Genomic DNA, 57671 nt, shown 5'->3' with positions numbered 1-57671 from the left:
TGAAGGGGATCTTTACAGCAAAACAAATCTCAAAAACAGCTACACGCGAATCAGCCGCCTGAATTACTTCGAAGAAGTTGACTTCCAGACGGAAAAAGGTCCCGATGAGTCCCTGACGGACGTGAATATCCGGGTCAAGGAAAAGCCCACGGGCATGTTCAGCGTCGGGGCCGGATACAGCGCCGCGGACGCCGCCGTTTTTACGACGAGTATTTCACAGCAGAACCTGTTCGGTCGGGGACAGACCCTCAGCCTGAGGGCAAGCTTGGGGACCAAGGTGACCAATTACAACCTTTCCTTCATCGAACCGTGGCTCTTTGATATTCCGCTGTGGTCCAAAATAGATGCCTGGAACTTCGAACGCGAATATGATGAGTACGACCTGGACTCCCAGGGTTTTGGTCTTACTTTTGGATATCCCCTGTGGGAGAAGTATTTCGGTTCCGTCGGTTATCGCCTGAGCCTGGACGATGTGAGCCATGTCACCCAATGGGCATCCACAAATATCAAGGATCAGAAAGGGAAAACCACGATCAGCAGCGTGACGTTTACCCTGTCCCGTGATACGACGAATGACAACATGTTTCCCTCTTCCGGGACCAAGAACACGGGTTCCATTGAATATGCCAGCCTGGGAGGGGATGCCAAATTTATCAAGTATCATGTGACGTCCCAGTGGTTCTATCCTCTGCCTTTCGATACGGTTTTTGCCGTCCGTGGGCGTGCGGGCTACATTCAGGAGACAGGCAGCGCTCGCGATGTGCCGACGTATGAACGTTTTTACCTGGGAGGCATCAATTCCCTGCGTGGATTGCGCAATGTGGGACCGAAGGACCCGATAACGGGGGATGAAATCGGCGGCCGGACCATGCTCAACTTCAATTTTGACTATATTTTCCCGCTGGTCAAGAGCGCCGGTATGAAGGGCGTTGTATTCTTTGATACCGGCAATGCCTGGAAAAGCACGTATGATATCGGGGATATGCGGGAAACATGCGGGCTGGGTATCCGCTGGTACTCGCCCATCGGACCATTGCGGCTGGAGTGGGGGTATGTGCTGGATAAAAAAGGCAATGAATCCCCCAGTCGATGGGAATTCACAATCGGTCTGTTCCAGTAAGGGGCCTTTTGGGGAAATTGATGAGATAAAGGAGGAAATGATATGAAAAAAATCACTGTACTGAACGTGTCGCTCTTGTTCGTGTTTTTGATTTGCTTGGGAGTTGCTCCGGTTGCCGCGGAGGAAAAAATCGGATTCTATGACATGGATCAGGTCATTCGCAATTCGGAAGCGGGGAAAAAATCCATTGGAGAGATCCAAAGAATTGTTGATAAGAACAGACCCGCCATCCAGGCGAAGGAAGAAGAACTGCAGAAACTGAAAGATGAGCTGGAGAAACAACGGTCTCTCATGAAGCCCGATGTGCTGAAGGATAAGGAGGTTACGTACCAGAAGAAGTTCCGGGATTATCAGATCCTTATCAAGGATTCAAACGAGGAGCTTCAGGCCAAACAGCAGGATATGGTGAAGGATTTTGTTCCGGAAATCATGAAAATCGTTAAAAATATTGGAGAGAGGGAGAAGTACACTCTCATTATCGATGTTTACACCGTCCCCGTGGCGCATTGGAGCAAAGCGCACGATCTCACTAAGAAGGTGCTGGATGAGTTCAATCGGACGTTCAAGGCAGGCAAATAAAACGGGATTTTTGCCCAGGATGTGCAATCGTGAGTAAAACAGTCAAAGAAATCGCTGTATTGGTTAATGGAGACGTTGTCGGCGATGGAGATGTCCGGATTGAGCGCATCCGTTCCATTGAGGAGGCGAAGACCGGAGACCTCACCTTTGTTGCGAATCCGAAATATCGTGAATGGCTGGCCTCCACGGAGGCGTCGGCACTCCTTGTTCCCCCTGGTACGGAAGCAGCGGGCAAGACCCTGATCATTGTGCCCGATCCCTATCTCCATCTGGGCAAACTTCTGGCGGAATTCTATCCGGAGGAGGTATGTGCCCCCGGTATTGCCGAAGATACGTTTATCAGCGCCGAAGCAGAAGTTTCGCCTGGAGTTACGGTCTTTCCTTGTGTGACTGTTGACAGGGGTGCCAAGATCGGGCGGAACGTTGTTCTGTATCCGGGTGTTTATATTGGACGCCATGTAACGATCGGGGAGGGGACGACCATCTATCCGAATGTCACCATCTATCGCAGGACACAAATCGGCTGTCGGGTGATTATCCACGCCGGGGTTGTGATAGGCAGTGACGGATTTGGTTTCGCCCGCCCGGGCGTCGGGAACGAGAAGATTCCCCAAGTGGGTTACGTCCAGATTGACGATGATGTGGAAATCGGAGCGAATACGACGATCGATCGCGGTACATTAGGGAAAACGTGGATTCAACGGGGGACGAAAATCGATAATCTGGTCCAGATCGCTCATAATGTGGTGATCGGCGAGAATAGCGTAATCGTATCGCAGACCGGTATTTCGGGCAGTACCAAATTGGGGAAAGGCGTAATCACGGGAGGACAGGCCGGCCTCGTCGGGCATATCAACCTGGGAGACCATGTAATGGTGGGGGCACAGTCGGGGGTTCATGAGGATGTTCCGGCCAATCAGGTCGTCTCGGGAAGTCCTCACATGCCACACCGTCATTGGTTGCGGGTTATGGCGTCACTGATCAGGCTTCCCGACATGCGTAAAACGATACAGGATATGCAGAAAAAAATAGAAGAATTGGAGAAAAGGTACGACTAACACATGAATATACATCCCACAGCGATTGTTTCTTCGAATGCCCATGTGGATGACACCGCGACGGTTGGCCCCTATGCCGTGATCGGACCCGAAGTGCGCATCGGAATGAATACGGTTATTGGGCCACATGTCGTGATCGAACGCTTGACCGAAATCGGCGAATCTTGCAAAATCGACCAGTTTGCCTCTATCGGAGGCGACCCTCAGGACTTGAAATACCGGGGCGAAAAGACCAAAGTCATCATTGGCAACCACAATATCATCCGCGAATTTGTTACCGTAAATCGTGCAACCGATTCCGATATCGGTGTGACGCTAATCGGCGATCATAACCTTTTGATGGCCTATTCCCATGTGGCGCATAATTGCAAGCTGGGGGATCATGTTATACTGGCGAATGCAGCCAATCTGGCCGGCCATATCCATGTGGAGGATTATGCGATCATCGGTGGTTTGACGGGGGTGCATCAGTTCACCCGAATCGGAGCCCATTGCATTATCGGCGGAGCCTCAGCAGTCAACAAGGACGTGCCGCCGTTTACGATGGCCTCGGGAAATCACGCGAAACTCTATGGGCTGAACCAGATCGGTTTGCGGCGCAGAGGTTTTAGTGAAGAAACCATTGCGGCGTTGAAGCGATCCTATCGGATCATGTTCCGTATGTCCCTCCTGCGAAAAGACGCCATCGCCAAAGTGCTGAACGAGGTACCCGCTTATCCCGAAGTGCTTCAGTTTGTTGAGTTTATTAAGGAATCAACTCGGGGAACATGTCGCTGAGACGATGGCCATGCGGGTAGACGACGCCAGGGTGTGCCTGTACACAATGAACCCGGAATCACAGCCTCCCCAATGGTTCCATCTTGCCATTAAATTTGTGACGGAAGCGTGTTGTATGTTGCTCGAAGAGAATACGGGCTTTTTGTTGTAGGTGAAATTCAGGGATTTTAAGGTCACGGTGGTCCCAAGTGAAGCCTCCGGTGATTTATGCCTCTTTTTTTGCTGGGAGCGATGAGGGACAAATTCCCCAGTGCATTCATTGCGGTATCGACGATGACAGAATGCCTCAAGATGCGGGTGCAGGCCCCTCTTGTCGGACATCCTTTTCTGTGTCAACCGTCTGACCCAGAGAGCCACCCCCCCCAGTTTGCGATTCCCATTGCCTATACGCTGTCTTGAGGAATGATCGGCGATTTGGTTTATCGATCCGGTATCCCGGTTCGTTTCACCGATAGGGTTCTTTAAAATATCCAGCGCCACGATTTTCGCGTCGGATATGGTGAGTTTCGAGGCGTCCCTGCTTGTCAAACCGGTTGTTATCGTCTATAAGGTTGCTCCACTGATTGATTTTTCTGGCTCGGTTAGTGTTGAGAATAGACATGAAACCTGCTGAGCATCGTTGCCGTTTCGTTGTTTCGGAATTATCGTAGAAGGATGTGAACTGAAGCGCACGGCGGATCAAGTAACGGCCACACTCAGAAACGAGGATTTGCGGCAAAGGGTTGTCAGGGAATTCATGGAGGCCGGACTTATTCTTGGGAAGGCGGGTGCGTGCTACAGAGGGGCGTGCTCGACCTGTGACTTTTTCCTATCGGTATAATAAAATGGATGTTTATAAACGGCTTTTAATACTCGCACGAGGTCAGATTCCGAGATTCATCGTGGCGGCGTTCTGTATGGCTCTGGTTGGAGGAGCCACGGCGGCAGCGGCCTTTCTAATCAAGCCGGCCCTGGATGACATTTTTCTCAATCGTAACGAGAAGAGTCTCTACTGGATTCCCCTGGCCGTGATTTTTATGTATTTTCTCAAGGCTGCGGCCCAGTATGTACAGCACGTCTTGATGAATTATATTGGGAATCGCATCGTCGCAGACTTGCGTGACCTGCTTTATCGGAAAATCCAGTCTCAGTCCCTGTCTTTTTTCACAAAACACCCCACGGGTACGCTTATTTCCAGAGTATTGAACGATGTTGGACTCATTTACGCCACGGTGTCCAATACCCTGACCAACATATTCAAGGATACCTTTACCCTGATCGCCTTGGTGGGTGTGGTTTTTTATCGGGATTGGAAGCTGGCTCTAATCGCCCTGGTGGCATTTCCCGCGGCGATTTACCCCGTTGTCCTGATCGGGAGGAAAGTCAGAAAAATATCGACGAAAACTCAGGTGACCATGGCTGGCCTGACAGATTTACTTCAGGAGACTATTGCGGGTAACCGTATCGTCAAGGCGTTTGGCATGGAATCATATGAGATGAACAGGTTTAGCAGGGAAAATGAGCGCCTTTTCCGTCTAGCCATCAAGAATGTGATGACAAAATCGTTATCTTCACCGCTGATCGAAATTTTTGCCGGTTTGGGCATTGCGGTTATCGTGTTTTACGGTGGTTATCAGGTCATTCGGGGAGCCACGACACCGGGTACATTCTTTTCATTTCTTGCCGCGTTGTTGATGATTTATGAGCCGGCCAAACGTCTTACAAATGTCAACAATGAGATACAGCAAGGCATTGCCGCTGCGACCCGCGTTTTCAGCGTCATTGACACGATACCGGAAATCCAGAGCCGCGGGAATGCAGTCATACTGAAACCCCTTACGAAAGAAATCGCATTGCGAAATGTCAGTTTTGCCTATGAGGAGACCCCGGTCCTGAAAGGGATCAACCTGACAATCCGCGCCGGCGAAGCTGTGGCGTTTGTCGGTATGAGCGGTGGTGGCAAAACGACACTTGCCAACCTCATTCCGCGATTCTACGACGTAAAGCAAGGCGCTGTGTTGATCGACGGGCATGATATTCGGGATGTGACGCTTCAATCCCTCATCGCTCAAATTGGTATTGTCACCCAACAGACTTTTCTTTTTAACGACACCGTACGAAATAATATTGCCTACGGTGATATTCAAGCTTCGGAGGAGAAAATTATTGAGGCCGCGAAAGCGGCACATGCCCACAAATTCATCATGAACCTGCCGAACGGGTATGATACAGGAATCGGAGAGCTGGGAACCAAGCTGTCCGGAGGAGAGCGGCAGCGTATTGCCATTGCACGCGCTCTGCTCAAGGATGCGCCGATCCTCATTCTGGATGAGGCCACCTCTTCTCTGGACACGGAATCGGAAAGGGAGGTTCAGGCGGCTTTGGAGAATCTGATGCGGGGACGAACGACCCTTGTCATTGCCCACCGCCTTTCCACCATCAGACGGGCCGATCGCATTGCCGTTCTCATGAACGGAGAGATCATCGAAGAGGGAAATCATGAAGAGCTGATTGCACGGCAGGGAGAATATTATCGTCTTTATCAGATGCAGTTTCGTGAAGAAAACGAGGAGGAACAGGAATCGCAGGGAACCGGGGAATAAGGAGAAGAGACGGGGGTGATCCAGAAGGAGGCGAAAGGATGGCCGAAGTATGAAAAAAAAGAGCATACAGGACGCGGTAATCGCGGCTTGGGAGAACGAAAAAATGAATATCCATCCCTTCAAACTGCTGTTAAGGGGGATGTCGTTGTTTTATCGTCTGGCCATTCTGGTGCGAAACATTCTCTTTGATACGGGCCTGCTTCGACAGAAAAAAGTTCCCTGCCGGGTTGTCGGGGGGGGAAACATTACGGTCGGCGGGACCGGAAAAACCCCTATGGTGATCTATCTGGCCAACCTGCTCAATTCGAAAGGCTTTCGTCCAGTCGTACTCAGCCGCGGGTACAGGGGGAAAACGAAGGCTCCTATCAACATTGTGTCTGACGGGCGCCGAATTTTAATGAAGCCGGAGGATTGTGGGGATGAGCCTGCGTTGATTGCCAAACGTCTGCCCGGGATTCCGGTTCTGACGGGGCCTAGGCGTGCACTGACTGCCGGCGTCGCGATAGAACAGTTCGGGGCTGATGTTCTTGTTCTGGATGATGCTTTTCAATACCGGCAGCTTGCACGCGATGTAGATGTAGTCCTGCTGGATGCGGACCGGCCTTTGGGAAATGGCTGGGTCTTGCCGGCAGGACCTCTGAGGGAACCCGGGTCATCCTTAAAGAGAGCGGATCTTATAATTCGGACGGGGCTTGGAGATCGGGTTACCGCCATTTCAACCACAACCCCTCAGTATCGCGCCAGACACCAAGCGGTAGCGCTGATTGATGGAGCCAGTGGCCGGGAATTGCCGCTCCAGAGTCTCTTGGGGCGCCGCGTTTGTGCCTTCGCCGGTATCGCCAAACCGGGGGCATTCAAACAGATCCTGGCCGGGCTTGGCGCACGGACGGTGGCCTTTCTACCTTTTCCTGATCATCATGACTATAGTCGGGAGGATATTCGGGAGATCCAGAACAGGGCGAGGCAAGAACAGGCCGATACGATTGTCACAACCGAGAAAGACGGGGTAAAACTCAACCGTTTTCACATGTTCCTGGAGGAGGTTGATTTTTTGCAGGTGGAGATGGTTTTCCAGGGTGGCGAGGATGAATTTATCGCGTCGCTTATGGATAAGTTGGGACAAGCGCAGTGAAACCGGCGAAAGCGGAAGCGTTCCCTGAATTGATGAGAAAGGGGGGACGTGTTTCCCTAGATACGGAACCAGCTGATGGATACGGATAATCCTGATATCTTGGCGCGAAACGTTTCCCGGTATCTTGGTTTTGTGCCTCTGTTTTTACGCAAGGCTTTTTTTTACGGATTGTGGCGGCTTTTTTATTATCTTTCCCCGCGTCACAGGTTTATCGCTCTACATAATTTAATTAGAGCTTTTCCGGATAAATCCATGGCGGAAATTATCCGGATAACGAAAGGAGCCTATAGGAATCTCGCCATCGTTTGCGCAGAATTTTTCGATCTGCCGAAAATGAACAGGTCGCGTTTGAATGATCTTTTGGATATCGAAGGCTTGGAGCGGGCACAGCAGGCGCTGGGAAAAAAGAAGGGCCTTCTGCTTTTTGGTGCCCATTTCAGCAATTGGGAATTGATGGCCGCGGCGGCATCCGCACTGATTGCTCCCGGAGTCATGATTTACCGGCCACTGGACAACCCCTTCCTGGAACGATTTGTCAAATATGTGCGCACATCTCGGGGAAATGTCCTGGTGTCCAAGAAAAAAGCCATGCTGCAGATGTTTCGTTGCTTGGCGAAAAACGGTGTGGTGGGCGTCCTTATTGATCAAAATGTGTCTCGGAGAGAGGGTGTCTTTGCCGATTTCTTTGGGAGACCGGCCTGCACGACCGACGGTCTGGCCCAGATGGCGATCAAATCGGAGACGCCGGTGATGCCGGCATTCATCATTCGAAAACCGGATGGACGTTATCGATTGATTATCGGGAAAGAGGTCGAAATCATCCGAACGGGAAACAGCGAGGATGATATCAGAACCAATACCCAGCGATTTACTTCTATTATTGAAGGTGTGATTCGGCAATATCCGGACCAGTGGTTGTGGCTTCACCAACGCTGGAAAACCAAAGAGCATCAGGTGCCGAGCTCGGAATCATATAAAAACAATCCGGACAAACAACCTGAAGGCGACTGGCAGGCAACAAGAAAAAAATGAAAATATCTGTTCGGACATCCCGTCGTATTGAGGAAGCCCAACACATTCTGGTGCGTGGGACGAACTGGATCGGTGATGTCATCATGACCCTGCCGGCCATGGCGGCTATTCGCAGGTCATTTCCCGAGGCGAAAATCAGTGTTTTAGCCAAACCCTGGGTGGCCGATATCTTTTCTCTCAGCCCGGATGTGGATGAGGTTTTGCTCTATCGGTCTCCCGGTATCCACGAGGGCTTTAGGGGATTGCTCCGTCTCGCGAAAGAATTGAGATCGAGAAAATTTGATGCAGCCATTTTGCTCCAGAATGCCATCGAAGCGGCAATCGTTGCCTGTCTGGCCGGGATTCCCATCCGGGCGGGCTACAATTCCGATGGGCGGGGACCGCTTTTGACCCATTCGGTCAAACGAACCCGGGCGATACGCCGCATTCACCAGGTGGAGTACTACATGGAAATGGTCAAAACCCTCGGTTGCTCCAATGGGGGGAGGCGGGAATATCATCTTGACCTCACCCCTGAAGACGTCATTCGGGCTGGAGAAATCCTTGGATTTTATGGTGCCGCCCAAGGGGATTTATTGATCGGCATCGCACCTGGCGCCACGTACGGAGCCGCGAAGAAATGGTTCCCCGATCGCTTTGCAATGGTGGCCGATCGGTTGAGCGAAACATTGGGCGCCGAAATACTTCTGTTCGGCAGTGCCGCTGACCGGGAGAGCACCCGGGCTGTTTCCGGTTTCGCCAATCATTCTATGGCCGACCTGGCGGGCATGACAACCTTACGTGAGGCCATATCGCTTATCTCATGTTGCCGCCTGTTTATTTCCAACGACTCGGGTTTGATGCACGTGGCTGGTGCCCTGGGTGTTCCCACACTGGCCATTTTCGGTTCAACCAATCCCGTGACCACCTCCCCTCCCGGGGAGAAAAGTGTCGTTGTTCATAAAGATCTGCCCTGCAGTCCCTGCCTGAAGACCACCTGTCCGACGGATTTTCAGTGTATGGACCTGATCGGCGTCAATGATGTCTATGAGGCCGCCCGATGCATGCTCCAGCCGTAGAACTGTGCCGCGCCGTATTTCTCGACCGGGATGGCACAATCAACGAAGAGGTGGGCTATCTCTCCAAGTTTGATCAGTTGAAGCTTATACCACGGGCAGCGGCTGCGATTCGTATGCTGAACCGCCGGAGCATTCCGGTTGTTGTCGTGACCAACCAATCCGGCGTGGCCCGAGGTTATTTCGGGGAGAATTTTATCCGTGAATTCCACGATTTTCTCCAGTCAAACCTCAGAATGGAAGAGGCACATATTGATGCATTCTATTATTGTCCCCACCATCCGACGGAAGGTCACGGTTCCTATCGTCGAATATGTGCGTGCCGGAAACCCGGGACCGGCATGCTTTTACAGGCGGCGCAGGATCTTTGCATTGATCTTTCCCGATCCTATATGGTGGGAGATATGATGAAAGACGTTCTGACCGCAAGGAATACGGGAGCGAAAGGTATTCTGGTGAGGACAGGATACGGGGCGGGTGAAACAATAGACGGGGATGTCATCCCGGACTATCAGGCCCTCGACCTCTTCGATGCCGTCGAATGGATTCTTGAGGATATGAAACGATGAATATCCTGATTGTCAAATTGAGTGCCGTCGGCGATGTCATTCATACGCTTCCGTCCCTGGCTGCATTGAGGAAGCTCTATCCCGGGGCGCACGTCACCTGGGTAGTTGAGGAGGCGGCGGCTGATATCATTCTGGGTCATCCGGATCTGGATTCTGTTGTGGTTTCTAGGCGTAAAAGCTGGCAGAGGGCTCTCATGAAGGGCCATTTCAAAAAAACCCTGAGCGAGATGGGGGCATTTCTGAGGGATCTGCGTGTCAGAGATTATGATCTGGTGATCGACTTTCACGGCCTGTTCAAGAGCGCGGTTCTCGTTTTCCTCTGCCGGGGTAAAAGAAAAATCGGCTATGACAGCTATCAGGAGTTGAGTGGATTCTTTTATAGTGAAAAAATAACGGAGGACATGGACAAGCACGCGGTGAACCGGTATCTTGATTTTCCGAAATACCTCGGAGCCAAAATCGAAGAACCGGTGTTTCAGATCGCTATCGGAGACGCAAACAAGGAGAAAGTGGATGAGCTTCTGGCTCTTCACCAGGTCGTGGGCCCTTTTGTAGCCATGAATCCCGTTGCCTATTGGGACACGAAACTATGGGACAACGAATGTTTCGCCAGTCTATGCGATCGTATTGTCGAGACCTATGGAATCTTTGTCGTTCTGACGGGCCAAAAGGCTCCCTCTCTGGGGCAAATTCAGCGACTCGCCCGGCGTAATGTGCTCAACCTGGAGGGACGGACGAGCCTTAAAGATCTGGCGGAACTCTATCGGCGTGCGGCATTGTTGGTCACGACCGATTCGGGGCCGATGCACCTGGCCGCCGCTCTCGGCACACCCGTCGTGGCCCTGTTTGGGCCAACCGATCCGAAAAGGACAGGCCCCTATGGTTCGGGTCATATCGTCCTTCAGGAACCCCTTTCCTGCGCACCCTGTTTCCGGAAATTTTGCCGTGAAATGACCTGCATGAAAAAGATAACGGTGAATGCGGTGTTTAATGAGGTAAAGAAGCTTTTAGAGGGACGCTTATAAAACGGCGTTGCAGCTGGACATATCCTCGGTTTTCGAAATTCATTCAGCGGACGCTCTTTCATTCTGCCTGTCCTGCCTGTAGTACTCGAACATGTTTCTCCCCCCTTCTTTTGCGGCATACATGGCAATGTCGGAGTTTTTCAGCAAAAGGTCCATATTATTCCCGTGATCGGGATATATTGCGATGCCGATGCTGGGTGTGATATGAATTTCACGATTCTCCAAAAGGAAGGGTTCATCGAAGGAATTCAGGATCTTTTCAGCGATGCGGCATGCATTATCGCCCTCCGGCAATGACGGGAGCAGCAGAATAAATTCATCGCCGCCGATGCGGGCAACCGTGTCGCCTTTACGAAGCAGATTGGTCAATCGGTTTCCGACGGCCTGAATCAGCAAATCCCCCACGTAATGCCCCAAGGTATCGTTGACTCCTTAGAATCGGTCCAGATCGATCATCATGACGGCAAAACGTTCCTGATTACGTTTTGCCTGGGCCAATTCCAGGACAAGTCGGTCATGAAACAATCTCCGATTGGGCAGCCCGGTCAGGGTATCCTGAAAAGCCAGCTTTTTTATCAGTTCTTCCGCCTGTTTTCTCCGAGTGATATCCTGAAAAAGAATGCGGTACCCCACGGGACGTTTTGTTTCATCTGTCATCAGGAAGATCGAGGTTTCCGTGTTCAGGGGCGAACCGTTTTTTTTAAGCAGGACGTAATCGAACCGTCTTTTGGGTACACCGCTCCGTAAAACTTCTTTCAGAGCCGAACCAAACGTTTCCCGAGAGGATTCGTCAAGGATTTCTTCATACGACAGCTTGATCAGCTCTTCATTGGCATAATCAAGGGCCTGGGAGAAAGGGGGATTGAAGACAAGAAATCGGCCATCAAGGGAGATTTCACAGTAAAAAAGATTAATCTCTTCGAGAATATGATGGTATTTCTCTATTTCTCTGCGCAACAGCGCCATCTCTTCTTCAGACTGCCTGATTCGCCTCTCAAGAACTTTACTTTGCCAGCCTTCTATCTCGGTTGCCATTTCCCCTCGCAGGTTCAATCAAGAACCGGAATCGATGAGCAGTTCCTTAACGGCTTTCAGCAGGTCTTCCAACTGAAAAGGTTTGGGGAAAGTCCGGTCTGCACCCAAAATGGTTGCAGTATTGAGGTCCTCCAGCGCACCGGGATGTCCGCTTCCTGTCATGGCGATGATTTTCAGTGACGGATATCGCCGCTGGAATTCCAGAATCATCTCCAGGCCGTTTTCTTCAGGCATAATCAGGTCCGTTATGACCAGATCGGCCGGGTTTTGGATCTGCTTTTCCAAGCCGTCCCGGCCGTTTGAAGCCTCCATGACGCCATAGCCCATGCTTTCGAAGTACTCAACAAGCACTTCACGCAGGGTATCATCGTCATCAACGATCAATATGCGATACATGCTGAACCCCTTCTTATTTTACCAGCAGCACCGGACTATCAGACAAGAGTGCCACCTTGTAGCTGATGGTGCCCCAACTTTGGATCGGGTTCTTCAATTCAACTTTGTGGGAATTCATGATAATCAAGTCAATCTCATGATCTTTGCGGAATTTCAGAATTTCCTGTACCCGGTTGCCGTAACTAATGTGTGGTAGAATTTGCACCGATTTCTTCTCATATTGTGCCATGAGATTGTTCATTTGTTTCTGGGCCTTCCTTTCCAGTCTATTGTAGAAATCCTCATATTCTGTGAAGGTTGTGTCTGCAATGATTTCCACAACATGAAGAAGATGGATGGTGCTGTTATGTTTTGCTGCGAGGTTGACTGCAATCTCAAGAGGCGTGGCGTGTTTTTTGGAAAAGTCGGTTGGCACAAGAATTTGGCTAAACATTATTCAAACCTCCTGTCAGGCGTGGCGACCCTGGAGGGGCGCAACAAGGATTCCGACCCCATTGTTGAGTGGCCGATATTATTCCGGAGAATAAAACAGCAAAGGAAATCTTCCCTTTTTGGTTCCACGCAAGTACACGATAAAGTTTATGAGAAAAAACCACGTCTACCAGAAGTTAATACAAACGATTGACCTTTTCAAGAATAAATATCTCCATTGTGTATTGAATGGGATAGACGTTCTTCTTTGTAGGAGGCCGGGCTTTTATGCTATAGGGGGGGCAAATTTGGGAAAGTCTGCCCGCCAAGAACCTTACGGAGGGAGGATGAAGGATTCCTTGCTGAAATTTTTGGAGCAAAAGAGTGCGGCACGATCCATGGGTAAAGCCGTGGAGAGCTGGGTGGTGGCGATTTTTAACCTGGTTATAACGGCGTCCTTTAGCTATATGGAATTCATCACCTGCGAGGAGGGCCAATTCCCTTTCTTTCATTTGGGTTGCCTGTCTGTTGGCTCGCTCGTGATCGTGTCTCTGAAGCGCCGTTATGACAAAATCTACATCAGCGAGGCTATCGGTGCATTTGCTCTTTTTGCGATTCTGCTTTCTCTTTTTACCGCACCGGTGACGGAGGCCCTGCTCAACTTCATCCAGTAACCGCGAAGCAATTCGAAAGCCCCGGCGTTACGCGCTCGCCCGGAATATTCTGTCGAAAAAAAGCTGTTTTTCTTTCGGATAATACAATGTTCCACCATGATCGATGATCAATTTTCCTTCCAGGTGATCCATTTCATGCTGGACTACACGGGCCGCATAGTCATTGTACCGTTTCGAAATTTTGTTTCCCCGGGCATCGTAGGCTCGTAACTTTATTTCCGGGTAGCGGGCGATCTCCACCTGGATGTCTGGGCAGGACAAGCAGCCCTCGAGGGCACTGACGAGTTCACCGCGGGCTTGGGTGATTCTTGGGTTTATCAACACTTCGTAATCTTCCGGTTTTTTTGACCAGGTTTTTTGGTCGAAACCCTTGTTCCTAAAGACGATGATGCGTTTCAAAATACCGATTTGCGGTGCGGCCAACCCCACCCCATCGTCCCGTAGGAGGAAAGTCTCAACCATCCTTTGAACCATTCCCTGTGCCTCGTTGCTGAGCGGTACGGGCAAATCTTCACAGGTTGTACGGAGGAGGGAGATGGAATCTTCATTCACTTGGCCATCCGTCCACATGGTGTAAATTTTTTGTTCCGCCATACAAATCACTCCTTTGGAGATGTTGTATGACAATATATCATTGATAAAAGGTTGTCGCAAGATCTTGTGGTTTCAAGTCATTCGTGATAGGGAAGCGTCGTCCGGCGACGGGGAATGCATAGACGGTGGATTTCATAACGAGAAGGGCGGAGGGGCTTTTGATTCATCGTATGATTGCTTATCGGGCCAAACGGGAGTTTGGCACGGCCATGTGTTTTGATGGAAAGGAAAAACTGCGGATTCCGGAGGTCGGATTGGACCGATCGCCCAGACTTCTCTACTTGCACATTCCGTTTTGTGAGAAGCTTTGTCCCTATTGTTCCTTTAACCGAATTGTTTTCGAGGAAGATCTCTGCCGCCGTTATTTTGCCGCACTGAGAAAAGAAATCGGGCTGTACCGAGAAACGGGCTATGAGTTCGGCGGCGTCTATGTGGGTGGTGGAACGCCTACCGTGATCATTGAAGAATTAGCGGAAACACTGGCGTTCGTCCGCCAGTGTTTCGACGTCAAGGAAATTTCCGTCGAAACAAATCCCAATCATTTGACCGACAAAAATGTGCGTCATCTGCAGGATGCCCGGATCAACCGTCTGTCCGTCGGTGTACAAAGTTTCGACGATAATTTGCTTAAACGTATGGATCGTTATGAGAAATACGGCAGCGGCGAAACCATTGCCAGCCGATTGAAAGAATTGAAGGGAGCTTTTGACACCGTCAATGCGGACATGATTTTCAATTTCCCTTCTCAGAATCTGACTATGCTGAGGCATGATCTGGATATTCTGACGGTAATTGAAATCGATCAGGTTACGTTTTACCCGCTTATGATCTCGGACAGCACACGACACAAAGTCATCGCTACTTTGGGAAATATCAGCGACAGAAATGAAAAGCTTTTTTATCGTGAAATTATGCATCGTCTTGCATCGGCTTATCGGCTTTCTTCCGCGTGGTGCTTTTCTCGGAAAGGATCTATGATTGATGAGTATATTGTCGACTATGACGAATACGCGGGATTGGGCAGTGGCGCCATCGGCTACCTGAACGGCATCTGCTATGCCAATACATTCCATGTGCCTGCCTATATCGATCAGGTGAATCGGAATGAGCTGCCGTTAATGGCGACACGAACCTTTTCTCTGCGGGATCGGATTCGGTATGATTTTCTTATGCGTCTTTTCGGCGGGTTTCTGCACGTGAAAGATCTGGAGGATAAATATGCCGACAGTCTCTATAAAAACCTTTGGAAGAATCTGGTTCTTTTTTCCCTGATAGGGGCTATCCGTTATACCGGCGAGGATTATCGTCTCACCGATCGGGGTCGCTATGCCTGGGTCGTCATGATGCGAGAGTTTTTCACCGCAGTCAATAATTTTCGGGATTTCTGCCGTACCGACATGCCACGGTAAATCGTTGATCGCTGACCCTCCCCGGGCGGACAAAATTACTTCCGGATATTTTTCACAGATTTGCAATTGAGCGGCAAATCCCGGTTAATTGCATTGACAGCCTCATGCCTTTGTGCTTAAAGTGTGCGCTAAAATTTCGTGAATGAATCTGAACGGTAAGAAGCCGGAATGATGGTGAGGTGAATGAAATGTCCGAAAGCACTTATGATGTGATCGAACTCGTTGGAGTCAGTACCGTGTCCTGGGAAGAAGCGGCAAAGAATGCGGTGGCGACGGCAGCGAAAAGTATCCAGGATTTACGGGTCGCAGAGGTTACAGGGCAGGATGTGACCATTGAAAACGGTGTCGTGAAAACCTACCGGACAAGGATGACCGCTTCATTCAAGTATTTGCAGTTCGAGTAATATCGTTTTGCCCGTTTCTGACATATCACGCAGCCAAGATGCTGCTTCTTTAACACGAGCGGGTCACGACGATTTTGTTGAAGGTGTTGTTTCGAAAGGATCATAGGGTCACCCCAAAAAACGGGTTTCACGAACGAAGGGGTTGCTTTGCTTTTCCCGCTGTGACGCCCCGTTATTTATGGGTGGCGTGCCGTTTCGATTTTACGTATCCCGGCTTATCCCGTACATTCCCTTTTCCTCTGTGTATGGTTCCCACACATATTCAGGCAAGCGGGCAATACAACAGGATTGCTGTCTCCTTGATTTCTTGCCAATTAAGAAAATAGTGACTACATTTTGTGGAACATTTTCAGGGTGTATTTAACACAACAACAGATTGCGTTAAAGGCGTGCATCGATGTCAGAGGATCGCACGGAAACCGGATCGATTATTTTGCGGTATGACCGCATCGACCAGGAGGTTGCTATATGGCAAGGTATGTTAAAAGTGCCGACAGAAAAGGCCGGCCGGTCTGCCATCACATGGCGAGCTTGTTCTTGATTTTTTCTTTTGTGTGTCTTTTATGGATTCCTGTGGCAGCGGCCCCGCCCCCGTCGGGAGCGGTGCTGCCGTCGTTTGCTGATCTATCGGAGAGGCTGAGTCCCGCCGTTGTGAACATCAGCACGACGAAGATCATGACAACCCCGCGTTTGCCAGGCGGGAGATTGCCTTTCGGTCCCTTCGGGAACGATGATTTCTTCCGGCGGTTCTTTGGTGATATCCCGGAACGGGAGTACAAACGGAACAGCCTCGGGTCGGGTTTTATTATCAGCTCCGACGGTTATATTTTTACCAACAACCACGTTGTGGAGAGGGCTGAAAAAATCCGGGTCAAATTGGCCGATGGAAGGGAATATGACGGGGAAGTTAAGGGGAAAGACGCCAATACGGACATTGCCCTTATCAAAATCAATTCGTCATCGCCTTTAACGGCAGTGAGTTTTGGCGATTCCGATCAAATCCGCACCGGTGACTGGGTTTTTGCCATTGGAAATCCCTTTGGCCTGGATCATACGGTGACGGTTGGAATTATCAGCGCAAAGGGACGTGTCATTGGATCTGGTCCCTATGATAACTTTCTCCAGACGGATGCGTCGATTAACCCGGGCAACAGCGGCGGCCCCCTGTTCAACCTGAAGGGTGAGGTCGTTGGTATCAATACGGCCATTGTTGCACAGGGGCAGGGGATCGGTTTTGCCATTCCTATCAACATGGCCAAAGCGCTTTTGTCCGATCTCAAGGGAAAGGGTTATGTTACCCGGGGATGGCTGGGTGTTTCAGCCCAGGATGTGACGGAAGACCTTGCCAAGAATCTGCAGCTCAACTCTCCCAAAGGAGCCTTGGTCAGTCACGCCTTTGAAGGAGAGCCTGCCGATAAAGCGGGGATCAAGGCGGGGGATGTGATTCTGGACATCGATGGAAAGGCGATTGCCGATGTGCGGGATCTGCTCATGACCGTTTCCGGGTTGTCCGTCGGGAAGCGGGTCAATGTCCGGATTTGGCGTGATGGTAAGGCCAAAGTGCTGCCGGTCCTCATTGCCGAGAGAAAAGACGGTAAAACCGTCAACGGTGGGGATCTCGTTTCGGAGACCTTCGGCATGACGGTTCAGGAAATAACGCCGGAGATGATGCGGCATTTCAAACTACCTGCCAAGGACGGTGTGATCATTGCGGAGGTTTTTGACGGCGGTGCCGCGGATGAGGCGGGGTTGAGGCCCCAGGACATCATTCTCGAAATCAACAGGCAAAAAATTGTGACACTTGAAAATTATGTCGATATTTTGTCCCGGAAGTCGCAAGAGGGTGCTTATCTGTTCCGCATCAGAAGAAATGATCATTTCTTCTTTGTGCCGCTTACCCTGCCGGTGGAAAAGCAGCCCTGACAAGGTATACCTCCAGGCTTTCCATTCCGTGGATGGCCGATCTGATGTATCGGAAAGGGGAACGGTGCGATTCCGTTCCCCTCATCTTGATGGTGTCAGGGAGGACGGATAAAACTTGATCCCTCTTGAATGTCGTGCAAGGAGAAAAATATGGCGCAGTCGCCAAGCTGTCCCGATCCGGGTTTTATCGCGGGTGATAAATATTTGGATTTCGAGATCATACGGGTCGCGTGTCTTCCCGAAATTCGCCAAACAGTTTATGAAATCATGCACTTGCCGACGAAGGCCAGGATCCTTCATCTACATAACGTCGATCCTGAAAACCTCTATGCTGTCTGTTTCCGTACGCCGCCTTCGGATTCGACGGGATTGCCCCACATTCTGGAGCATTCCGTACTGGCCGGCTCTGAAAAGTATCCCCTGAAGGATGCATTCAATGAATTACACCGCGGATCTCTGCAGACCTTTATCAATGCCTTCACTTATCCGGACAAGACCATCTATCCCGTAGCCAGTCAGGTTCGCAAGGACTTCTTCAATTTGGCACGGGTTTATACGGACCTGGTTTTGCATCCCCGTTTGCTCCGGGAAACCTTCCTCCAGGAAGGGCACCACCTGGAATTCTCCGATCCGGATAACGTAAACAGCGAACTCTTGATTTCGGGTGTTGTTTACAATGAAATGAAAGGCGCCTATTCTTCACCCGATTCGCTGATGTACAAGGCCATCCAGGAGAATCTCTACCCCGACACGGTTTACCGAAACGATTCAGGGGGGGCGTCCCATATCATCCCTACATTGACTTATGAAAAGTTCCTGGCTTTTCACCGGGCCTATTATTCTCCTTCCAACGCCCGTTTCTTCCTGTATGGGGACATTAGCACCCGGGATTGTCTTGATTTCCTCCAGGAGATGCTCCATGGTTTTTCTGAGATACCTGTGGAGTCCCGTATCGAAGCCCAAAAACGTTGGGCTGCGCCGCGGTCGGTATCGGGTTTTTATCCCATCGGAATTGATGAGAACCTGCAGGCAAAAACCGTGGTCAATATGGCCTGGATGCTTGCTGAAAATCTTGATTATGAAACGGTTATTTTGCTGGAGATCGTTTCCTGGGCTTTGGTCGGCAGTGCCGCCGGTCCTTTGCGTAAAGCGCTTGTGGATTCCGGTTTGGGTGAAGATCTTTCCCCCGTGACGGGTTTGGAGAAAGACTTCCGGCAGTTGGCCTTTGTTGTCGGCCTGCGGGGGACGGAAAGCGACCGGGCGCCTGTGATCGAAACTCTGGTGCTGGACATACTCACCCAACTGGTGGAAACGGGATTCGAACGAGACTTGATCGAGGGTGCACTGCACCAGGTCGAATTTCATGGCAAGGAGATTCGACGCGGAGTTTATCCGTATGGTATCGCCCTGATGGGTCGCGTTTTCCATACTTGGCTTTACGATGGAGACCCCCTGGCGGGACTCAATTTCCCTGTACTCATCGACGACATTCGTCAGCGTTGGCAAGGGGAACCGGATCTCTTTCAGAGGGTCCTTCGACAGTGGTTTCTCGAAAATCCCCATCGTCTTCTTTCTGTGATGAAACCAAGCAGGACCTACCAAGGTGAACAGGAGGCAAAATACCGAAATCAACTGAATGCCATCGCCGCGGAATTGGAGCCATCAGACCGCAGGGCCGTTGCCGCAGATGCCGCACGTCTCAGGCGGTTTCAGACTGAAGCCGATTCACCCGAGACGATGGCAAGTCTCCCCGTTATTGGTGTCGGTGATCTTTCGCCGGAGATCGATGTCATCCCCTCACAGACGGAAATACGGAATGATCTGACTATCTTATCGCATGACCTGTTCACAAATGGGATTGCCTATCTCCATATGGCCTTTGATATCTCTCATATCCCGGATGAACTGCAACCCTGCCTGCCCCTGTTGTGCAAATTGATGACGGGACTGGGAGCGGGGACGTCATCATACGCCGAGCTGTCCAAACGCATTGCCCTGAAAACCGGAGGTATCGGGATTCACCTGGCATCCGGGCTCTGCGTGGGCGGACAGGATACATGGCAGAGAATGATCGTCCACATGCGGATGCTCTATAGGAATATTCCTGATGCCATGAGCATTCTGGAGGATATTCTGTTTCGAGGAAACCTGTCCGAAATGACCAGAATGAAGGAGCTGGTTTTCGAAGGCAGAAACAACCTGCACGCTGCCGTCGTGCCTTCGGGGCATATCTTTGCGAAGAGATCGGCCGCCGCGTCCCTGAGTCTCCCCGCGTATCGGGAGGAGCAGTGGCATGGGCGCAGCCAGCTCCTGTATGTTAACGCTCTGGCTGAAAAATGGGAAGCGAACATGGCAAAGTTTCCCACCGACATTGCTGATCTGAGACAGAGGGTTATTCAAAGAAAGGGACTCGTTTTAAATTTGACCGCCGATGAGGCCGGCCTCCAATTGGCCGAAGAGGCTTTGGGCTCTGTTCTTGTCGGATTGTCCGGCTCTGTGTCGCCTGCCCGTGAACCGTCATTGCACGGATTTTCGCGCCGCATGGGGATCGCGATTCCGGCCCAGGTGTCCTACGTGGCCGAATCCTTCCCCGCGCCGACCTACGGGAGTGATCTTGCGGCGCCGCTGTTCGTGTTGTCCAGACTGCTCTCGAACGGGTACCTCTATAAAAAGATCCGGGTCGAAGGGGGGGCATACGGAGGGATGTGCCAGTATGACCCCACATGCGGCCTGTTTTCATTTTTGTCTTACCGGGATCCGCATCTGGAAAGAACGCTCACAGTCTATGAAGAAGCCCTGCGATTTGCGAACCAGAGGGGGCTTTCAGAGGAGGAAATTCAAAAGGCCGTGATCGGTTCCATCGGAGCCCTGGACCGTCCCATGGATCCTGTCGGACGTGGTTTCGCCGCAATGGTCCGGTATTTTTCGGGTTTGACCGATGAGGAGAGACAAAAATTTCGCCGGGCTGTTCTGTCCATGAATCATGAGGCGTTGAGCAAGGGGGGCCTGAAATACCTGGACCGGGTCAAAAACAAGGCTGCCGTGGCGGTCTATGCGGGAGGAGAAAGGATGAAGCAGGCAAACAGCGTCCTCGATCCCCCGTTGGAGATTGAAACCTTGATTTAAGGCAGACCGGGTCGTTTTAATCCTGATGCGTCAGCAATCCGATCAGGGTGAGAAACAGGATGACCACGCCGATGCCAAGAAGAAAGATGCTAAAAGCGTCCATTTGGAATGTTCCCTCAGCGGATTTCAAGCCGGGATTGCGAAAGTATGCCCAGTATAGAATGCCGGTGCAATAAACAACCAGGGACAACTTCACCTTGCCGATCACCAGGGTCAATGTGCCTATGACGAGGACCAGCATGAGCTGGAAAAGAGGAATGGATATGCTGGTCGTCCACAAGGGTTCAAACATGCCTTCTCCTGCCGATTGATGCGTTCAAAAATAGTACAAGATCCCGGCTATCTATTACTGAGGAGGCCCGGCCGGATCAAATCAATTGTTCCAGTTTCAACAGTGCCTCCCTGAGGTTTTCCGGTTTCGTTCCTCCCGCCTGAGCCATATCGGGCCGTCCACCGCCGCTTCCCCCGACGAGGGGCGCGATTTCCTTGATCAAGTTTCCCGCATGATAGCGGGCGGACAGATCCTTCGTTACGATGCACAAAAGCATCGCCTTCCCATCGGCCACGCACCCCAGGAGGATGATCCCGGAAGACATGCGATCGCGCAGTTTGTCTCCGAAATCTCTTAATCTTTTCGCGTCCGGGGCGTCCACGACGGAGGTGAGGACCGGAATACCTTTAATGTTCTTTGTTTGGGTCGTCAGATCCGACGAATCGCGGACGGCCATTTTTTCCTTCAGGGTCTCGATTTCCCGTTCCATGTCTTTTTGATAGCGAAGCATTTTCTCCGCCTTATCGGCCGTTTCCAACGGCGACGTCCGCAGTATTCCCGCCGTCTTCTTCAATTCTTCTTCCATTTTCTGGACATGACGAATCGCTTCTCTGCCCGTAAGGGCTTCAATACGCCGGACCCCGGCTGCAATGGCTGATTCGTGGATAATTTTGAGCAGGCCGATATCCCCCGTTCGGCTGACATGGGTGCCGCCACAGAGTTCCATGCTGACATCACCCATGCTGACCACCCGGACTTCGTTCGTATATTTTTCGTCAAAAACAGCGGTGGCTCCAGCCCTGACCGCTTCATCCAGTGCCATGACCGTTGTCCCCACGGGAAGGTTTCTGCGGATGATCCGATTACAGAGCCGTTCGACCCGGGCCAGATCCTCATCCTCGATTCTTGAAAAATGGGTGAAATCGAATCGAAGGCGATCCGGGGTCACGAGTGAACCCGATTGCTTGATGTGGTCCCCCAGTACCGCTTTGAGTGCCGCTTGGAGAATGTGGGTCCCCGAATGATTCGCCTCCGTGGCACGCCTCAGTTCGTCGTCCACTCGGAGATGCAGGGTGTCACCAACCCGGATCGTGCCTTTTTTCACTTCACCGACATGGCTGATCAGGTCCGGAAGCGGACGTTTCGCATCCAAAACATCGAAAACGGAATCCTGGCCTTCCATGGTACCTGTATCGCCGACTTGGCCGCCGGTTTCTCCGTAAAATGGTGTTTCGCCCAAAATGATTTCCCCCGTTTCTCCTTGCTGGAGGACGTCAATTTTCCGCCCGTTTTTGAGTATCGCCAAGACGGGCGTGGCGCCATGGACCCTGCCCTCGTATCCCACGAACCGCGTGCTGATCCCCTCGACGGCGAGCTTCTGATAGATTTCGGAAACGGCCTCTTCGCCGCTGCCCTTCCATGATTCCCGGGCCTTTTCCCGCTGGCGGGCCATGGCTTGGGTGAAGCCCGCCATGTCCAGGGAAAATCCGTCCTTACGGACGATGTCCTCCGTAAGATCCGTCGGAAAACCATAGGTATCGTAGAGCTTAAATACTGTGGCGCCGGGGATTACCCAAGTACCCGACGTCTTCAGCGAAGCGATCTCTTCCTGAAGAATTTTCAGGCCGCTGCCCAGGGTTTCCCCAAAGCGCTGTTCTTCGTTCAATATGACCTTTCGGATGTAGGTGGTTTTTTCGAGGAGATCCGGGTAGGCATCCTTCATACCATTGATGACGATCCCGGCCGCGTCATGGAGGAAAGGCCGGTGGACACCGATCAGTTTGCCGTGACGGGCGGCGCGTCTCAGAATCCTCCGGAGTACGTATCCCCGCCCCTCGTTGGAGGGCAGGATCCCATCCCCGATTAAAAAAGTGACGGCGCGGCTGTGATCGGCTATGACCCGGATGGAAACGTCCTGTTCTTCATCGGTTCCGTATCTCTTGCCGCTGATTTCTTCCATATAACGGATGATATCCTGGAACATATCGGTGTCATAATTGCTCATCACCCCCTGCATGACCGCCGTCAGGCGCTCCAAACCCATGCCGGTATCGATGTTGGGGTTCGGGAGAGGAGTCAGATTACCTGCGGAATCCCGATCAAACTGGGTAAACACGAGATTCCAAATTTCCAGATGGCGGTCACAGTCGCAGTGTACATCACAGGTTGGACGGCCACATCCCGCTTCTCTGCCCTGGTCATATAGAATTTCCGAACAGGGGCCGCAGGGTCCCGTGTCGCCCATCATCCAGAAGTTACTTTTTTCACCCATACGGACGATACGCTCAAGGGGAACTCCTATTTCCTCGTGCCAGATCTTGAAGGCTTCATCGTCGTTTTTGTAAATAGTGATCCAGAGCCGATCCTTGGGTAATTGAAGGACCTCGGTCAGATACGCCCAGGCCCAGGCAATCGCTTCTTGCTTGAAATAGTCGCCAAACGAGAAATTTCCCAGCATTTCAAAAAAAGTGTGATGGCGTGATGTCACCCCCACATTTTCCAGATCGTTATGCTTGCCGCCGGCCCGGACGCACTTTTGTGAAGAGGTGGCCCGGCGGTAGCCCCGGTCTTCGAGACCGAGAAAGCAGTTCTTGAACTGCACCATGCCGGCATTGGTAAAAAGGAGCGTCGGATCGTCCTTGGGGACAAGTGATCCGCTGGGGACCCTGGTATGGCCTTTCCCTTCGAAATATTTTAAAAAACTCTCCCTGATCTCACTCCCCGTCATCATGCCTGCGATAAACCTCCTCTTGCCATGCTGTCAAACACCGGATCGCGAATCCGATAAAAATCTACTCATTCAATATCTCGCAAATCACTCCCGCAGGAAAACCTTTCGAGAGAAGATAACGTCCTGTTTTTTCCCTCCAGGCCCTTTTCGTGGAGGACAGTGGCGGCTTTCGTTTTTCCAGAAGTGTCCGGATGGCGGCCGCTTCGCTCAGTTCTTCCCGCGCCGCCTGAATGGCCTCAAAGATCAGAGTCCGGTCGATTCCCTTGCGGAGAAGGTCGGCTTCGATTGCTCGATTGCCCCTGACGCGATTGACAGCCAGGTGTCTTGCCCGTTCCCTGGCGAAGGCGTCATCATTGAGCAGACCCGTACTTTTCAGATACTGCGTCACGTCTTCCGCGATCTGCGCGCCGTACTTTTCTTTCAGGCGGCCACGAATCTCCGATTCACTCCGGGCACGTAAGGACAGAAGGCGGAAAGCCTGGCGTCGGGCTTTTTCCAGGGGGGGAATATCCTCTTTCAGACCGTATCGCCTCCCGATGCACCCAAGCCCAGCTTGTCGAGCAGAATCGTCTCGATAGCCTCGGCTGTCTCGGGATGTTCCTTCAAGAATTGCTTTGAATTGTCCCGTCCCTGTCCGATCCGTTCTCCTTTGAAGGAGTACCAGGCACCACTCTTTTCCATGATGCTCTGATCCACGGCGAGGTCGATCAAGTCCCCCTCCTTTGAAATGCCTTCCCCGAAGATGATGTCGAATTCCGTTTCACGGAATGGTGGCGCCAGTTTATTCTTGACGACCTTGACTCGAGCCCGCATGCCGACAATATCCTGCCCCTGCTTGATCGTCGTGGTCTTGCGGATGTCGAGGCGCATCGTGGAATAGAATTTCAAAGCGTTCCCGCCTGTCGTGGTTTCGGGGTTTCCAAAGAAAACACTGATTTTCATCCGTAACTGGTTGATGAAGATGACGGTGGTCCTCGAGCGATTGATGCTGCCGGTCAGCTTACGGAGGGCCTGGGACATGAGCCTGGCCTGGAGACCCATCTGGGCATCCCCCATTTCTCCCTCCAGCTCGGTTTTCGGGACCAGGGCCGCGACCGAATCGATTACCAGGACATCCAGCGCACCACTTCGCACCAGTGTCTCGGCGATTTCCAGGGCCTGTTCACCTGTATCGGGTTGAGATATCAGCAATTCATCCGTATTCACGCCTATTTTTCTGGCATAGGTGACGTCAAGCGCGTGTTCCGCATCAATGAAAGCAGCGATGCCCTTTTGTTTCTGAGCTTCCGCGACGATATGAAGAGCCAGAGTCGTTTTTCCACCGGATTCCGGCCCAAAAATTTCGATGATCCTTCCCCGGGGCACACCCCCGACACCCAGGGCGAGATCCAGACTCAAGGAGCCCGTCGGAATCACGGCTACATCCGCGACCTTGTCCGCGCCTCCCAGACGCATAATCGAACCTTTGCCGAATTGTCTTTCGATCTGGGCGATCGCCAGTTCTACCGCTTTGCCTTTGTCCATATCCGAAGCCATGGTTTCCTCCCGTCGTGATTGTGATTGATTTATCCCCCGACAGCTTTGGTCAAGGGGATCCTTTCCCCCGGTTACAGCCCCGGTATCATCCATTCCCCAATTGGTGAGCGCCGTGATATCCACTGGCCGTATACGACGATTCTTCGTGAGAAGGTCCATCCGTGCCGCGTGTGGCGAGAAAACTTTTCGCGCTGACGAGCACTCAAGAATTTCAGAAAAAGAATCATTTTAGTTTATCCGATCCTATATCACTCTTCCGCAAAATTGCCATCAAAAACAATGTCCCTCATCGGTCCGATAGCGGTTTTGCTGACAAGGGAAAGGAAGCCAGACATGTGTAGATTGCTCCGGTAGGTGTCAGATTGCTTTGGATGAAAAGGAGCTTTTGCGCGTTGAATGTTCCTGCGTCGAAGTTCTGTTCCTGCGCGATAATTGATCCCAGGTTCGGAAAAGACCCCGGGTTCCTGATCCTGCCCAGTGTCAGGTGAGCATGGAAAGGCCTGGTTTCCTTTGGAAATCCGACGCTTTCCAAGGCCTCTTCGATATGCTGCTGCAGGGCAGCAAGAAGGCGGGTCTGGCCGCCGATACCCACCCACATGACCCGTGGTCTCGCGATACCTGGAAAAACACCAATACGGCCTACGGAAAGGGGAAAACAAGAATGCGAGCTGACAACAAGGGATAACAGGGATGCGATGCTGTCCCGGTGGGAAGGGAAAATATCCCCCAGGAATTTCAAAGTCAGATGTATGCCGTCCGGGTGGACCCAGCGGATACCGTGGGGAATCTTTTTCTTCAGCCTCGTCTGCAAGGCGATGATTTTTTCCAGCACATCCTTCGGGGGAGCGAGGGCAACAAAAGTCCGCATCATGTTTTCTGAGGTCATGACTTCTCTCCACGGTTCATGGATTGCCGATACCCGGCGGGGATGTGTTCAGGTATTCCCGCAGCATCATCAGAGCCGTGTGTGTGGCGGCAACTTTGACTCTACGCCTGTCTCGTGGGAAAACACAATGTCGGCAAACCGTTCCCCCGGGATGAGCGAGGGCAATATAAACGGTTCCGACGGGTTTTCCCGGAACAGCCCCTGCCGGGCCGGCAATGCCCGTCGTACTGAGACCCAGTTGGACGCCGGAGGCGGTCCTGATCCCTTCAGCCATATATCGAGCCGTGGATTCGCTCACAGCACCATGGTCAACTAAAATGTGCCGGGGAACCTTCAGAAGGGAGATCTTGGAGGCGTTGCTGTAGCTGACGACTCCGCGCTCCAGATATTCAGAGCTGCCGGCTACGTCCGTAAGTCGGTCCGTGATCAGTCCCCCTGTACAGGACTCGGCAACGGCCAGGCCCAATCGCTTTTGCCTGAGCATGTTGCCGACCACCCCCTCCAGAGTTTCATGGTCACGGCCGAAAAGATGGGGTTGCAACACGTCGGTTATGGCCGTTTCAAAGTTTCGCAGATTTTCTTTAGCCTGTTTCTGATTCGCGTTACGGATCGTCAGAACGAGGTGTACTTCGGGAAAGAGGGGATAGAAACCGATCCGGGTCATCTCGTCATGGGGAATGAGTGCACGAATTTTTTCCTCGATTTCATTTTCGGAGATACCGAAGCACTTGAAGGTTCTGGACAGGATGACGTTATTCGGTGACGGGTCAATCCGGTGAAGACGGGGCAGGACCTGGTCCGTGATCATGACCGCGGCTTCCTCGGGTACGCCGGGCAACACGATAAACAGGCAATCCCGGTGCGTGAGCGAAAACCCCCAGGCCGAGCCCACGGGGTTCGGGATAGGTTCGGCTCCTTCGGGAAATTGAGCCTGGCGGGCATGCTTTTCCGTCCATCGGAATCCGCGGGCGGATACGTGATCCCGCAATACAGAAAGAACCTGTTCATTTCTGATCAATTGACGTCCCCATGTCCTCGCCATGGCCTCGGTGGTCATGTCGTCTGAGGTGGCTCCGAGGCCACCGGTGACGATCGTGGCTCGGCAGTGATCGGGAAAATAATTAATAGCCCGTTGTATGGCGGAGATCTCATCCCCTACGGACAAAATGGAAGAGACAACCCATCCCATCCTGGCCGCCTCACGGATGATCAAGGGGGAGTTGAGATCCCGGATACGCCCGCTGGTCAGTTCGTCACCGATGGTTAAAATTCCGATATTCAAAGCTCTCCCCCCTCTTTTGACTATAAACCGAAAAAGTAAATGAGGCCCAACAGGGTCAGATTGGCATAAATTCCCGCCACCAAGTCGTCTGCCACAATTCCCAGTCCGCCTGGAAGATGATACTGGCACCAGTTTGCCGGGAAGAATTTAACAATATCAAAAAAACGAAACAGCAAAAACCCTGTTACGATATGGGCTACTGTCGGTGTTACCAGAAAAAAAGTAAAAAGCATGCCAGCGACTTCGTCGATAACGATACAAGAGGCGTCCTTCTTTGCAAAAAGAACCTCGGCGCTATGGGCGAGGCAGACGGCCAGACAGGCAAAAGCCGCCGCCGTGATCAGATAAAGGGGCCAGGGGAAAAAGGCGATGAAGTAATACAGGGGGATGCCGAGAAGGCTTCCCGCAGTTCCCGGCGCCCATGGCAAGAATCCGAGGCCCAGCCCCGTAGCCAGGATTTTGACCGATTTTGTTTTCAGTGTTTTTCCCTTTCTGCGGCTTCTATGGAAGGTTCTGCGGCCAAGCGTGTCAAAAGGTACGATTCGGCAAGGTTATTTAAGGCGCACCAGACCATTCCGTCAAGAATTTCTTCCCTTTGAAGGATTCCCGGTTCCATTTGGCGCTTGAAAGAGATTTATATGCGTGTTACAAAAAAATCGCAAGGGCAGGTCCGACAAGATTTTTTATGAGCGGGAGAGCGGAGGATGGAAGTCTGCCCATCAGCTGAGACCACACTTGCGGACAAGAAAGCGCTGCGGAGGTGACAATGAACAGGATCATGGCCTTTTTACAGCAGGTTCCCCTCTTTAAGGCCTTTCGACAAGGCGATCTGCAAAAAATTGCCGAGGTAGTCAAGGTGAAATTGATCAAAAAGGGGGATGTCCTGTTCCGCAAGGGTGAGCAGGGTACAGCCCTTTATCTGATCGTTCATGGCCGGATCAAGATCAGCGTAACCTCTAAATTGGGGGACGAGGTTATCTTATCCGTTCTGTCCAATGGTGAGCTGTTCGGCGACATGGCACTTCTGGATGGTATGACTCGTTCCGCCGATGCCGTCGCCTTGGAGGACAGCCAGCTTTGCGTCCTGTACCAGAATGATTTTATTGCCATTCTCATGAAAAGCTCAACCGCCATCAAGGCCCTGTTTTCCACTCTGTGCGCCCGTCTGAGAAAAACGGACAAGTTCGTGGAGGAAACCTGTTTTCTTAACGTTTCATCGCGGTTGGCCAGGCGTCTTTCCGAATTTGCGGAGCGACAGATCCAGGCCGGAGATACCGAGGAAATCCGGATTGAAATGACACAGACTGAACTGGCCAGCATGGTGGGGGCGACCCGGGAGAGCGTGAATAAGGAACTGCGGAGCATGCGTGAGCGGGGTATTGTCAGAACGGAGGGCCGTTCGGTCATCGTTTGTGACTTGGAACGACTGAAACGACGCGCCCGGTGGGACGAAAAGGCCTGAAGGTGAAAATCCTTTTCCCCGGTGGAAACCTATTTGACGCAAGGGTTAGTTCATAACCATCTTCCACATTTCTTTTGGAGCAAGATCATTGCGTCCAAAGGTCCTATCAGGCGAAAGGGCTCTTCAGGAAGGAGCCGTCAGGGACATGTTTTGGGGAGGGGGTGGAGCCCGTTCGGGAAAGAAGTTTAACGGGAGTCGCCACCAATGTAATCATGAAAAATTCCGGGGCGTCGTACCATTGGGAGTATTCGTCGTCACCGGATGGCTTGATTGCACCGATTTGCAGGACTGATGACGTGGTTTCATACCATCGACAATCGGCACGTTTACGTGCCAATTCCTTTTTTTATGAAGGTGTGATATGGGCATGAGCCATGCAACCGTTGATCATCCCGCGGAGAAAACACAACATTTCCCGCACACAGTTAAGCCCCAACGCTCTGCGGACCCTCTATCGCCTGCGAGACAACGGTTTCATCGCCTACCTGATCGGCGGCTGTGTCCGTGACCTTCTGCTGGGGCGGATCCCGAAAGATTTCGATGTCGTAACGGACGCGTCACCCGGACAGATCAAACGCCTGTTCCGTAATTGCCGCCTCATCGGCCGCCGCTTCCGTTTAGCCCATCTTTACTTTCAGGATGAGATTCTTGAAGTATCCACGTTTCGGGCCAAGCCAAACGGTGATGCGGAATTGGCCGAAGGTACGGACCAAAGGGATGTGGGAGAGCGGCATCGACGCCATCCCCGCCACCTGATAAATGAGGACGGCATGGTGCTCCGGGACAATGTTTTCGGAACCCCGGAGGAAGACGCCCTGCGCCGCGATTTCACCGTCAACGCCCTGGCCTACAATATTGCGGATGCGACGGTCATCGATTATACGACAGGGTTGAGCGATTTGAAAGCCTGCCTCCTGCGCCCGATCGGTGATCCTTTAATCCGTTTTACGGAAGATCCGGTGCGTATGCTCCGGGCCGTTCGTTTTGCCGCCTCCCATGATTTGCGAATCGAGCCCGCGACATGGGGGATTCTCTGTGAACTGGCCCCCACAATCTGCAGGGCCTCCCCGGCCCGACTCTACGAAGAAGTTCTGAAATTGTTTCTTCTGGGCGCCGCCCGGCCCGCCCTCGACCTTCTGGAAAAAAGTGGACTTTTGCCCCCGCTTTTTCCCGGACTATATCGGTGGCTTACCCGAGAAAGCCGTCACCACACGATACTGGCCTCCGCCCTGGACCACCTGGATCAACTGTACCGGGAGGATTCGCCTCCATCCACCCTTTTGTTTCTGGCGACGTTCTTCGGTCCCGCCCTGGAGACGGAGGCGCTTTTGCGCCAACGTGACGGCATGCCGCGACAGCAGTCTCTGGAAATGGGATGTGGCGCTTTTATGGAGGAGTTGTGCCGGACGGTGCAAGTTCCGACCCGGATTGCTGGACGGTTGCGGAACATCCTGGCCATGCAGACTTCGCTTTGCCGTATGCCACCACGGCGTCCCGCTTCTCAGGTTGATCGTTTGGACTTCAGCGATGCAATAGCCTATCTGAGAGTTAGAGCGAAGACCAGAGGAGAAAACCTGTCGGCCCTAAAGTGGTGGGAGGCCTTCCTTGCCGGCAATGTGCCTGTTGCGGAGCCATCGTCGCCGGGTCACAAACGTCCAAAGCGGCGCCGCAGAAAACGCCGTCGCCGCCCTCCCGTTTCGCCTCAGGACGGGTGAATCCCGTATTCGCCGGTTGCCGTGGGTCTGCCCGCGTCAGCGGCATGGCTTTCATCCGGCAGTTTTTCGGCGGTCAATTGACAACCCCCCTGTTTTTATATAAGAAGCATCTCCCATATCTTTTGGGAAAAGCGCTCTGGCGAGGCATTGTTTGGTTGATCTGCAAAACATTCACCTGACTTTTATGGATCGTGTTCTCTTCGACGGGATCAATTGGACCATTGCCGGCAAGAGCCGGATTGGCCTGGTCGGAGACAATGGTGTCGGGAAAACAACTCTCTTGCGAGTCATTCTCGGCGAAGTGGAGCCGGATCAGGGCAAAGCGATCGTTCCTGCCCGCAATCACAGGATGATCGGTTATCTGCCCCAGGACGTGGCGGAACTGGAGCACCTGCCCCTGATGGATTATCTGAAACGACAAAGCGGTATTGCGGGGCTGGAAGAAAGCATCGCCCGCTGTGAGGCGGATCTTCGTGCGTTGGATCCAGATGGCTCTGCCTGCCGGGCAAAACTTCGCCATTACGAGAAGGTTGTTAATCGCTATCAGGCGATTGATGGATACGCCTTCGAAGCGAAGGCGAAGCAGATTCTCCGGGGATTCGGATTCCTCGAAAAAGATTTCGGCCGCCTGTGTACGCATTTTTCCGGCGGGTGGAAGATGCGGATTCTTTTGTCAGTGATCCTGCTCTCCTGTCCTGACATCATGCTGCTTGACGAGCCGACCAACCATCTGGACACGGAGAGCATGGAATGGTTGGAAAACTACCTCAGGGATTACCGGGGATGCCTCATTGCCATTTCTCACGATCATATGTTTCTGGACAAGATGGTGCAGCAGATCGCCGAGTTGGCCCGGGGGAAACTGACGCTCTACAAAGGCAACTACACTGACTTTCTGAAGGAAAAAGAACGTCGCCTGGAAATGGTCGAAAAATCCATGGTTCGGCAACAGGAGGAGATCAGGCGAGTTGAACGGTTCGTCGAGCGTTTCCGTTACAAGGCCACCAAGGCCGCCCAGGTTCGTAGCCGAGTAAAAATGCTCGAAAAGATGGATGTCATCCAGTTGGAAAAAGGAACTCGATCCACGGTCATTCGGTTCCCAGTTTGTGAAAAGAGCGGCAAGGAAGTGGCAACCCTCCATGATGTGGCGAAGAGGTACGACAGCCTGTCGGTTTTTTCCGGCATCAACCTGACTTTGTATCGAGGTGAACGAGTCGCCTTTGTCGGGATCAACGGGGCGGGCAAATCGACTCTCTTTCGGTTGCTCGCCGGGGTTGAGGAGCCGACCTGTGGCAGCGTCAACCTGGGATTGAATGTGCGCATAGCCTTTTTTTCCCAGGAGAGTGCGGACAATCTGCATTACGAACGCGCGGTCTGGGAAGAGGTGCAGAGCGTGCCTTCTCCAGCGAACGATCAGCAAAGAAGGGATCTCCTGGGGGCGTTCCTGTTTTCCGGGGATGACATATACAAGTCCATTGCGGTTCTCTCGGGAGGAGAAAAGTCCCGCCTGGCCCTGTTGAAAATGCTGTTGAAGGGGTCCAATTTCCTTGTTCTCGACGAACCGACGAACCATCTCGATCTGAAAACGAAGGAGATCTTCCAGGAAGCCCTGCTGAGATACGAAGGCACCCTGGCCATCGTATCCCATGACAGGTATTTTCTGGACCGCCTGGTGGACCGGGTGGTTGAACTCAAAGAAGGTCGCGCCCTGGAATACCGGGGAGATTATTCCTATTTCATCGAAAAACGGTGTGAATTTCAGGAAATCGCGTTGCCTCTCCCGAAGGAGGGACATGACGATCCCAACGCCAGACAAAAGGATTACCACGGCTACAAGAGCCGGGAGGCGAAACGTCGCGAGGCCGAGGAAAGAAACCGATTATCCCGCCGTCTGAAGCCCCTGAAAGAGGAGTTGACGTCGGTGGAGGCACGTATTGCCGAACTGGAGCGACTGAAGCAGAATCACGAAGAGGAGATGTGCAGGCCCGACACGCACAAAAAGCCGGGTCGAACCCGGGCTTTAACGCATAAACTGACGAAGGCCCACCAAGAGCTGGAGGGCCTTTATGACCAGTGGGCGGACATCATGGGTCGTATCGAGGAAGAGCAGGTCGAACCGCGATGATTTATCCGCCGTCCAGACCGCCCCGTTCGCGCATACGGAACCACGCGTCCGGCGAAACCAGCAGTTCTTCCGTATCTTTCAGCGACACAAAGTGTTCGTGTTCGATATTGGCCATCAGGTTAAAGAAGGCCTTTTCGTTGGGTTCCGTTGAACCCTGTTTCAGTAATTCATAATGCATGACCCCATCACATTCGAACGCGATCGCCGTCCGGATGGCCTCCAGATCGTCCATATCGGCTGGGGGGGCCTCCGCGACCCTTTCCAAGACATCTTTCAGGATATTCTGGACGTTTGTCTTGTTGACCTTGAGGGGGATTGTTTCCGGCCAGGTATTGTTTTTTTCCCATACCTTGTGCAGCTCCTGAAGCCTTTCGTAATGCTCCAGCTCTTCCTGGGCAATGGTTTCGAACATGGCCTTGCCAAGAGGGTTGGTCGTCCGTTCCGCGTTCATTTTATAAAATTCATATTCCCGCAGTTCATTGGTCAAGGCAATTTCCAAAGCGTCCAATCGATCTTTCATATGCGCTCTCCTTCGTATAATGAATGATTATTCCGGATGAATTGAATCAATTCACCAGCAACCACCCCTGTATTCCATATAACGAGCAGATAGCACGGGAATTCCTCAGGGGTCAAGCGTTTTGCTCATTGTTTGTTGTTCATGTCCTCGACATAATCAGCGATATTCTGGCAGTGGTCCGAGATCCGTTCCAACTGGATCAGGTACTCCACATAAATCGGTCCCGCTTCAGCGTGGCAGATGTGGCAATAGAAGCGTGCGAGGTGATGCTCCCGGGCGTCCTTGGTCTTGACGTCCACATCTTCTTCCTGGGCCGTAAGTTTTCGGATCAGGCTTGAATCGGGCTGGTTGAGGAGGCTTTTGGACATCCGCAAATTGTCGAATATCAGATCCTCGATGATTTTGATTTCCTCCTCTCCCTCGGGGGAGAACTGAATATGGCGATTGTGCTTGCTGCGGGACAGGTCCACGATATTCATCGCATGATCGGCGATTCGCTCTACGTCATCGGCCATGGCCGTGTAGGCGAAAAGGCGGCGCGTTTGAGCTTCCGTCAATTCCCGGGAGGACAGCTTCCACAGATAGTCGAGAATCTCGCGACGCAGATGGTCGACGACGAGTTCAATATATCCGATATCGCGGTCCCTTCCTCTGTCATAGTGTCCGATCAGGAGGATGCTGTCCACAATCATCTTCTCCGCCAGGATGATCTGCCGTTCCAGTTCTTTCCGTGCGCATTCCAGGGCGATATCCGGTTCTCCCAGTTTTTTCTCATCAAGATGCTCCGGCGTAACCGGGAGGATCTGCTCCGTTCCGGGAAGGATCCACTCGACGAAACGGGCGAAGGGTTTCAGGAAAAAAATGAAAACGAGGGCGATGGACAGATTGAAGAGCAGGTGACCGAAGACAATTTGCTGGGGAATATTCACGGGAAGAGCGTTGAGAAAAGCTTGAAACCACGGCAGGGTGGCCATACAGGCCAAAGCGCCGATGAGTTTGAAAAGAAATTGCGATAAGGCCGTTCTTTTCCCGCTGATGCCGGCGATGGTGCTGGCCATCATTGCCGCCACGGTATTGCCGACATTGGCACCAAGGACGATGGGCAATGCGGTCTGAAGGGTCATCAAGTCCTGTTGGGCAAGGATCACAAGCATGCTGATCGGAATGGCGGAGGCCTGTACCAGAGCGGTAAAGACGGCCCCGATGACAAAACCGACCAGAGGGGTGATCGATTCCCTGAAAAAACGAAGAAAGAAATCGTTGTTCCGTAACGGTTCTGTAGCGCTGGAAGCCAGACTCAGCCCGAAGAAAAGCAAGCCGAGATAGAACAACACCTCACCGATACGTTTCCAGCGAGTCATGCCGGATAACCACAGGAACCCCCCAACAACGATAAAGAGCGGCGATATATCCGTAAATCGCCAGACCACAAGCTGAACGGTAATGACCGTTCCGACATCGGCTCCCAGGAGAATACTCAAGGAATGGTAAAATGAAACCAGGCCCGCACTGACCATGCCGACGGTGAGCACAGTTGCTGCGGAACTGCTCTGGAAAAAAATAGTCGTGATAACGCCGGTTAACAGACCGGACAAAGGCCGTCTAACGATGTACTGGATGTATTTCCGAATGCGGAACGTAAAAAGCCTCTGGACCGCTGTTCCGAGTTGCGTTATGGCATAGAGGAACAGAATCAGGCCCGTTGAGAGCAGGAAAAAGACTTTCATCGTTTTCTTATTTCCTTACGCTCATTTTATTCCTCCGTATAACCGAATTCCTTCAGCATCCGTTTATTCTGGGTCCAGCCCTTGCGGACCCGGACAAAGAGTTTCAGGAATATCCGTGAGGCGAAAAATATTTCCAAGTCCGTCCGTGCGAGAGAACCGATCCGCTTCAGCATGGTTCCCTTTCTGCCAATCAGGATGCCCTTCTGGGATTCCTTTTCGACGGTAATCGTCGCTTCAATTCGAATATGCCGACGATTGTCTTTGTTCTCCTGGAAAGTATCGATGACTACGGCCGTTGCATAGGGGATTTCCTGGTGTGTCAACAGGATAACTTTTTCCCGAATCACCTCGGCGGCGATGAACCGTTCCGTCCGATCGGTCATCATGTCTTCCGGGAAAAGGAACGGCCCCTCGGGAAGTCTCTTCCATATTTCATCCAGAAGAATATCAATGCCCCGGCCTTCGATAGCAGACAGAGGGATGATTCCCTCGAACCTGCCGAGTTGTCGCAGTTCATCAATCATGGGCAGGAGGAGATCCTTTTTGATCAAATCGATTTTGTTCATTCCCAGGATGATGGGGAGGGGGGTCTCTTTCAGGGATTCTATCAGCTTCCGATCAGCCTCCTGGATGCCTTTTTCGGCGTCCATAAGCAGCAACAGGATGTCCGTGCTGCCAAAGGTCCGAACGGCCGTATCGACCATGAGCTTGTTCAGGGGTGTAAACGCCTGATGAATACCCGGTGTATCAATAAAGATGAATTGCCCGTCGTCACGGTTGAAAATTCCCATGATACGATTTCGGGTGGTTTGTGGTTTGGGTGTCGTGATGGCGATTTTTTCCCCGATCACATGGTTCATCAGGGTCGATTTCCCAACGTTTGGCCGCCCGATGATGGCGATGAAACCTGATTTGAACACGATGCAACTCCTTATCTGGGAGATCGCTGACACCAACTACAAGGCCACATAGCATGTAAGCTGGGGGAACGCAACCGCCACGCCTAGTTCTGGTCCATTCGCCGCAGTTGTTGTGAACCGTGATGTGCCAGGGCGAGAACCAGAGTGCCCCGCTCCAGGGCGGGATCAGGCTGAATCGTGATGTCGTTTAACTTGAAGCGAGTCATCAGCGCATGGATGTTACCGTTTCTTTCACCCCGAAAGGAAGAAATATCCCGGGGACAAACGGAAAAACATACCCGTTTTTCCATAGCGTTGTACTTGAGGAGGAGCTGCACGGCCATGTCCAGGAAAATCGACGCCTCCACGAGAGAGCGGAAAGCCGGATGGAAAGGACCTGCCAGAATTCCGCCTGGCATCTTCATCAACTCGGTTTCCTGAAGGCCCAGACGGATCAAGGGAATTCCGGCCTTGTCAAATTGCGTCAGAGCCCTCTTGCAAAGTGAGATGGCGTTCGCCATGGTCAGGGGCAGATATTCGCCCGCCGTGTACATGGCAGCGAGCGTCGTTTCCGGAAAGACCAGGGTGGGGTGGAGGCGGGCCATATCCGGTTTCAGCGCGATGATTTTCCGTATGGTTTCTGCGAAATATTCCTCCGTGTCACCTGGAAGCCCCGCCATCAGGTGGACACTCACGGCAAATCCCCGCTCTTTCGCCAGACGGACAGACCTGACGACGTCTTCTGCAGTGTGCCCCCGCCGGGATCGTTCCAAGACATCGTCGATCATCGATTGGACGCCGATTTCAATGGTGCCGACCCGGTGTTGAGAGAGAAATGCGAGGGTGTCTGGCGGCAGATCATCCGGCCGGGTGGCAATCCGCACCCGGTGAATGAGATCTTCTTCCATGAGGGTGTTGGTTATTTCCAGGAGCCGGGCCTGTTCCCGCTTTGGCATGCCTGTAAAGTTCCCGCCGTAAAAAGCGAGTTCCACGGGACCGCCGGCGTGTCGGCCCGGTGAAATACAACGGGCAACTCGTCGGCGCAGATGGTCTTTGGTCAGCGGTTCTTCGGTTTTGCCCGCAATTTGCCTGGTGTTACAGAAGATGCAACGATGGGGGCATCCCTTATTCATAAGAAAAACGGGGACGATCATGACGGATCCGTTACGCAAGGCGTCTTCATAATTAAATCTCGTAGTGAAAAGATACCGCTTCCGAGCTTCCATCTTGACACCATGTCGGAGGGATTGTATACGACTCGGAACAAGAAGCGCAACGCCCATTTTCACGATAGGAGAGATGCCATGCATAAGCCGACCAGGGTTGCCGTAACAGTTGTTTGCGCCTTATTTATCTTTTTGATCTTTCCCGCTACGATCCTCCGGGCTGAAACCACGGAAGAAACCCTGAGAAAGGATTTTCCGGATTTTATCTTCGACAGCGTCCAATCGACACCGGTCAAGGGTATCTTCGCTGTCATCTACGCCGGGCAGGAGGTCGTTTATTACCTGCCCGAGAATGGCATCCTGATTACAGGTGAAATGATCGCCGGAGGCGGTATCAACATGACCGAGGAGGTCAAGGGGGAACTCTTATCCCGCCATTACGGGGAGATCCCTCTGGATATGGCGATCAGGGCCGGTAAGGGGAAACACATGGTTGTCGAGATTACGGATCCCGACTGTCCCTATTGCCGCACCGGTGCGAAATATTTCTCCGACAGGAACGATGTGACCCGTTATATCCTGTTCTGGCCGCTTTCAGCGGAATCGGAACAAAAGGTCCGACATATTCTCTGTGCCGAGGATCGGCTGAATATGTACGAAAAGGTCATGGCGGGAAAATATGACGAGGAAGCCATTCCGGGCACCTGTCAGGATCCGGAGGTCGAAGCCCTTATAAAAAGCTGGAAGGAACTGGGCGTGAAAATCGGTATGACGGGGACACCGGTCTATTTTATAAACGGAAAAGCCGTGCGCGGCGCCAATATTCCTCTGATCGAGGTCTTCTTGGCTGATGATGAGGCGAAGGATCAGACGATGCTGAAAACGCCCGAACCACCGTCACCCGAAACGGGGATACTTGAGGGGGGCCGTCCAGCTGGAAAGCCTTAAAAGCAAGACCATTGCAAGGCCTTTTGCAGCCCCGTCCGGTTCGGCGTCACCCGACATGTCCGGCTTATCCGTTTCCCGGGCCAACGGGAGGCGCCTAAACGGCAAGCATATGCGCGCGTTACGAGGAATCCCCATGATCGAGTAAGAGGTGTAACGTCTCTCGGTCGTCTTTGTTCAATATACTCGAATTTCTCGAGTGAGCCCATCTATGCTGTTAACTCCAGACGAACAGAATGTGTTTTGCCGGGGATGCATTTCTGGAATAGGTGTCCGATGAACCCATCATGACAGAGGTTCGCAGATAGGTTGGTCTGCCGAAGTCCGTAAGAACAATCGAACGCCGTTCTCATAGGGTGCAACAAAATAGTGAAAAAATTTCGAAAGGTGCAGTCTGAGTCGGTGTCAAAGGGTAAAGATCTGTTTCTCGGCTCTGGCCTGACTGGACCATTCCCCTGTCCTTTTGGCTAGAGGCTTCCCGTGATCAAGCAGGATTTCCCTTTCTTTTCAGACAACGCGGTTTCATAAAGCTGTTGGATTCTTTTAACGTAAATATCGGTAGAAAAAGATGTTTTCACCAGATCAGACGCCGCTCTTCCCATTTCATGGCGTGCATCTTCTGAGGCATCAACACAATTCATCATTGCTTCGGCGAGTGCTTCAGGGTCCTTGGCGGGAACTAAGTGGCCCAGTGTTTCGTTAATGATAATTTCAGGAATTCCCCCGATATTTGATGCGATACACGGAAGCGATGCAGCCATCGCTTCAAGCAATGACAAACCGAGCCCCTCAGCTATCGATGGCAATAGAAAACAGTCAAATGCGCGAAGCAGGATGGGAATATCGTTTCTTTGACCGGTAAAGGTGGTGACGTCGAGGCAACCGAGATCGGCAGCCTGATGTCGCAATATAGATTCCAGCGGTCCTTCTCCGACAAAAACCAGATGTGCGTTTGATACGGACCGCCGCACCCGTGCAAAGGCATCAATCAGATAAGACTGACCTTTGGTTGGGACTAACCGCCCAACCGTACCAAAGATAAACGATTCCTTAGGTAAACCGAGCATTGTTCTGGCTTCCTGTTTGCCAATACGGACATGAGAAAACTTATCAACATCGATGGAATTTCTGATGGTTAAAACCTTCTCCCGAGGCAAGGACGGATTGAACGCAATCACGTCTTCCCGAACCGCATCTGAAACCGCTATGATATTAGTCACTTTATTGTGTATGATTCGATTAGTGAAGCGCCGAAGGATGGTCCGGGTCCGCTTCAAGCCATGGACATGGGCAAAAACAACCGGCACCCCGGCAACCCATGCGGCAAGCGATCCGTAAAGTGTTGCCTTATGGCGATGGCAATGAAGAATATCGGTGGGATTATCTCTCAAATATCTAATAAGTTTCCACAGCGTAACAGAATCTAAAACCTTCATCGCCCGCGACTGTCTGAGGTAAGTCACCTTGTATCCAAGTGTTTCCAGTATGTTGGGTGCGCTGCTGCTTTTCCCCAGATAAATAAACGCCAAATTGAAGTTTTGTTCACTCAATTTGTCCATGACCTGGGTATTGCCGGGAAAGCAAGAATCCCCTTCAATATATCGTTGAGAAAGCCAGGCAACATTGATTTTACCTTTGGACACAACTGCTACCGCCATGACTTTGGATGAATGATATTTTTTACATGAAACACCGTAATGCCTTTCATAGAGCAAGCCAACAAGCCATTATTATCCCCCGAATCCACCGAACTGCTTCCATAAAGCCCCCCTCGCCGTTGCTTCGTCAAGACGAGGCTTGCCGAGTATACGCTGTATATCCTTGGTATTGCTCTGCTTCCTGTCAGTAGCGTTTTTCAAAACACCTTCTTAGAAGATATCGATGCCCTCTTGGGGTAACCAACATTGCGAACTATATTTTACACGCCCCCTTCGCTTATTTGTCCTTTTTGTCCTTCTTCTTCCGACGGAAGAAGATCCGGATGGGCACGTGCCCGAAACCGAAAGTTTCCCGTAGTCGGTTGACCAGATATCGTTCATGAGAAAAATGGACATCTGAGGGATTGCTGACGAAAAAGACGAAAGTCGGTGGCTTGATCGCCACCTGGGTCACGTAGTGGAGGGGATTAGCCTTCAAATGGGCGCGGGGCGGCGGGTTATTTTCGAGAAAATTCCTCATGGCCCGGTTTAACTCTCCCGTGTTGATCCGCTTCGTGGCTTCCGCGTACACCTCTTCGACAATCTGGAATATTCGGTGGACCCGCTGGCCCGTCTCTGCGGAAACAAACAGAATCGGTGCAAAATCAAGGAATTTGAGCTGTTCCTTGATATCCCTCACGTACTGGCCGACGGTGCTGTTGTCCTTTGTCACCAGGTCCCATTTGTTGACGAGGAGGATCATCGCCACTCCCCGTTCCAGGGCCAGGCCGGCGATTTTTGCATCCTGTTCGGTGATTCCCTCCTGGGCGTCGATCAGATGGAGGGCGATATCACACCGGTCCAGGGTCTTCATGGCCTGGACCACACTGTACTTTTCCAGGACGAGGCTGACCCGGCTTTTTCTTCGCATACCTGCCGTGTCGATCAGGCTGTATGGTCTTCCGTTAATCGTGAAGGGGGTATCGATTGCATCCCGGGTTGTACCGGTAATATCGGTGACGATGGCCCGCTCGAACCCCAGGATCTTGTTCACCAGGGACGATTTCCCGACGTTGGGTTTGCCGATGACGGCGATCCTCACACGTTCATCTCCATCCTCTGGGGGGGGTAGGCTTTCGGGAAGATGCACGGCCAGAGCGTTCATGAGGTCGGAAACGCCCACCCCGTGCTGGGCCGAAATGGTGTAAATCCGGTCGATGCCCAGTCCGTGGAATTCGTAAGCCAGGCTTTCATGGCGTGGTCCGTCGACCTTATTGATCACATGATAAACGGGTTTTTTTGTTTCCCGGAGGATATGTGCAATCTCCCTGTCCGACGGCGTGAGTCCCTGTCTTACGTCCATTAAAAAGAGGATGATGTCCGCCTCCTCGATGGCGAGCCGGGTCTGTTCACGCATTTGGAGAAAGATCCTCTCCGTCGCGGCCGGTTCAAAGCCCCCTGTGTCGATCAGAGTGTAGGGCCTGTCCAGCCAGGTACAGGCTGCGTAGTTTCGATCCCGGGTGGCACCCGGTTCATCGATGACAATGGCACGGTTTCGCCCGGCCATACGGTTGAAAAGGGTCGATTTGCCGACATTCGGCCGGCCGACGATGGCGACGACGGGTTTCAAATACAACATCCCTTATATTTGATCATGTCAGGCCTGCAACGGTTTTTACCCTTTGTTATTTCGAGGGCATGCGGGCAATCCTGTAAGTTTGTCCTGACTTCCCTGTTCTTAGCACAGGATGGATCTTTTTTCAGTGGGTTTCTATGGTGTATCCAGGAATTTTTTCGGCATTGAGGTGTTACTTTTGAAATTTTGTTCCTCGGGGTTTTCGCAAATGCACGAATGCCCTCAACCTTTGGGAAATTTTGTCTTGCATGGGATCGAAACATGTGGTAGAAGGACGACCAATTCAGCGAGAAAGGTTGATGAGTGGGCGTTGCCCACTTTTTTTGTTTCTAAAGGGAATATGGCACCTGTGGATACACAGCGAGACAGGGTTTGGGCGCTTCTGGAACCTCTGGTGGAAGCCAACGGGATGGAGTTGATTTATGTCGAGTGTCTCCGGATGCCCTCCCGCTGGATCATTCGGATTTATCTGGACCGGGAAGGGGGAATTACCCTGGATGACTGCTCCCTGATCAGCGATCAGGCGGGAGACGTTCTGGACGTATATGATGTATCGCCGGGCCCCTATACCCTGGAGGTGTCATCACCGGGCTTGGATCGTCCCCTGTTTCGCGATCGGGATTTTTTGACATACCGGGGCGCCACGATCAGGGTGAAAACGGACCGGAAAATCGATGGAACGAAACATTTTAGGGGAAAACTGCTGGACTATCTGGAAGAGGGGGGCGCCAAGGTACTCGTGATCGGGGTAGGTGAAAAAACATATCGTATTCCGCGAGAGGCCTTTGTCAAGGCGAACTTGGAGTATGTAATCTGATTTGGCCGGAAAGCGTGCATGCTGTCCGTTTTTCCAGCTGGGAAGGCAAAGCAATCAAGGATAACGTAAATCATCGAAAGGGAGGTTTTTGTGGCAATGCTGCCGGAGCTTAAACGTCTGATCGAACAGACGGGTAAGGACAGGGGCCTGGAAAAGGAGATCATCATCGAAGCGCTGGAGGCCGCCACGCTGTCCGCCGCACGGAAGAAGCTGGGATCTCAGGTCGATGTCGAAGCCCACTATAATGAAGAAACGGGAGAAATTGAGGTCTTCCAGTTCAAGGTTGTCGTGGAGACGGTTACCGATCCTGACACCGAAATACCCCTGGCTTACGCCAGGCAGGAACTGGACGCGGGAGCGGAAGTGGGAGACAGCCTCGGATCCAAGATCGATGCCTCCACCTTCGGCCGTATCGCGGTTCAGACGGCGAAGCAAATTATCATTCAGCGGGTCAAGGACGCGGAGCGTGACAACGTCTATGAAGAATACAAGGATCGCAAGGGCGAAATTGCCAATGGTTTCGTTCAGCGTTTCGAGGGAGGAAGCGTCATCGTCAACCTGGGGCGTGCGGAGGGGGTTATCCCGACGTCCGAACAGATACACCGGGAGATCCACAAGCGGGGTGAACGGATCAGGGCTTATCTGCTGGAGGTCAAACGAATTACCAAAGGGCCTCAGATCATTTTATCCCGAACCCATCCGCATTTCCTGCGTGCCCTGTTTGAAATCGAGGTGCCTGAAATTTCTGAGGGCATGATTGAGATCGTTAATGTCGCCCGGGAGCCGGGTAAAAGATCGAAGATATCTGTCCGGACCCACGACAAGGATATCGATCCCGTTGGCGCCTGTGTTGGGATGCGGGGGTCCCGTGTCCAGAGTGTGGTGCAGGAGCTGCGGGGGGAAAAAATAGATATCGTGCCATTCTCGGACGACCCTGTCCAGTATGTCTGCAGTGCCCTGTCCCCGGCGAAGGTGAGCCGTGTTCTCGTTGACGACGAACATCACTCCATGCTGGTTGTGGTGCCTGATGACCAACTCTCTCTGGCCATCGGCAAAAACGGCCAGAATGTACGTTTGGCTGTTAAACTGACCGGCTGGAAACTGGATGTCAAGAGTGAAACCCTGGAGGCCAGCGGGATGGAAGAAGAATTTGCCGTTCTGACAAAGATACCGGGAATCAGTGAGGAGTTGGCGGAATGCCTGTTTAACGAGGGGGTGCGGAGTGTTGCGGCCGTTGCCGCGGCAGGGCCCGAAATGCTGTCGGCCATTCTCGGCATCAGTGAAGAGCAGGCCCGGGGCTGGATCCATGAGGCCACCATGCTGCTGGAGCAGGAACTGGACGACGAGAAGCAGTAAAATGAATATTTCGATAAGCGAATAACGAGGTACGTCACATCGCAGGAGAGTGTAGGGTATGGCAAAAAAGAGAGTGTATGAAGTGGCCAGGGAGCTGGGCCTTGAAAATAAGGAATTGATCTCTCGCGTGGAGAAAATGGGCATTGCGGTAAAATCCCACTCAAGTACTCTCGAGGACGGCGATGTTGAACGCATCATCCGGGAAATTCGAGGTGTTGATCCTCAAGAAGTGGAGGAAAAAAGGATCACCTCAACCATTATTCGTCGCCGGGCGGTGCGTCCGTCCGCAGAAGAGGAAAGGGTAGAGACGCCGGAAAAAGAGGTGCCGGTCAAGGGAACGGAAATCCCCGCCGGTGGGGGAGAAGTCGATGTGAAGGGAACGGATATGGAAACAAGGGCGGAACCCGTGATCTTATCGAAGCCCGCTGTAAAAGCGAAAAAACCGGTTGAGCAGGAAGTTTCCCATGAAGGCGACAGCCCTGCAGCGGCTAGAATCAAAGAAACCGCTGTACGGATGCCCCCTGTCCCGGAAACGGAAGAAAAAGTCATGCGGGTTGACGGAAGGAAGAAGGGGGGGCATCCCGGAGCGAGGCTGGGCCCGGAAGCCGCTCAGATAGCCGGTCCCGGCGAGCTCACAGGCGAGGAACCGAGGGGTGTTGTGTCCCCGTCTGCACCGCAGTTTCCGGAGAAGAAAACGGAACCCTTGAGAACCGTTAAGGATCCCGTATCTGATGGAGCGGAAAAACCGTCGCAGACTGAGGCCGAAGAAGACAAGGGGCGAAAGAAGAAAAAAGCCCCCCTGGAGACGCGCGTTGAAGAGGTGGTTCCGGCTAAGAAAAAATCCTTCCTGAAAAAATCCGCCGATAAAAAAGGTCGCCACATCGAGATCGAAACGGAAGAGAAATCCGTACGATGGTGGGAGGAGAAAAAAATCGCTCCCATCAAAATGAAGAAGACGCAGATCACGACTCCCAAGGCAATCAAGCGCCGGATCAAGATTGACGAGGCGATCAGTGTAGGAGAAATGGCCAAAAAAATGGGAGTGAAGGCGGGGGATGTGATCAACAAATTGATGAAAATCGGTATCATGGCAACCATCAATCAGTCTATCGATTTCGACGCAGCCAGTCTGATCGCCCTGGAATTCGACTACCAGGTGGAGGCGGCGGGGGCGGGTCATGAATTCGAGGAGGCGATCCTGAAAACGAGGCAGGCGTCAAAGAACCTCAAACCTCGTGGTCCCGTTGTGACCATCATGGGTCATGTCGACCATGGCAAAACGTCCCTGCTGGACGCGATCCGGAAAACAAATGTCATCGACGGGGAAGCCGGTGGCATCACCCAGGCTATCGGCGCCTATCATGTACGGCTCAAGGGACGCGATATCGTTTTCCTTGACACGCCGGGGCATGAGGCGTTTACGGCAATGCGTGCCAGAGGTGCCAAGGTGACGGACATCGTTGTATTGGTCGTGGCGGCAGATGATGGCGTTATGGAACAGACCGTGGAGGCGATTAACCATTCCCGCGTTGCCGAGGTGCCGATCCTGGTGGCGGTCAACAAAGTGGACAAGACTGGCGCCGATCCGGGAAAAATCAAGCAGGGTCTGACGGAACACAATCTCATTCCCGAGGAATGGGGAGGCGATACGATTTTCTGTGAAGTGTCGGCCAAAAAACAAGAGGGCATTGAAGACCTTTTGGAAATGATTCTTTTGCAGGCGGACATGCTTGATTTGAAAGCTGATCCCGATCTGCCTGCTCGGGGTGTTATCGTGGAAGCCAAGCTGGATAAAGGGCGGGGCGCCGTGGCCACGGTCCTGATTCAGGAAGGGACACTACGGGAAGGTGACGCTTTTGTATCCAAGACGGAATGGGGCCGTGTACGGGCCATGTACAGCGATCAGGGGGGTCGCGTTAAAGAGGCGGGCCCTTCCACGCCGGTAGAAGTAATCGGTTTTTCCAGCGTGCCCCAGGCCAGTGCCGAATTTGTGGGTGTGGAAGATGAGAAGAAGGCACGCGGCATTGCTGAATACTGGATAAAAAAAGAACGGGAAAAAGAACTTGCGTCAACCTCCAAGATCACTCTCGAGCAGCTTTACCAGAAGATCAGGGAAGGTGTGAAGGATCTGAACGTCATCCTCAAGGCGGATGTCCAGGGGTCGATAGAGGCCCTGGGGGATGCCTTGACGAAACTCAGCACGAGTGACATCAAACTCAACATCATTCACAGTTCGCCGGGAACGATTACAGAAACGGACGTCATGCTGGCCTCCGCATCAAACGCAATCATCATCGGGTTCAACGTACGTCCCGATACCCGGGTGGTGGAGATTGCCGAGCAAGAGGGTGTCGATATCAAACTTTACGATATCATTTACAATGCCATTGCCGATGTGCGGGCCGCCATGGAGGGGCTCCTGGATCCGGAATATAAAGAGGTTAGCCAAGGAAAAGCGGAGGTACGTGAGCTCTTCCGTGTACCGAAGATCGGGACGATTGCCGGCAGCTTTGTCCTGGAAGGAAAAATTACACGCAGGGCCAATGCGCGTCTTGTCCGGGATGGCGTCCAGATTTTCGACGGCAAAATTCTGTCGTTGCGCCGGTTTAAGGATGATGCCAAGGAAGTGCTCAGTGGGTTTGAATGCGGTATCGGGATCGAGGGCTTCAACGATCTGAAACCGGGAGATATCATTGAGACCTACAGTATGGAAAAAGTTGAGCGAAAACTGTAATCGGATCGAGTGCAAAAGAGAAAATAAAGATGGTGGCGGGATTGGCTGTTATCGATATTTTCATGCCGGGATGCCGGTCGTTGAAGGAAAAGAGGGGGGTGCTGAAGCGTGTGCTGAAGCGCACACAGAACGAGTTCAATGTGTCGATTGCCGAAGTGGGCGACAATGACCAGTGGAAACGTGCCCGTATCGGGTTCTGTGTGGTCGGCAATGAGAAACAGTATATCAATGCGAAAATGGACCATATTCTCGATTTCATAGACAGCTTGCATGTGGCGGAGATTGTGAAGAGCAAGATGGAGATTATGAGTATGGACGATTTGCTGGACCCTTGGGAAGGAAATGTAGAAAAGTATGACGAATTTTAAAAGAGCGGACCGGGTGGCCGAGCTCATTCAGTCGGAACTCGCGGAGATTCTCCTCAAGGAGATCCGTGACCCTCGGATCGGCCTTCTCACCATTACCGGCGTAAAGGTCAGCGACGATCTGAGGGTTGCCAAAGTTTTTTTTGTTGAAATGGGTCGGGATGTTTGCCGCCAGGAAACTTGGGACGGACTGAAGAAAGCGGCGGGCTTTATCCGGAAGGGGTTGGGGCGAAGGCTGCAACTGCGGTATGTTCCGGAAATTATCTTCCGCCAGGATCCGTCTTTTGCCTACGGTAGCCGGATCGACCGAATATTGATGGAATTGGAGAGCCAGAACGGAGATCATGCTGCAAAAAATCATTGAACAAATCAAGGGGAACAAACGATTTCTTGTGACGTCCCACGTCAGGCCGGATGGTGACGCCCTGGGATCGGAGTTGGCCCTGTACCATCTTCTGCGTTTCCTGGGAAAGGACGTTGTCGTGTACAATCAGGATGAAGTTCCGGAGAACTACCGTTTTCTGCCTGGAAGCGAGGTGATCGTCCATGCTGTTGATGATCTTGATCGCTTCGATGCGGCGGTTATTCTCGATTGCGGCAACATAGAACGGGTAGGCGAGCGGGCTTCGGATGTTGCGAAGATCAAGCTGCTTCTGAATATTGATCATCATATTTCGAATGACGGCTTCTGTCATGTTTCTTACATCGACCCGGCAGCCAGTTCCACCGGGGAGTTGCTCTATCGACTGGTCGTGGCCATGTCGCTGGATATTTCCTGGGAATTGGCGACGAATCTTTACACGGCCATTCTGACTGACTCTGGCGGTTTTCGGTACAGCAGTACAACAAAGGAAACCTTGTTGGCCGCAGCGAATCTTGTCGGCTGTGGTGCGGATCCCCAATGGATTTCCGAGCATATTTACGAAAACAACCCGCCGGTGAAGATCCAGTTGTTGGGGAAGGTGCTTGAAACGATGAGGCTTGACATCGACGGGCGGGTGGGGTCGATGGCGGTCTTTCAGGAGACCCTCAATACGTTGGGGGCGAAGCTTGAGTACACGGAGAATTTCGTCGATATACCCCGGACGATCCAGGGGGTGGATGTGGCGATCTTTTATATTGAGACGGAGACGGATCTGTTCAAGCTGAGTCTTCGCTCTAAGGACAGGGTGGATGTCGAGAAAATCGCCCGGTTCTTTGGCGGCGGAGGCCATACGAATGCGTCGGCCTGTGTCATTGAGGGCGATTTTTCCGATGTTCACCAGCGTGTGCTGAATGTTGTGCGATCGGTTCTGTAGTCAATGGATGGCCTGGTAATCATTGATAAACCGTCTGGTAAAACCTCTCATGATATCGTGGCGGAAATAAAAAGTACCCTGAAAGCCGACAAAGTCGGCCATACAGGCACGCTTGATCCCCTGGCAACGGGGGTTTTGCCCGTTCTGATCAACAGGGGCACGAAGCTTGCCCCGTTTCTGGTAACGGACAGCAAGGAATATCAGGCGACGCTTCTGCTTGGGATTCATACGGATACGCTGGACATCACCGGCAATGTTCTGTCGAAGAGGATGCCCGATGTCTCTGCAGGCGACCTGGTCCGGGTAATCGACGCCCTCGTCGGGGAAAAACTACAGGTTCCCCCCCTCTATTCGGCGGTCAAATTCAAGGGGAAACCGCTCTACCGATGGGCGCGGAGGGGCATTACGGTAACGCCGCCCCCACGGACCGTGGAAGTTTATGCTGCGGTGATACGAGCAATAAACATGCCGAGGGTAACGATTCATGTTGCCTGTTCGAAAGGAACCTACATCCGGTCCCTCTGTTCCGATATCGGGGAGACCCTGGGCTGTGGGGCTGCGTTGGAGGCTTTGCGAAGAACCAGGAGCGGGTTTTTCAAGGAGGAGACGGCGCTGGCTCTGGAGGGATTGACGGACGGACAGAAGAAGGACCGGCTTTTGACTTCCCTGATTCCACTTGAACAGGCGATCCCGGGGCTGAAGAGTCTTCGTGTGGATGAGCCTCTGGCAAGAAGGGTGCGCCAAGGCGTTCAATTGACCGGCGGCGATTTGGGGGCCGATCATATCCCTTTCCTTGCCCCGGGAGATGTGTTAAAGTTGCTTTCCGCCGAGACGGGGCTCGTGGCTGTAGCGGAGATGCTCTGCGGGACGGAGGAGATGCGTTCCCGTGACAAGAGCAGCCCCGTGGCCCGAATGCTTCGGGTTTTTAAATAGTTTATTGAAAGAAGCGATATTAAAATAAAGGAGAGTTTCAAATAAACCGAGGGAGGATGAAACGGTGTTAGATGTAGAAAAAAGGAGCGAGATTATCGACAAATTCAAGCTGCATGAGGATGATACAGGTTCCCCTGAAGTGCAGATTGCGTTGTTGAGCGCCAGAATTGAATACCTGACGGAGCATTTCAAGACACACAAGAAGGATCATCATTCCCGGCGAGGTCTTTTAAAACTGGTTGGTCAGAGGCGGCGATTGCTCGATTACCTGAAGAAAACGGAACTGGAAAGATACCGCAGTATTATTTCGCGTCTGGGATTGCGTAAGTAACGGGGGGTATGCTTTTGGCGGGATTTCTGGAACAACATGTCCGGGGATGGGCAAAAGCGGGTTTCTGAGCTTTTGGCTTTGCCGGTAAGGCATACGGACAGACCATCACCCACAATTGGAATGAAAAGGAAAACAAATCAATGAGTAACGAATATTTGACCGAATTTTCAGGGAAACGACTTTCCCTGAAAACTGATTATGTCGCCGCTCAGGCCGATGGGGCGGTTTTTGCGACTTATGGAGACACCGTGGTGCTTGTTACGGTGGTCTCTTTGAAGGAGAAACGGGAAGGTCTGGATTTTCTTCCCCTGACCGTGGATTATCAGGAGCTGACTTTTGCGGCGGGTAAAATACCCGGCGGGTTTTTCAAGCGGGAAGGTCGCCCAAACGAGCGGGAAATTTTAACGTCTCGTATCATCGACCGGTCCATTCGGCCCTTGTTCCCCAAAGGTTACCATCACGAGACTCAGGTGGTCGCGACGGTTCTTTCCGTTGATATGGAGCATGATCCCGATGTGACGGCCCTTCTGGCCGCTTCCGCAGCCCTGGAAATTTCGGATATCCCTTTTAAAGGACCCATTGCGGCGATCAGGGTGGGAAGGATCAACGGGAATTTCGTCTGCAACGCATCCATTGATGAAATGGCGGAGAGTGATCTCAATCTTTTCTTGGCAGGCCGGATGATTGAACACGAGCAGGGAGATGGATATGACGTGAACCTGATCATGCTCGAGGGAGGCGCCGATGAAGTGGATGACGCTGTCATCGTAGATGCGATTGCCTTCGGTCTCAACGCCATGCGTCCGGCCATTGACCTTCAGATCAAGATGAAAAGAGAGATCGGTAAACCCAGGCGAGAAATCGTGGTCGAACCGATTGACGAAACACTGCTGGCCCACGTGACAGCGAAGGCCGAAGCTGATTTGAAGGCAGCCTACCATATACACCGAAAACAGGACCGCTATTCCCGTCTTGATGAAATCAGAAAAGCGGTCATTGCAGAGCTATCCGGGGAGGACGGCAAGTTAAAACCGGCCATTTCCGGGATCTTGGAAAAAATGGAAAGCCGTATCCTACGGGATATGATTATCAATGAACGTAAGCGGATTGACGATCGGGGGACAAAGGATATCAGACCCATCAGCTCCGAAGTCGGTCTGTTGCCCCGGGCGCACGGATCAGCACTCTTCAATCGGGGGGAAACGCAGTCCCTGTCCGCGTTGACACTGGGTACGTCCCAGGATGAACAGCGGATGGACTACATTGTCGGTGAAGAGATGCGATCATTTATTCTCCACTATAACTTTCCTCCCTACTGTGTTGGCGAGGCGAAACCCCTGAGAAGCCCCGGGCGTCGGGAAATTGGCCATGGCGCCTTGGCCAGACGGGCCCTGGTGCCCATTCTGCCGGATACGGATGCCTTCCCCTATACGATACGAATTGTTTCGGAAATTCTTTCGTCCAACGGTTCCTCCTCCATGGCGACGGTCTGTGCCGGCATGCTTGCCCTAATGGATGCGGGGGTTCCCGTCAAGGGAGTTGCCGCCGGAATTGCCATGGGCCTTCTCAAAGAAAAGGACGAAGTCGTGATTCTGTCGGACATCCTGGGAGACGAAGATCATTGTGGTGACATGGATTTTAAGGTCTGTGGAACAAAGAAGGGCGTTACCTCCCTGCAAATGGATATCAAAATCGATCGTCTGCCGGAGGAAGTGCTCCGAAAGGCTTTGGATCAGGCCAAAGAAGGCCGCTTTCATATTATCGACAAACTGATGGAGACGTTGAGTAAACCAAGACAGGATATTTCCATTTATGCTCCCAGAATCACGACGGTCAAGGTCAGGCCGGACCGGGTCCGGGATGTCATTGGATCCGGCGGCAAGAATATTCGGCAAATTGTCAGTGAAACGGGTGTGAAGATTGATGTGGAGGATGACGGAACGGTTACCATCGCCTCCTCCGATGCGGAAGCCGCAGAACGCGCCGTATGCATGGTTAAATTGCTGACCGAGGAGGCGGAAGTCGGGAAAATTTATCGTGGAACGGTCAAGCGCGTGGTGGATTTCGGTGCTTTTGTGGAAATTTTGCCCGGAATGGAAGGCTTGGTTCACATTTCGCAACTGGCCAGGGAACGCGTCAATAAGGTCACGGATATTCTTCAAGAAGGGGACGAAGTGAATGTAAAAGTCCTGGAAATCGATAAGCAGGGAAAGATCCGCCTCAGTAGAAAGGAAGCCTTGGGAGAAAATGGTCAGCAAGGCCCTCCTCGCTAACGGGATTCGTGTCGTTTCAGAAGAAATCAATCATGTCCGCTCCGTGTCCATGGGTGTATGGGTTCATTGTGGTTCCCGCCATGAAGATGGAGCAACCAATGGGATAGCCCATTTCATCGAGCATATGCTTTTCAAGGGGACCGAAAATCGGTCCCCTTTGGAAATCGCCTCTGCTATCGACGCGGTGGGCGGCGTCATCAACGCGTCCACGGGAAAAGAAATCACCGCCTTCTATGTCAAGGTTCCCGATTACTGCCTTGAGCTGGCCATTGAGCTCCTGGCCGATATTTTAAGAAACTCACGCTTCCAATCCGTAGAAATTGAAAGGGAAAAATCGGTAATCCATCAGGAGATCCGTTCCCTGGAGGATTCTCCGGATGAATATATCCACGATATTTTTGAAGGCCGACTCTGGGACGGCCATCCTCTCGCCCGTCCGATCATGGGGACCCAGGACAGTATATCCGGTCTTACAAGAGAGCAGATTGTCCACTTTTTCAATCGTAATTATCGGGGACGCAATCTCGTTATCTCGGTGGCCGGGAGGCTTCAGCACGATCAATTGTTCGATTTGGTTTCCCGCCATTTTGAATCCCTCAACGGTACGGATGAAGCGTACCCAAATGTTTCACCCATACCCCGCATCGTTCCGTCCGTGGTTTTCAAAGAACTGGAACAGGTTCACCTCGTCCTTGGCTGTCCGGCTCCTTCGTCCACGGATCCCAGAAGGTATGCGGCCTTTCTGTTGAACGCTTTTCTGGGTGGAAGCATGAGTTCCCGTCTCTTTCAGGAAATCAGAGAAAAACGCGGCCTGGTTTATGACATTCAATCTTACCTGAATTCTTATCTGGATGCGGGTATGCTTGGAATTTATGCCGCCACCGGGGCAGACGAAATCCGCCAGGTCATTCGTCTGGTGTACAGTGAGATCAAACGTCTCCGAGATCATTCTTTAAACGACAGGGAACTGAGAAACGCCAAGGAAATGATCAAGGGGAACTTTCTCCTCAGCATGGAAAGCACGGATAACCGGATGACCCGCCTGGCCAAGAATGAGTTCTGCTTTGGCCGACAGATTCCGTGGGATGAGGTTATGGAAAGAATTGAAGGCGTTTCCCGGCAGGATATTGCTGATCTGATGGAGGAGATGTTTGCGTTGGACAGGCTTTCGATGGTCGCCGTAGGTCGCGTTGATCCCGATCTGGTCGATGAAATGAGGGGGACCCTGTGACAGAGGAGGTCTGTATCCGTATCAAGAAAGATCCAGGGCAGGAGGATATCGGGCTTCCCCGGTACATGACCGATCACGCCGCGGGCATGGATGTCCGTGCGGCTGTTGATCGAACGGTTATCCTTCAACCGGGGGAATGGAAAAAAATTCCTGCCGGTTTTGCTATTTCCCTGCCGGCGGGCTATGAGGCGCAAATCAGACCGCGAAGCGGTTTGGCGATGGAATTCGGTGTTACCGTGTTGAACGCCCCCGGAACCATCGATGCGGATTACCGGGGCGAGATCGGGGTTATACTGATTAATCACGGACAAAAACCCTTTAAAATCAACCGTGGCGACCGGATTGCCCAGATGATCGTTCAACAGATCGCCAGAGCCCGCTGGGATGAAAGCCCTACCTTGGATGAAACGGCCAGAGGGGCAGGCGGTTTCGGTCACACCCGAACGGCATAGCCTGAGTCTGATTCGGAAACCATGGCGGAAAACCGTTTGGTCGACGGAAATATGGATTATTTATCACGTTTATGCTATCGAAGAACAGGGTTGTACAGCATCTCTCTTGAGGTCCCGCGTCATGAAGAAAAACAAAGTTCAGAAAAGCATCAAGGAAATCAATAAAAAGATAAAACAAGGGCAAGCCGTCGTCGTTACGGCCGAAGAGATGATCGATATCGTGGCACAGCATGGAGAAGTTGACGCCGCCCGAAAAATTGATGTCGTGACCACGGGAACTTTCAGTCCGATGTGTTCCTCCGGTGCTTTCCTGAATTTTGGTCATACTTCTCCCAAGATCAGGGCTTCCAGGGTATGGCTCAACGATGTCCCCGCCTATGGCGGTATTGCCGCCGTGGATTGCTACATCGGTGCTACGGAAATCGTTGAAGGGGATCCTTTGAACAGTGTCTATCCAGGGCAGTTTCACTATGGAGGCGGGCACGTTATCGAAGCGCTGGTGACCGGAAAAGTGATTCGTCTAAGGGCGGAGGGATATGGAACGGATTGCTACCCCGCCAGGAAGATCGAAAAAACGATTACCTTGAAAGACCTCAAGGACGCCATCCTTTTTAATCCGCGGAATGCGTACCAGAACTACAACTGCGCCGTTAACATGTCCGATCGGACAATCTATACCTACATGGGGGTGTTGCGGCCGAAGATGGCCAATGCCAACTATGCCACATCCGGCCAGTTGAGCCCTCTGTTCAATGATCCCTTGTATAAAACGATTGGCGTGGGAACACGGATTTTCCTGGGTGGCGCGCAGGGCTTTGTTGCCTGGGAAGGCACGCAGCATGACCCGGATGTGCTGAGAGGAGGGAACGGTGTACCTCGGGGTGGAGCGGGAACCATTGCCACGATCGGCAATCTGAAGGAGATGAGTCCGGAGTGGATCGTGGGTGCAAGTATCCTGGGTTATGGTGTTTCCCTGTATGTCGGTATCGGGATACCGATTCCCATCCTGAATGAGGACATGGCACGATACACGGCTGTAAGGGACGGTGATATTTACACACAGATTTATGATTACAGCATGGACTACCCGAAGGGGGTCGGCAAAAGCCTGGGCGAAGTCAGTTATGAGGACCTGAGGAGCGGCCAAATCATCCTCAATGGTCAAAGCATCACAACAGCACCGCTGTCTAGTTACCATAAGGCCCGAAAGATCGCGAATATATTGAAAGAATGGATTAGAGAGGGCTCATTTCTACTTGGGGAGCCGCAACGGCTCCTGTCATCGACAAAAATGTGAAGAATTCACAATATTTACTGTTGCACATAAAAAATAACCATTATATAAACGCATTAAGTCAATTATTTGGCGAAACGAAGAGTCAGGTATTTGACGGCAAGGGTGCGGATTCTGTTCAACTGCGAGAAATACGGGGATATCTTAAGAACAAAAGCTCTTCCGGACATGGCGAAAGGAGAGATTTATCGTGAAAATCGGTAGATACATCATAGTTTTTGTCGTGTTTGCTGGATTGTTGATCACCCTCGGCAATCGAGGGCTTTGGGACAGTTATTTAATGCGGGAAAAACTCCATGAACTCCAAGGAGCAAACCAGACGATTATCGATGAAAATAAATCTCTGAGGAAAGAGATTGCTCTGCTTCAATCCAATTTGAACTATATCGAAATGATCGCCCGGAATAATTTGGGTATGGTGAAGCAGGGCGAGGTTGTTTTCCGGATTTCCAAATAAGATGATTTGAAGACAGTTCCATAAAATCTGAAGACGTGGCATCAAACTTGCTGAATTTGATAAGGCGCAGGTAATTTCTACAGGAAGCAAACCGGCTTCCTCGAGTACGGGGTGTCGCCGGGGATACTAAACCGGTTTCAGGAACGGGATTCATCAATCCAATTACATGGAGATCCAATGGGCGACTTCAGCATTAGAGATTTGTTCTCATCAAAAAAACAGACAGTAGGGTTGGATATCGGGTCATATTCTCTCAAACTGGCTGAAATCGGTCGATCCGGTACGGGATATGCCCTCAATCGTTACCGGCAGGTTTCTCTTCCCAAAGGGGTCATCAGCGAGGGAATGCTGACAGAACCTCACATCCTGACAGAGAAAATAAAAGAACTTTTCGAACTTTCCGGTGCAAGATGCCGGAATGTCGTCACTTCGCTTTCCGGCAACTCCGTCATTGCACAAAGAGTTACCTTTGCGAAGATGCCCGCCGAGGAATTGCGTGTTTTGATTCATGATGAGGCGAGCAAATACCTGCCCTTCGACAGCATGGAAGACGTCAGTTATGATTTCCAGATTCTGGGTGAAAACGAATTCAACTCAACGCAAATGGACGTCATGCTGGTTGCCGCGAAATCAGAAATTGTAGAAAGCTATGCCGATGCCATCAGAGGGGCGGGCCTTAATCCCGTGATTATGGATGTTGATTCTTTTGCATTGGAGACGATGTACGAGGAAAATTATGATATCGACGATGATGAAATTGTCATCCTTGTTAATGTCGGTGCCAGCATGACCAATATCAATGTTCTCAAAAACGGCGGCTCGGTCTTAACCCGTGATTTTGCCCTGGGGGGTGAGCATATCAACGAGGCATTACAGCAGAGCATGGGATTGAATAGCCTGGACGAGGCTGAGCGAGTTAAACTTGACGGTGTGGAAGGAGATGGGGAGGCCCAAAGAGGATTCACCGAGAATCTTCTTGCCGCAGCAGACCAGATTTGCTCGGAAATTCAGAGGTCTGTCGATTATTATCGATCCACGTACGGCGGCACTGAAATCAAGGCTGTTTTGTTGTCAGGCGGTTCTGCAGCGATGCCGGGTTTTGCGGAACACCTTGGCGAACGGATGAATATCAGGACCGAGATTATCAACCCTTTCAGGAACATAGTTTTCAATCAGAAAAAAATCAGTGCAGCGGATATGGAAAGAATCGGCCCCTCCGCCGCCGTATGCGTGGGGTTGGCCCTGAGAAGGGTGGATGACAAATGATTAAAATCAACCTGCTTCCCTATCGTGAAATGGAAAAAAAGGCCAGTCAGGCCAAGGAAATCCTGATATTTCTGGGTTCGTTCATTGTGTTCATTGCATGTATTGGAACGCTTCATCTCTACGTGGTTACCCGGAATACCCTCCTCGAAAACAATATCCGGAACAGTGAACGACAAATTGTGGAATTAAACAAAATCGTCGGTGATATTCAGGCATTCAAAGAGAACAAGATAAACATCGAGAACAAGATCGCCCTCATCAAAAAACTGGAAAAGGGTCGTACCTTTCCGATATTCATGCTCGATCAGCTTGCCTCAGCCGTGCCGACGAAAGACCTGTCCCTTGAAAACGTTACCCAAACGGCAACATCATTATCCATAGAAGGTAAAGCCAAGAATACCATTACCGTGGCCTTTTTCATGAAAGTACTGGAGACCCTGCCGTTTATTGCCAATGTGGATCTCGTTTCCTCCAGACAGGACGATTTTTCAGGCATCAAAGTACAGTCATTCAAACTCAAATGCGGGATTAAAAAGGGGTAGGCGATGGCCATTACAGCTGAAGACCTCAAAAAACTTTCGCCTGGTATGAAGGCGGCCCTGGTGTTTTTTGCCTGCCTTTTGATCGGGTACTTTTACTATTTCTTTTATCTACAAAACGCATTGGTTAAAAAAGGGAATCTGGAAGGTAAATTGGAAAAATTGCAACAGGACATCACGGCAAAGAAGGCGATTGCCGCACAAAAGGACAGCTATATTCAGCAATTGAAGAAGCTCAGGGTGGATTTCCGGGAGGCACTCACCAAGCTTCCGGATAAAAAAGAACTGCCGGGCCTTGTTGAATCCGTATCCCTGGCCGGTCGTAATTCGGGGGTGGATTTTCTTTTGTTTGAACCCATATTTGTTGCCCCAGCCAAAGATGATGGAAAAAAGGAAAAGAAGGGGGTTGGCAAAAAAGGAAAAGATGATTCCGGGACGAAGGGAGACGATGCTTCCGCATCCTCCGAGGATAAATTCTATATCGATATTCCCATTAGGGTGAAAGTGTTGGGAACTTTCCCGAATACGTTGGAGTTTTTCGACAAAATATCTCAATTGCCCAGAATTATTAACGTCGAGGACTTGGTTCTCAATTTAAGCAAAGAAGGGAAAGACAAAAAAGGTAGAAGAGACAACGAAATTGTTACCACGGGCGTTATCAAGACTTACATGTTTCTCGGGAACGAGGGCATGGAAAAAGGGAGCAGTGATGACCAGGCTAATGAAAAAGAATGAGATCTATAGACTTTTGATGTCGTGTATCGTCTTGATGATCATCGCAGTCTGGATGCCGGGGGTTGTTTGGGGGGAGGAGACGGGGCTTGTTTCAACGGAAATGCCGACTCTTGATTCGAAGGGAAGAAAAGACCCATTCAAGCCTTTTATT

At 51.9% G+C, this 57671-nt stretch carries 53 protein-coding genes (1 of these 53 running past the window's edge); 35 read left to right on the top strand and 18 right to left on the bottom strand.

All coding sequences use genetic code 11. From position 1 onward, the window contains the following. The 10 genes from bamA to GX147_04525 all read left to right on the top strand — a co-directional run. Positions 1-1120, top strand: the final stretch of a protein-coding gene (bamA, locus tag GX147_04570) for an outer membrane protein assembly factor BamA (GenBank protein ID NLN59974.1). The gene continues 1529 nt to the left of window position 1, outside the view; only the last 1120 of its 2649 coding nucleotides appear in the window; its start codon lies beyond the left edge, outside the window; the stop codon is at positions 1118-1120. Positions 1121-1162: 42 nt separating this feature from the next. Further along, on the top strand, positions 1163-1699 hold the full coding sequence (locus GX147_04565; GenBank protein NLN59973.1) for an OmpH family outer membrane protein: 537 nt from the start codon (positions 1163-1165) through the stop codon (positions 1697-1699). A gap of 29 nt (positions 1700-1728) precedes the next feature. Beyond that, positions 1729-2757, top strand: coding sequence for a UDP-3-O-(3-hydroxymyristoyl)glucosamine N-acyltransferase (gene lpxD, locus GX147_04560; protein NLN59972.1), 1029 nt, complete (start codon positions 1729-1731; stop codon positions 2755-2757). 3 nt (positions 2758-2760) lie between these two features. Then, positions 2761-3534 (top strand): acyl-ACP--UDP-N-acetylglucosamine O-acyltransferase, encoded by a 774-nt coding sequence (gene lpxA / locus GX147_04555; GenBank protein ID NLN59971.1) that lies wholly within the window; start codon positions 2761-2763, stop codon positions 3532-3534. Positions 3535-4358: 824 nt separating this feature from the next. Continuing rightward, positions 4359-6116, top strand: coding sequence for a lipid A export permease/ATP-binding protein MsbA (msbA, locus tag GX147_04550; protein NLN59970.1), 1758 nt, complete (start codon positions 4359-4361; stop codon positions 6114-6116). A gap of 49 nt (positions 6117-6165) precedes the next feature. After that, entirely contained in the window at positions 6166-7248 is a 1083-nt protein-coding gene (lpxK, locus tag GX147_04545) for a tetraacyldisaccharide 4'-kinase (GenBank protein NLN59969.1), read from the top strand. A 75-nt stretch (positions 7249-7323) separates the two neighbouring features. After that, positions 7324-8280: a lysophospholipid acyltransferase family protein gene (locus tag GX147_04540; protein NLN59968.1), complete on the top strand. Its 957-nt coding sequence runs from the start codon at positions 7324-7326 to the stop codon at positions 8278-8280. Beyond that, complete coding sequence (waaF, locus tag GX147_04535; GenBank protein ID NLN59967.1) at positions 8277-9338, top strand: lipopolysaccharide heptosyltransferase II; 1062 nt, start codon at positions 8277-8279, stop codon at positions 9336-9338. The genes GX147_04540 and waaF overlap by 4 nt, the downstream gene beginning before the upstream one ends. A gap of 2 nt (positions 9339-9340) precedes the next feature. Then, a complete protein-coding gene (locus tag GX147_04530; GenBank protein NLN59966.1) occupies positions 9341-9904 on the top strand; it encodes an HAD family hydrolase in 564 nt (187 codons plus the stop codon). Further along, entirely contained in the window at positions 9901-10929 is a 1029-nt protein-coding gene (locus tag GX147_04525; GenBank protein ID NLN59965.1) for a glycosyltransferase family 9 protein, read from the top strand. Before GX147_04530 ends, GX147_04525 begins: the two co-directional genes overlap by 4 nt. 39 nt (positions 10930-10968) lie before the next feature. Here GX147_04525 and GX147_04520 read toward each other — a convergent pair whose 3' ends face one another. From GX147_04520 to GX147_04505, 4 genes are read right to left on the bottom strand one after another with little or no spacing between them, the layout of a single operon-like run. Next, a complete protein-coding gene (locus GX147_04520; protein NLN59964.1) occupies positions 10969-11346 on the bottom strand; it encodes a GGDEF domain-containing protein in 378 nt (125 codons plus the stop codon). A 15-nt stretch (positions 11347-11361) separates the two neighbouring features. Beyond that, positions 11362-11964 carry a PAS domain S-box protein gene (locus GX147_04515; GenBank protein ID NLN59963.1) on the bottom strand — a complete coding sequence of 201 codons (603 nt, stop codon included), beginning with the start codon at positions 11962-11964 and terminating at the stop codon, positions 11362-11364. A gap of 18 nt (positions 11965-11982) precedes the next feature. Then, on the bottom strand, positions 11983-12360 hold the full coding sequence (locus GX147_04510) for a response regulator (protein ID NLN59962.1): 378 nt from the start codon (positions 12358-12360) through the stop codon (positions 11983-11985). Positions 12361-12373: 13 nt separating this feature from the next. Then, complete coding sequence (locus GX147_04505; protein ID NLN59961.1) at positions 12374-12793, bottom strand: universal stress protein; 420 nt, start codon at positions 12791-12793, stop codon at positions 12374-12376. 325 nt (positions 12794-13118) lie between these two features. On the opposite strand from GX147_04505, the gene GX147_04500 reads away from it, so the two are divergent. After that, positions 13119-13445: a hypothetical protein gene (locus GX147_04500; protein ID NLN59960.1), complete on the top strand. Its 327-nt coding sequence runs from the start codon at positions 13119-13121 to the stop codon at positions 13443-13445. Positions 13446-13472: 27 nt separating this feature from the next. Here the strand turns inward: GX147_04500 and def are convergent, their stop codons facing one another. Continuing rightward, positions 13473-14039: a peptide deformylase gene (gene def, locus GX147_04495; GenBank protein NLN59959.1), complete on the bottom strand. Its 567-nt coding sequence runs from the start codon at positions 14037-14039 to the stop codon at positions 13473-13475. 158 nt (positions 14040-14197) lie between these two features. Between def and GX147_04490 the strand changes: the two genes are divergently transcribed. From GX147_04490 to GX147_04475, 4 genes are all read left to right on the top strand, one after another. Then, positions 14198-15448: a coproporphyrinogen III oxidase family protein gene (locus GX147_04490; GenBank protein ID NLN59958.1), complete on the top strand. Its 1251-nt coding sequence runs from the start codon at positions 14198-14200 to the stop codon at positions 15446-15448. A gap of 188 nt (positions 15449-15636) precedes the next feature. After that, a complete protein-coding gene (locus GX147_04485; protein ID NLN59957.1) occupies positions 15637-15852 on the top strand; it encodes a transporter in 216 nt (71 codons plus the stop codon). 468 nt (positions 15853-16320) lie between these two features. After that, positions 16321-17775, top strand: a complete 1455-nt coding sequence (locus GX147_04480; protein NLN59956.1) for a DegQ family serine endoprotease — start codon at positions 16321-16323, stop codon at positions 17773-17775. Positions 17776-17925: 150 nt separating this feature from the next. Then, a complete protein-coding gene (locus GX147_04475; protein ID NLN59955.1) occupies positions 17926-20901 on the top strand; it encodes a hypothetical protein in 2976 nt (991 codons plus the stop codon). A gap of 16 nt (positions 20902-20917) precedes the next feature. On the opposite strand, the gene GX147_04470 is transcribed toward GX147_04475, so the two are convergent. From GX147_04470 to GX147_04440, 7 genes are all read right to left on the bottom strand, one after another. Beyond that, on the bottom strand, positions 20918-21193 hold the full coding sequence (locus GX147_04470; GenBank protein NLN59954.1) for a hypothetical protein: 276 nt from the start codon (positions 21191-21193) through the stop codon (positions 20918-20920). 76 nt (positions 21194-21269) lie between these two features. Beyond that, positions 21270-23900, bottom strand: coding sequence for an alanine--tRNA ligase (gene alaS, locus GX147_04465; protein NLN59953.1), 2631 nt, complete (start codon positions 23898-23900; stop codon positions 21270-21272). A 64-nt stretch (positions 23901-23964) separates the two neighbouring features. After that, positions 23965-24291, bottom strand: a complete 327-nt coding sequence (locus GX147_04460; protein NLN59952.1) for a RecX family transcriptional regulator — start codon at positions 24289-24291, stop codon at positions 23965-23967. 128 nt (positions 24292-24419) lie between these two features. After that, positions 24420-25439: a recombinase RecA gene (recA, locus tag GX147_04455; GenBank protein NLN59951.1), complete on the bottom strand. Its 1020-nt coding sequence runs from the start codon at positions 25437-25439 to the stop codon at positions 24420-24422. A 286-nt stretch (positions 25440-25725) separates the two neighbouring features. Next, complete coding sequence (gene thpR / locus GX147_04450) at positions 25726-26325, bottom strand: RNA 2',3'-cyclic phosphodiesterase (GenBank protein NLN59950.1); 600 nt, start codon at positions 26323-26325, stop codon at positions 25726-25728. A gap of 16 nt (positions 26326-26341) precedes the next feature. After that, positions 26342-27607 (bottom strand): CinA family nicotinamide mononucleotide deamidase-related protein, encoded by a 1266-nt coding sequence (locus GX147_04445; protein ID NLN59949.1) that lies wholly within the window; start codon positions 27605-27607, stop codon positions 26342-26344. Between the two features lie 20 nt (positions 27608-27627). Then, positions 27628-28035 carry a phosphatidylglycerophosphatase A gene (locus tag GX147_04440; GenBank protein NLN59948.1) on the bottom strand — a complete coding sequence of 136 codons (408 nt, stop codon included), beginning with the start codon at positions 28033-28035 and terminating at the stop codon, positions 27628-27630. A gap of 338 nt (positions 28036-28373) precedes the next feature. On the opposite strand from GX147_04440, the gene GX147_04435 reads away from it, so the two are divergent. From GX147_04435 to GX147_04425, 3 genes are all read left to right on the top strand, one after another. Then, positions 28374-29069, top strand: coding sequence for a Crp/Fnr family transcriptional regulator (locus tag GX147_04435; protein ID NLN59947.1), 696 nt, complete (start codon positions 28374-28376; stop codon positions 29067-29069). A gap of 374 nt (positions 29070-29443) precedes the next feature. Next, complete coding sequence (gene pcnB, locus GX147_04430) at positions 29444-30784, top strand: polynucleotide adenylyltransferase PcnB (protein ID NLN59946.1); 1341 nt, start codon at positions 29444-29446, stop codon at positions 30782-30784. Positions 30785-30935: 151 nt separating this feature from the next. Then, complete coding sequence (locus GX147_04425; GenBank protein NLN59945.1) at positions 30936-32909, top strand: ABC-F family ATP-binding cassette domain-containing protein; 1974 nt, start codon at positions 30936-30938, stop codon at positions 32907-32909. Between the two features lies 1 nt (position 32910). Here GX147_04425 and GX147_04420 read toward each other — a convergent pair whose 3' ends face one another. The 4 genes from GX147_04420 to GX147_04405 all read right to left on the bottom strand — a co-directional run bounded on the left by GX147_04420 (position 32911) and on the right by GX147_04405 (position 37281). After that, the gene (locus GX147_04420) at positions 32911-33429 is read right to left on the bottom strand and encodes a ferritin family protein (protein NLN59944.1); all 519 of its coding nucleotides are present in this window, start codon (positions 33427-33429) and stop codon (positions 32911-32913) included. Positions 33430-33554: 125 nt separating this feature from the next. Continuing rightward, positions 33555-35156, bottom strand: a complete 1602-nt coding sequence (locus GX147_04415; GenBank protein ID NLN59943.1) for a Na/Pi cotransporter family protein — start codon at positions 35154-35156, stop codon at positions 33555-33557. Between the two features lie 26 nt (positions 35157-35182). Next, positions 35183-36091: a GTPase Era gene (locus tag GX147_04410; GenBank protein ID NLN59942.1), complete on the bottom strand. Its 909-nt coding sequence runs from the start codon at positions 36089-36091 to the stop codon at positions 35183-35185. A 68-nt stretch (positions 36092-36159) separates the two neighbouring features. Continuing rightward, a complete protein-coding gene (locus tag GX147_04405) occupies positions 36160-37281 on the bottom strand; it encodes a radical SAM protein (GenBank protein NLN59941.1) in 1122 nt (373 codons plus the stop codon). Between the two features lie 78 nt (positions 37282-37359). On the opposite strand from GX147_04405, the gene GX147_04400 reads away from it, so the two are divergent. Continuing rightward, the gene (locus GX147_04400) at positions 37360-38169 is read left to right on the top strand and encodes a DsbC family protein (protein ID NLN59940.1); all 810 of its coding nucleotides are present in this window, start codon (positions 37360-37362) and stop codon (positions 38167-38169) included. A gap of 464 nt (positions 38170-38633) precedes the next feature. Here the strand turns inward: GX147_04400 and GX147_04395 are convergent, their stop codons facing one another. Both GX147_04395 and GX147_04390 read right to left on the bottom strand, forming a co-directional pair. Further along, on the bottom strand, positions 38634-39881 hold the full coding sequence (locus tag GX147_04395; protein NLN59939.1) for a glycosyltransferase: 1248 nt from the start codon (positions 39879-39881) through the stop codon (positions 38634-38636). A gap of 220 nt (positions 39882-40101) precedes the next feature. Next, entirely contained in the window at positions 40102-41433 is a 1332-nt protein-coding gene (locus tag GX147_04390) for a ribosome biogenesis GTPase Der (protein ID NLN59938.1), read from the bottom strand. Between the two features lie 355 nt (positions 41434-41788). On the opposite strand from GX147_04390, the gene GX147_04385 reads away from it, so the two are divergent. The 16 genes from GX147_04385 to pilO all read left to right on the top strand — a co-directional run bounded on the left by GX147_04385 (position 41789) and on the right by pilO (position 57520). Beyond that, a complete protein-coding gene (locus GX147_04385) occupies positions 41789-42256 on the top strand; it encodes a ribosome maturation factor RimP (GenBank protein NLN59937.1) in 468 nt (155 codons plus the stop codon). 96 nt (positions 42257-42352) lie between these two features. Then, positions 42353-43612: a transcription termination/antitermination protein NusA gene (gene nusA / locus GX147_04380; GenBank protein ID NLN59936.1), complete on the top strand. Its 1260-nt coding sequence runs from the start codon at positions 42353-42355 to the stop codon at positions 43610-43612. Between the two features lie 58 nt (positions 43613-43670). After that, a complete protein-coding gene (gene infB / locus GX147_04375) occupies positions 43671-46346 on the top strand; it encodes a translation initiation factor IF-2 (GenBank protein ID NLN59935.1) in 2676 nt (891 codons plus the stop codon). A 29-nt stretch (positions 46347-46375) separates the two neighbouring features. Beyond that, on the top strand, positions 46376-46714 hold the full coding sequence (locus GX147_04370) for a DUF503 domain-containing protein (protein ID NLN59934.1): 339 nt from the start codon (positions 46376-46378) through the stop codon (positions 46712-46714). Beyond that, entirely contained in the window at positions 46701-47075 is a 375-nt protein-coding gene (gene rbfA, locus GX147_04365) for a 30S ribosome-binding factor RbfA (protein ID NLN59933.1), read from the top strand. Before GX147_04370 ends, rbfA begins: the two co-directional genes overlap by 14 nt. Next, entirely contained in the window at positions 47056-48009 is a 954-nt protein-coding gene (locus GX147_04360; protein ID NLN59932.1) for a bifunctional oligoribonuclease/PAP phosphatase NrnA, read from the top strand. Before rbfA ends, GX147_04360 begins: the two co-directional genes overlap by 20 nt. Positions 48010-48012: 3 nt before the next feature. Further along, complete coding sequence (truB, locus tag GX147_04355) at positions 48013-48942, top strand: tRNA pseudouridine(55) synthase TruB (GenBank protein ID NLN59931.1); 930 nt, start codon at positions 48013-48015, stop codon at positions 48940-48942. A gap of 64 nt (positions 48943-49006) precedes the next feature. Further along, positions 49007-49273 (top strand): 30S ribosomal protein S15, encoded by a 267-nt coding sequence (rpsO, locus tag GX147_04350; protein ID NLN59930.1) that lies wholly within the window; start codon positions 49007-49009, stop codon positions 49271-49273. A 140-nt stretch (positions 49274-49413) separates the two neighbouring features. Further along, positions 49414-51546, top strand: coding sequence for a polyribonucleotide nucleotidyltransferase (locus GX147_04345; protein NLN59929.1), 2133 nt, complete (start codon positions 49414-49416; stop codon positions 51544-51546). Then, positions 51521-52777 (top strand): insulinase family protein, encoded by a 1257-nt coding sequence (locus tag GX147_04340; GenBank protein NLN59928.1) that lies wholly within the window; start codon positions 51521-51523, stop codon positions 52775-52777. Before GX147_04345 ends, GX147_04340 begins: the two co-directional genes overlap by 26 nt. Continuing rightward, the gene (gene dut / locus GX147_04335) at positions 52774-53229 is read left to right on the top strand and encodes a dUTP diphosphatase (GenBank protein NLN59927.1); all 456 of its coding nucleotides are present in this window, start codon (positions 52774-52776) and stop codon (positions 53227-53229) included. Before GX147_04340 ends, dut begins: the two co-directional genes overlap by 4 nt. A gap of 121 nt (positions 53230-53350) precedes the next feature. Continuing rightward, positions 53351-54526, top strand: coding sequence for a hypothetical protein (locus GX147_04330; protein ID NLN59926.1), 1176 nt, complete (start codon positions 53351-53353; stop codon positions 54524-54526). A 187-nt stretch (positions 54527-54713) separates the two neighbouring features. Beyond that, positions 54714-54980, top strand: coding sequence for a septum formation initiator family protein (locus GX147_04325; GenBank protein NLN59925.1), 267 nt, complete (start codon positions 54714-54716; stop codon positions 54978-54980). Between the two features lie 177 nt (positions 54981-55157). Next, positions 55158-56246 (top strand): type IV pilus assembly protein PilM, encoded by a 1089-nt coding sequence (gene pilM, locus GX147_04320; GenBank protein ID NLN59924.1) that lies wholly within the window; start codon positions 55158-55160, stop codon positions 56244-56246. Beyond that, positions 56243-56788: a hypothetical protein gene (locus GX147_04315; GenBank protein ID NLN59923.1), complete on the top strand. Its 546-nt coding sequence runs from the start codon at positions 56243-56245 to the stop codon at positions 56786-56788. The genes pilM and GX147_04315 overlap by 4 nt, the downstream gene beginning before the upstream one ends. A 3-nt stretch (positions 56789-56791) precedes the next feature. Further along, positions 56792-57520, top strand: coding sequence for a type 4a pilus biogenesis protein PilO (pilO, locus tag GX147_04310; GenBank protein ID NLN59922.1), 729 nt, complete (start codon positions 56792-56794; stop codon positions 57518-57520). The last annotated feature ends 151 nt before the right edge of the window (positions 57521-57671 follow it).

Source organism: Deltaproteobacteria bacterium (assembly GCA_012522415.1).
In the GTDB taxonomy this organism is placed as follows: domain Bacteria; phylum Desulfobacterota; class Syntrophia; order Syntrophales; family JAAYKM01; genus JAAYKM01.
This window is presented reverse-complemented; position numbering and strand designations above follow the sequence as displayed.

Excerpts from the sequence above, each read along its gene's own strand:
- GX147_04565 (NLN59973.1), top strand. The coding sequence starts at position 1,163 with ATGAAAAAAATCACTGTACTGAACGTGTCGCTCTTGTTCGTGTTTTTG.
- lpxA (NLN59971.1), top strand. The coding sequence starts at position 2,761 with ATGAATATACATCCCACAGCGATTGTTTCTTCGAATGCCCATGTGGAT.
- msbA (NLN59970.1), top strand. The coding sequence starts at position 4,359 with ATGGATGTTTATAAACGGCTTTTAATACTCGCACGAGGTCAGATTCCG.
- lpxK (NLN59969.1), top strand. The coding sequence starts at position 6,166 with ATGAAAAAAAAGAGCATACAGGACGCGGTAATCGCGGCTTGGGAGAAC.
- GX147_04540 (NLN59968.1), top strand. The coding sequence starts at position 7,324 with ATGGATACGGATAATCCTGATATCTTGGCGCGAAACGTTTCCCGGTAT.
- waaF (NLN59967.1), top strand. The coding sequence starts at position 8,277 with ATGAAAATATCTGTTCGGACATCCCGTCGTATTGAGGAAGCCCAACAC.
- GX147_04525 (NLN59965.1), top strand. The coding sequence starts at position 9,901 with ATGAATATCCTGATTGTCAAATTGAGTGCCGTCGGCGATGTCATTCAT.
- GX147_04515 (NLN59963.1), bottom strand. The coding sequence starts at position 11,964 with ATGGCAACCGAGATAGAAGGCTGGCAAAGTAAAGTTCTTGAGAGGCGA.
- GX147_04510 (NLN59962.1), bottom strand. The coding sequence starts at position 12,360 with ATGTATCGCATATTGATCGTTGATGACGATGATACCCTGCGTGAAGTG.
- GX147_04505 (NLN59961.1), bottom strand. The coding sequence starts at position 12,793 with ATGTTTAGCCAAATTCTTGTGCCAACCGACTTTTCCAAAAAACACGCC.
- GX147_04500 (NLN59960.1), top strand. The coding sequence starts at position 13,119 with ATGAAGGATTCCTTGCTGAAATTTTTGGAGCAAAAGAGTGCGGCACGA.
- def (NLN59959.1), bottom strand. The coding sequence starts at position 14,039 with ATGGCGGAACAAAAAATTTACACCATGTGGACGGATGGCCAAGTGAAT.
- GX147_04485 (NLN59957.1), top strand. The coding sequence starts at position 15,637 with ATGTCCGAAAGCACTTATGATGTGATCGAACTCGTTGGAGTCAGTACC.
- GX147_04480 (NLN59956.1), top strand. The coding sequence starts at position 16,321 with ATGGCAAGGTATGTTAAAAGTGCCGACAGAAAAGGCCGGCCGGTCTGC.
- GX147_04475 (NLN59955.1), top strand. The coding sequence starts at position 17,926 with ATGGCGCAGTCGCCAAGCTGTCCCGATCCGGGTTTTATCGCGGGTGAT.
- GX147_04470 (NLN59954.1), bottom strand. The coding sequence starts at position 21,193 with ATGTTTGAACCCTTGTGGACGACCAGCATATCCATTCCTCTTTTCCAG.
- alaS (NLN59953.1), bottom strand. The coding sequence starts at position 23,900 with ATGACGGGGAGTGAGATCAGGGAGAGTTTTTTAAAATATTTCGAAGGG.
- recA (NLN59951.1), bottom strand. The coding sequence starts at position 25,439 with ATGGCTTCGGATATGGACAAAGGCAAAGCGGTAGAACTGGCGATCGCC.
- thpR (NLN59950.1), bottom strand. The coding sequence starts at position 26,325 with ATGACCTCAGAAAACATGATGCGGACTTTTGTTGCCCTCGCTCCCCCG.
- GX147_04435 (NLN59947.1), top strand. The coding sequence starts at position 28,374 with ATGAACAGGATCATGGCCTTTTTACAGCAGGTTCCCCTCTTTAAGGCC.
- pcnB (NLN59946.1), top strand. The coding sequence starts at position 29,444 with ATGCAACCGTTGATCATCCCGCGGAGAAAACACAACATTTCCCGCACA.
- GX147_04420 (NLN59944.1), bottom strand. The coding sequence starts at position 33,429 with ATGAAAGATCGATTGGACGCTTTGGAAATTGCCTTGACCAATGAACTG.
- GX147_04415 (NLN59943.1), bottom strand. The coding sequence starts at position 35,156 with ATGAAAGTCTTTTTCCTGCTCTCAACGGGCCTGATTCTGTTCCTCTAT.
- GX147_04405 (NLN59941.1), bottom strand. The coding sequence starts at position 37,281 with ATGGAAGCTCGGAAGCGGTATCTTTTCACTACGAGATTTAATTATGAA.
- GX147_04400 (NLN59940.1), top strand. The coding sequence starts at position 37,360 with ATGCATAAGCCGACCAGGGTTGCCGTAACAGTTGTTTGCGCCTTATTT.
- nusA (NLN59936.1), top strand. The coding sequence starts at position 42,353 with ATGCTGCCGGAGCTTAAACGTCTGATCGAACAGACGGGTAAGGACAGG.
- infB (NLN59935.1), top strand. The coding sequence starts at position 43,671 with ATGGCAAAAAAGAGAGTGTATGAAGTGGCCAGGGAGCTGGGCCTTGAA.
- GX147_04370 (NLN59934.1), top strand. The coding sequence starts at position 46,376 with ATGGTGGCGGGATTGGCTGTTATCGATATTTTCATGCCGGGATGCCGG.
- rbfA (NLN59933.1), top strand. The coding sequence starts at position 46,701 with ATGACGAATTTTAAAAGAGCGGACCGGGTGGCCGAGCTCATTCAGTCG.
- GX147_04360 (NLN59932.1), top strand. The coding sequence starts at position 47,056 with ATGCTGCAAAAAATCATTGAACAAATCAAGGGGAACAAACGATTTCTT.
- truB (NLN59931.1), top strand. The coding sequence starts at position 48,013 with ATGGATGGCCTGGTAATCATTGATAAACCGTCTGGTAAAACCTCTCAT.
- GX147_04345 (NLN59929.1), top strand. The coding sequence starts at position 49,414 with ATGAGTAACGAATATTTGACCGAATTTTCAGGGAAACGACTTTCCCTG.
- GX147_04340 (NLN59928.1), top strand. The coding sequence starts at position 51,521 with ATGGTCAGCAAGGCCCTCCTCGCTAACGGGATTCGTGTCGTTTCAGAA.
- GX147_04330 (NLN59926.1), top strand. The coding sequence starts at position 53,351 with ATGAAGAAAAACAAAGTTCAGAAAAGCATCAAGGAAATCAATAAAAAG.
- pilM (NLN59924.1), top strand. The coding sequence starts at position 55,158 with ATGGGCGACTTCAGCATTAGAGATTTGTTCTCATCAAAAAAACAGACA.
- GX147_04315 (NLN59923.1), top strand. The coding sequence starts at position 56,243 with ATGATTAAAATCAACCTGCTTCCCTATCGTGAAATGGAAAAAAAGGCC.
- pilO (NLN59922.1), top strand. The coding sequence starts at position 56,792 with ATGGCCATTACAGCTGAAGACCTCAAAAAACTTTCGCCTGGTATGAAG.